41 protein-coding genes (2 of these 41 running past the window's edge) are annotated in these 57,671 nt (G+C 70.9%); 17 read left to right on the top strand and 24 right to left on the bottom strand.

What is annotated here, in order from left to right; all coding sequences use genetic code 11:
• Window positions 1-2,721, top strand: the 3' portion of a protein-coding gene (locus WME79_RS13960) for a serine/threonine-protein kinase (RefSeq protein WP_437535320.1). 117 nt of this gene lie to the left of the window's left edge; 2,721 of the gene's 2,838 nt are visible here — the last part of the coding sequence; the start codon falls outside the window, past its left edge; it ends in the stop codon at window positions 2,719-2,721.
• Between the two features lie 10 nt (window positions 2,722-2,731).
• Window positions 2,732-3,811, top strand: coding sequence for a hypothetical protein (locus WME79_RS13955; RefSeq protein ID WP_437535319.1), 1,080 nt, complete (start codon window positions 2,732-2,734; stop codon window positions 3,809-3,811).
• Between the two features lie 204 nt (window positions 3,812-4,015).
• Here the strand turns inward: WME79_RS13955 and WME79_RS13950 are convergent, their stop codons facing one another.
• A complete protein-coding gene (locus tag WME79_RS13950) occupies window positions 4,016-4,831 on the bottom strand; it encodes a uracil phosphoribosyltransferase (RefSeq protein ID WP_437535318.1) in 816 nt (271 codons plus the stop codon).
• A gap of 147 nt (window positions 4,832-4,978) precedes the next feature.
• Here WME79_RS13950 and WME79_RS13945 point away from each other — a divergent pair, with 147 nt between their 5' ends.
• Together WME79_RS13945 and WME79_RS13940 are read left to right on the top strand one after the other, a co-directional pair.
• Entirely contained in the window at window positions 4,979-5,563 is a 585-nt protein-coding gene (locus WME79_RS13945; protein WP_437535317.1) for an SMI1/KNR4 family protein, read from the top strand.
• Window positions 5,564-5,620: 57 nt separating this feature from the next.
• Window positions 5,621-7,546, top strand: coding sequence for a protein kinase domain-containing protein (locus tag WME79_RS13940; protein ID WP_437535316.1), 1,926 nt, complete (start codon window positions 5,621-5,623; stop codon window positions 7,544-7,546).
• 63 nt (window positions 7,547-7,609) lie between these two features.
• On the opposite strand, the gene WME79_RS13935 is transcribed toward WME79_RS13940, so the two are convergent.
• On the bottom strand, window positions 7,610-8,602 hold the full coding sequence (locus tag WME79_RS13935) for a hypothetical protein (protein ID WP_437535315.1): 993 nt from the start codon (window positions 8,600-8,602) through the stop codon (window positions 7,610-7,612).
• Between the two features lie 194 nt (window positions 8,603-8,796).
• Between WME79_RS13935 and hisD the strand changes: the two genes are divergently transcribed.
• On the top strand, window positions 8,797-10,179 hold the full coding sequence (gene hisD / locus WME79_RS13930) for a histidinol dehydrogenase (RefSeq protein ID WP_437535314.1): 1,383 nt from the start codon (window positions 8,797-8,799) through the stop codon (window positions 10,177-10,179).
• A 167-nt stretch (window positions 10,180-10,346) separates the two neighbouring features.
• Here the strand turns inward: hisD and WME79_RS13925 are convergent, their stop codons facing one another.
• Window positions 10,347-11,276 (bottom strand): DUF4388 domain-containing protein, encoded by a 930-nt coding sequence (locus WME79_RS13925; RefSeq protein ID WP_437535313.1) that lies wholly within the window; start codon window positions 11,274-11,276, stop codon window positions 10,347-10,349.
• A gap of 355 nt (window positions 11,277-11,631) precedes the next feature.
• Here WME79_RS13925 and WME79_RS13920 point away from each other — a divergent pair, with 355 nt between their 5' ends.
• Window positions 11,632-12,714: an L-erythro-3,5-diaminohexanoate dehydrogenase gene (locus WME79_RS13920; protein WP_437535312.1), complete on the top strand. Its 1,083-nt coding sequence runs from the start codon at window positions 11,632-11,634 to the stop codon at window positions 12,712-12,714.
• Window positions 12,715-12,785: 71 nt separating this feature from the next.
• Here the strand turns inward: WME79_RS13920 and WME79_RS13915 are convergent, their stop codons facing one another.
• From WME79_RS13915 to WME79_RS13890, 6 genes are all read right to left on the bottom strand, one after another.
• Window positions 12,786-15,002: an ATP-binding protein gene (locus WME79_RS13915; protein ID WP_437535311.1), complete on the bottom strand. Its 2,217-nt coding sequence runs from the start codon at window positions 15,000-15,002 to the stop codon at window positions 12,786-12,788.
• A 107-nt stretch (window positions 15,003-15,109) separates the two neighbouring features.
• Window positions 15,110-15,484, bottom strand: coding sequence for a hypothetical protein (locus tag WME79_RS13910; protein ID WP_437535310.1), 375 nt, complete (start codon window positions 15,482-15,484; stop codon window positions 15,110-15,112).
• 4 nt (window positions 15,485-15,488) lie between these two features.
• The gene (locus WME79_RS13905; protein WP_437535309.1) at window positions 15,489-19,016 is read right to left on the bottom strand and encodes a sigma 54-interacting transcriptional regulator; all 3,528 of its coding nucleotides are present in this window, start codon (window positions 19,014-19,016) and stop codon (window positions 15,489-15,491) included.
• A 273-nt stretch (window positions 19,017-19,289) separates the two neighbouring features.
• Window positions 19,290-20,159, bottom strand: a complete 870-nt coding sequence (locus WME79_RS13900) for a DUF2520 domain-containing protein (protein WP_437539845.1) — start codon at window positions 20,157-20,159, stop codon at window positions 19,290-19,292.
• A 5-nt stretch (window positions 20,160-20,164) separates the two neighbouring features.
• Window positions 20,165-20,827, bottom strand: coding sequence for a nicotinate (nicotinamide) nucleotide adenylyltransferase (nadD, locus tag WME79_RS13895; RefSeq protein WP_437535308.1), 663 nt, complete (start codon window positions 20,825-20,827; stop codon window positions 20,165-20,167).
• The gene (locus WME79_RS13890) at window positions 20,811-21,428 is read right to left on the bottom strand and encodes a hypothetical protein (RefSeq protein WP_437535307.1); all 618 of its coding nucleotides are present in this window, start codon (window positions 21,426-21,428) and stop codon (window positions 20,811-20,813) included. The genes nadD and WME79_RS13890 overlap by 17 nt, the downstream gene beginning before the upstream one ends.
• Before the next feature lie 277 nt (window positions 21,429-21,705).
• Between WME79_RS13890 and WME79_RS13885 the strand changes: the two genes are divergently transcribed.
• Window positions 21,706-22,980: a (2Fe-2S)-binding protein gene (locus WME79_RS13885; RefSeq protein ID WP_437535306.1), complete on the top strand. Its 1,275-nt coding sequence runs from the start codon at window positions 21,706-21,708 to the stop codon at window positions 22,978-22,980.
• 31 nt (window positions 22,981-23,011) lie between these two features.
• On the opposite strand, the gene WME79_RS13880 is transcribed toward WME79_RS13885, so the two are convergent.
• From WME79_RS13880 to WME79_RS13870, 3 genes are all read right to left on the bottom strand, one after another.
• Window positions 23,012-23,725 (bottom strand): heme exporter protein CcmB, encoded by a 714-nt coding sequence (locus tag WME79_RS13880; RefSeq protein WP_437535305.1) that lies wholly within the window; start codon window positions 23,723-23,725, stop codon window positions 23,012-23,014.
• A gap of 14 nt (window positions 23,726-23,739) precedes the next feature.
• Window positions 23,740-25,683, bottom strand: a complete 1,944-nt coding sequence (speA, locus tag WME79_RS13875; RefSeq protein ID WP_437535304.1) for a biosynthetic arginine decarboxylase — start codon at window positions 25,681-25,683, stop codon at window positions 23,740-23,742.
• Window positions 25,684-25,911: 228 nt separating this feature from the next.
• Entirely contained in the window at window positions 25,912-26,280 is a 369-nt protein-coding gene (locus WME79_RS13870) for a hypothetical protein (RefSeq protein WP_012235084.1), read from the bottom strand.
• A 207-nt stretch (window positions 26,281-26,487) separates the two neighbouring features.
• Here WME79_RS13870 and WME79_RS13865 point away from each other — a divergent pair, with 207 nt between their 5' ends.
• Window positions 26,488-27,501 carry a CPBP family glutamic-type intramembrane protease gene (locus tag WME79_RS13865; RefSeq protein WP_437535303.1) on the top strand — a complete coding sequence of 338 codons (1,014 nt, stop codon included), beginning with the start codon at window positions 26,488-26,490 and terminating at the stop codon, window positions 27,499-27,501.
• 51 nt (window positions 27,502-27,552) lie between these two features.
• Here the strand turns inward: WME79_RS13865 and WME79_RS13860 are convergent, their stop codons facing one another.
• Window positions 27,553-28,038 carry a hypothetical protein gene (locus WME79_RS13860; RefSeq protein ID WP_437535302.1) on the bottom strand — a complete coding sequence of 162 codons (486 nt, stop codon included), beginning with the start codon at window positions 28,036-28,038 and terminating at the stop codon, window positions 27,553-27,555.
• A 213-nt stretch (window positions 28,039-28,251) separates the two neighbouring features.
• Here WME79_RS13860 and WME79_RS13855 point away from each other — a divergent pair, with 213 nt between their 5' ends.
• Both WME79_RS13855 and WME79_RS13850 read left to right on the top strand, forming a co-directional pair.
• A complete protein-coding gene (locus WME79_RS13855) occupies window positions 28,252-28,953 on the top strand; it encodes a transglycosylase SLT domain-containing protein (protein WP_437535301.1) in 702 nt (233 codons plus the stop codon).
• Window positions 28,954-29,183: 230 nt separating this feature from the next.
• Window positions 29,184-30,569, top strand: a complete 1,386-nt coding sequence (locus tag WME79_RS13850; RefSeq protein ID WP_437535300.1) for a KamA family radical SAM protein — start codon at window positions 29,184-29,186, stop codon at window positions 30,567-30,569.
• Window positions 30,570-30,623: 54 nt separating this feature from the next.
• On the opposite strand, the gene WME79_RS13845 is transcribed toward WME79_RS13850, so the two are convergent.
• The 4 genes from WME79_RS13845 to WME79_RS13830 all read right to left on the bottom strand — a co-directional run bounded on the left by WME79_RS13845 (window position 30,624) and on the right by WME79_RS13830 (window position 37,202).
• A complete protein-coding gene (locus WME79_RS13845; protein ID WP_437535299.1) occupies window positions 30,624-31,772 on the bottom strand; it encodes a helix-turn-helix transcriptional regulator in 1,149 nt (382 codons plus the stop codon).
• A gap of 579 nt (window positions 31,773-32,351) precedes the next feature.
• A complete protein-coding gene (locus WME79_RS13840) occupies window positions 32,352-32,984 on the bottom strand; it encodes a hypothetical protein (protein WP_437535298.1) in 633 nt (210 codons plus the stop codon).
• Window positions 32,985-33,247: 263 nt separating this feature from the next.
• A complete protein-coding gene (locus WME79_RS13835) occupies window positions 33,248-35,308 on the bottom strand; it encodes a MopE-related protein (protein ID WP_437535297.1) in 2,061 nt (686 codons plus the stop codon).
• Window positions 35,309-35,534: 226 nt separating this feature from the next.
• A complete protein-coding gene (locus tag WME79_RS13830) occupies window positions 35,535-37,202 on the bottom strand; it encodes a hypothetical protein (RefSeq protein WP_437535296.1) in 1,668 nt (555 codons plus the stop codon).
• A 211-nt stretch (window positions 37,203-37,413) separates the two neighbouring features.
• On the opposite strand from WME79_RS13830, the gene WME79_RS13825 reads away from it, so the two are divergent.
• Window positions 37,414-38,727 carry a porin gene (locus tag WME79_RS13825; RefSeq protein ID WP_437535295.1) on the top strand — a complete coding sequence of 438 codons (1,314 nt, stop codon included), beginning with the start codon at window positions 37,414-37,416 and terminating at the stop codon, window positions 38,725-38,727.
• 11 nt (window positions 38,728-38,738) lie between these two features.
• Window positions 38,739-42,377 carry a PHP domain-containing protein gene (locus tag WME79_RS13820; RefSeq protein WP_437535294.1) on the top strand — a complete coding sequence of 1,213 codons (3,639 nt, stop codon included), beginning with the start codon at window positions 38,739-38,741 and terminating at the stop codon, window positions 42,375-42,377.
• A gap of 154 nt (window positions 42,378-42,531) precedes the next feature.
• On the opposite strand, the gene WME79_RS13815 is transcribed toward WME79_RS13820, so the two are convergent.
• On the bottom strand, window positions 42,532-44,262 hold the full coding sequence (locus tag WME79_RS13815) for an OmpA family protein (protein ID WP_437539843.1): 1,731 nt from the start codon (window positions 44,260-44,262) through the stop codon (window positions 42,532-42,534).
• Window positions 44,263-44,975: 713 nt separating this feature from the next.
• Between WME79_RS13815 and WME79_RS13810 the strand changes: the two genes are divergently transcribed.
• Complete coding sequence (locus WME79_RS13810) at window positions 44,976-45,797, top strand: formylglycine-generating enzyme family protein (protein WP_437535293.1); 822 nt, start codon at window positions 44,976-44,978, stop codon at window positions 45,795-45,797.
• A 127-nt stretch (window positions 45,798-45,924) separates the two neighbouring features.
• Here the strand turns inward: WME79_RS13810 and WME79_RS13805 are convergent, their stop codons facing one another.
• From WME79_RS13805 to WME79_RS13790, 4 genes are all read right to left on the bottom strand, one after another.
• Window positions 45,925-47,658, bottom strand: coding sequence for an FG-GAP-like repeat-containing protein (locus WME79_RS13805; protein ID WP_437535292.1), 1,734 nt, complete (start codon window positions 47,656-47,658; stop codon window positions 45,925-45,927).
• Between the two features lie 206 nt (window positions 47,659-47,864).
• Window positions 47,865-49,709 (bottom strand): IgGFc-binding protein, encoded by a 1,845-nt coding sequence (locus WME79_RS13800; RefSeq protein ID WP_437535291.1) that lies wholly within the window; start codon window positions 49,707-49,709, stop codon window positions 47,865-47,867.
• A gap of 301 nt (window positions 49,710-50,010) precedes the next feature.
• Complete coding sequence (locus WME79_RS13795; protein ID WP_437535290.1) at window positions 50,011-51,039, bottom strand: cytochrome d ubiquinol oxidase subunit II; 1,029 nt, start codon at window positions 51,037-51,039, stop codon at window positions 50,011-50,013.
• Window positions 51,029-52,384 (bottom strand): cytochrome ubiquinol oxidase subunit I, encoded by a 1,356-nt coding sequence (locus WME79_RS13790; protein ID WP_437535289.1) that lies wholly within the window; start codon window positions 52,382-52,384, stop codon window positions 51,029-51,031. The genes WME79_RS13795 and WME79_RS13790 overlap by 11 nt, the downstream gene beginning before the upstream one ends.
• A gap of 146 nt (window positions 52,385-52,530) precedes the next feature.
• Between WME79_RS13790 and WME79_RS13785 the strand changes: the two genes are divergently transcribed.
• From WME79_RS13785 to WME79_RS13775, 3 genes are read left to right on the top strand one after another with little or no spacing between them, the layout of a single operon-like run.
• Window positions 52,531-53,841: a thymidine phosphorylase gene (locus WME79_RS13785; protein WP_437535288.1), complete on the top strand. Its 1,311-nt coding sequence runs from the start codon at window positions 52,531-52,533 to the stop codon at window positions 53,839-53,841.
• Window positions 53,842-53,900: 59 nt separating this feature from the next.
• Entirely contained in the window at window positions 53,901-54,926 is a 1,026-nt protein-coding gene (locus WME79_RS13780; protein ID WP_437535287.1) for a sensor histidine kinase, read from the top strand.
• A gap of 49 nt (window positions 54,927-54,975) precedes the next feature.
• Window positions 54,976-55,680, top strand: a complete 705-nt coding sequence (locus tag WME79_RS13775; RefSeq protein WP_437535286.1) for a response regulator transcription factor — start codon at window positions 54,976-54,978, stop codon at window positions 55,678-55,680.
• Window positions 55,681-55,918: 238 nt separating this feature from the next.
• On the opposite strand, the gene WME79_RS13770 is transcribed toward WME79_RS13775, so the two are convergent.
• On the bottom strand, window positions 55,919-56,359 hold the full coding sequence (locus tag WME79_RS13770; RefSeq protein ID WP_437535285.1) for a hypothetical protein: 441 nt from the start codon (window positions 56,357-56,359) through the stop codon (window positions 55,919-55,921).
• 129 nt (window positions 56,360-56,488) lie between these two features.
• Complete coding sequence (locus WME79_RS13765) at window positions 56,489-56,956, bottom strand: DUF3293 domain-containing protein (RefSeq protein ID WP_012235064.1); 468 nt, start codon at window positions 56,954-56,956, stop codon at window positions 56,489-56,491.
• Window positions 56,957-57,251: 295 nt separating this feature from the next.
• Between WME79_RS13765 and WME79_RS13760 the strand changes: the two genes are divergently transcribed.
• Window positions 57,252-57,671: the 5' portion of an ABC transporter ATP-binding protein gene (locus WME79_RS13760; RefSeq protein WP_437535284.1), read on the top strand. It continues 660 nt past the right edge of the window; only the first 420 of its 1,080 coding nucleotides appear in the window; the start codon lies at window positions 57,252-57,254; the stop codon falls past the right edge of the window.

The raw sequence follows: 57,671 nt of genomic DNA, 5'->3' as shown, positions 1-57,671 counted from the left end.
GGGACGACGCTCCCGGGCAACTACGTGATCCTGGAGCTCGTCGGGGTGGGCGGCATGGGCCGCGTGTACAGGGCCGAGCAGAAGGCCCTGGGGCGCACCGTGGCCGTCAAGATCATCCACCCCCACCTGCTCGGCGACGAGAGCGCGTCGGTCCGGTTCATCACCGAGGCGCGCGCCGCGAGCCGCCTCAACCACCCGAACTCGGTCGGGGTCATCGACTTCGGTAAGAACGGCGGGCAGCTCTACCTCGTCATGGAGTTCCTGCGCGGGCGCGACCTCGCCCGCGTCGTCTACGAGGACGGCCCGCTCCCGTTCCGCCGCATCGTCGACATCCTCTGCCAGGTGCTCGCGGCGCTCGCCGAGGCGCACCACCTCGGCATCATCCACCGCGATCTCAAGCCCGAGAACATCGTGCTCGAGCCGATGCGCTCGGGCGGCGACTTCGTGAAGGTCGTCGACTTCGGCCTCGCGAAGCTGAAGGGGGAGGTCGCGACGACGAACATCACGAGCCCCGGCATCGTCTGCGGGACCCCGGACTACATGGCCCCGGAGCAGGGGCGCGGCGATCCGATCGACGCGCGGAGCGACCTCTACGCGTGCGGCGTCATCCTGTTCCAGCTGCTCACCGGCCGGCTCCCGTTCGAGGCGGAATCGCCGACGCAGGTGGTGCTGATGCACCTCTCCTTGCCGCCGCCCGATCCCGCCCTGCTCGCGCCGGAGCGCGAGATCCCCGAGCCGCTCGTCGAGGTCACGCTGCGGGCGCTCGAAAAGGACGCCGCGCGCCGCTACCAGTCGGCGGACGAGTTCGCGGCGGCGCTGCGCGCGGCGCTCGGGACGTTCGACACCCCCTCGGGGCGCTTCTCGTTCGCCGACGCGACGGTCATCTGCGGCTCGTGCCGGGCCATCGTGCCGCGCGGCCAGAAGTTCTGCGGCGAATGCGGCGCCAGGATCGCGCAGGCGCACTCGCCCGCCCCTGCGCCGCGCGCGGCGCCCCAGGCCGCCCGGCGCGATCGCGCCCCCTCGGCCCCCCCGCTCCCGCTCCCGTTCGCGGCGCGCGAGGACGACCTCGCGTGGCTCGACACCTGCCTTGCCGACGTCGAGGGCTCGGTCGTCGCCGCGCGCATCGTCGGCGAGCACGGCGTCGGCAAGACCCGGCTCCTCCGCGAGTTCCTCGACGTGGCCGCGAGCCGGGGCGACATCGTCATCCAGACCGGCCCGGACCCGTGGGGCGCAGAGGTCGGCTACTACGCGCTCCGCTGGGCGATCGCCGGGCTCGCCGAGCTCCCACCCGACGGCGGCAACGCGTCGAACTGGAACGGCGCGACGCCGGAGGCGCGGCGCGGGCTGCTCGAGATCTTCGGCAAGGGCGACCGCGGGAGCGACGTGCGCAGGCACGCGTGGAACAAGCCGACGGCGGGGGGCCTGTCGCCCGACGATCGCCGCTTCATCGCCGCGGAGGCCCTGCGCTGGGCGCTCTCTCGCGCGCAGCAGACCGCCTTCCCGCACCGGGTCCTGCTCGCGATCGACGATCTGCACGCCGTCGACGGCGCGAGCCGGAACGCGTTCGCCGACGTGATCGCGGAGCCGCCGCTCGCGGCGCTGCTCATCGTCGCCAGCCACACCCCGGGCTTCGAGCCCGAGTGGGGCGGCGCCGTGCGCGCGCTCGGCGGCCTCCCGAAGGACATCGCGCTCTCGCTCCTCCGCAGCAGCGTGGGCCTGGACCACCGCGCCGCCCGCAAGACGCCGCAGAGCGTGGGCGGCCTGCGGCTGTCGCCGCGGCGCGATCCGCCGGACGGCGCCGCCGATCAAACCCCGCTGGCGCTACCGCCGAGCGCGGCGAGCCCGGCCGTCCTCGGCGGCGATGCCGCCACGGTGCCGCCACTCTACATCGACCAGCTGGTCCGCTACACGCTCGAGGGGGGCAGCGATCCGCCCGCGCGAATGGCCGACCTCGTCGCCGCGCGGATCGAACGGATGCCGCAGGACGCGCGCCGCACGCTGCAGGCGCTCGCCGTCATCGGCGACGCGGCGGACCGGTCCACGCTGCAGCGCCTGCTCCCCGACATCCGCGCCTTCGACGACCTGCTCGGTAAGCTCGCGGCGGCGGGCATGATCGAGGAGCACTCGAGCGGCATCCGCACGGCGCACCCGCTGCTCCGCGACGTGACGCTCGCGACGATCCCGGCCGGCGTCCGGCGCGATCTGCACGCCAAGGCGACGTTCGACAGCGCGGGCGACCCGCTCGCGCTGCCGCTCGAGGTGCAGGCGATCCACGCCTACCACGCGCAGAACGCGTTCGTCGCGCTGATGCTCCTCGAGCAGGCGGCGGACCGCTCCGCCGCGCGCGGGGACAGCGCCGGCAGCGTGCTCGCGCTGCGCCGCGGCCTCGATCTGGCGCGGCGGGAGATCTTCCGGGGCGAGCTCGACGATCCGGTGCGCGCCGTCCTGATCTTCAGCCGGAAGCTCGGCGAGGCGCTCGCGCGCGCCGGCGATCTGACCGACGCCGACGGCGTGCTGCGCGAGGCGCTCGACCTCGCCGGCCCAGGCGGGCCTGATCGCGCGCTCGTCCTGGGCGCGCTCGCGCACGTGGCGCACCAGCGCGAGCGCACGGGCGAGGCGTCGATGTACCTCCGCGAGGCGATGGACCTCGCCCGGCAGGGCGCCGACAGCGACGTTGTGCAGTCGCTCGACAAGATGCGGCGCGAGTGGATGGCGCGCTGAGCGAGAGACGGTGAACGACGAGGAACGATCGCGAGGGCCCCGATCGCCGGCGAACGCAGCGGCGCCGCCGCCGCGCGCGCCGTTCATCGCGCGGTGGGACCTCGACAAGACCTACCTTCGGACCGACTTCGACACGCTGCGCGACCTCGTGCGGACCGCGATCGAGCGGCCGGATCAGAAGCGCACCGTGCCGGGCGCGGGGTCGCTCCTGCGCGAGCTCGGCCGCGCGGGCGTCGAGACCCACATCCTCTCGGGCAGCCCGGAGCAGCTCCGCTCCCGCATCGAGCAGAAGCTGCGGCTCGACGGCGCGCGCTGGGCGTCGCTGACGCTGAAGCCCAACCTGCAGAACATCCTCCGGCTGCGCTTCCGCGCGCTGCGCGGGCAGCTCGGCTACAAGCTGCCCGCGCTGCTCCAGCGGCGCTGTGAGCTCGCGGATCAGCGCGACCCGAGCGGCGCGCTGATCCGCGAGGTGCTGCTCGGGGACGACGCCGAGGCCGACGCGTTCGTCTACTCGCTGTACGCGGACGTCTGCGAGGGCCGGGTCACCCCGCTGGAGCTCGGCGAGGTGATGCGGCTCGGGCACGCCTATGACGACACCATCGTCGATGCGATCCGGTTCGCGAGCTACGTCGAGAAGGGCCCCGTCGTCGAGCGCATCCTGATCCACCTCGACCGCCAGTCTTCTCCCTCGGATTTCCGGATCTTCGGCGACCGGGTCGTCCCCTTCTACAACTACCTGCAGGCGGCGTTCGTCCTCCACGAGGACGGCCGGATCGCGGCGCACGCCGTGCTCCGCGTCGCGCAGTCGCTGGTCGTCGCCCACAACTTCGACAGCGTCGCGCTCGCGCGGAGCTACGTCGATCTGTCGCGCCGCGGGCACGTCTCCGGCAAGGGCATCGCATCCCTCGCGGCCGCCTACGGCGAGCTCGCGCAGCGCAGGGCCGCGGGCGCGAGCGATCTCGGCGCGATGGTCGCGGAGCTCACGCGGCTCTGCAGCGATCTGCGCCCCGCCGTGAGCCGGCCGCACGCGGAGATCGACTACCGCGCGCTCGCCGCCGGCCACAACCGCCGCTCGAAGCGCGGCCGCTGACAGCGGGCGTGCGAGGTGGCCGCACCTGTCTGGAGCGGGGTGCAGATTCGTGGGATACGGGCTCAGCCGCTAGGCAGGCGAGTGAGGCGTACGAAAGTACGCCGCAGCGAGCCGAACGACGCGGATGAGCCCGTAGCGCACGAAGATGCGCCCCGCTCTCGGCGTCGGCGCGGGCGGAGCGCCGCCGCGGCGACGCCCATGCGCTCACAGCCAGGCGTTGTTGAGGATCTCGCCGACGCCGCCGGCGCCCGGGACGATGTACTGGATGCTGTTCAGGCCGCGCTCCTCGTCCCAGTGCGTGCCTGGCTCGGTCTTGAGGATGCGCGCGGGCGAGAGGCCGCGATCGAGCCGGAGCGCGTAGATGATGGCGTCCGGGTGGGCCTCGGTGACGCGGCGGATGTACTCGGGCGTGACGATGAGGTGCATGGCGATGCACTTGGCCGGCCGCCCCTCGAGCGCGGTCTTGTAGTACGTCATGGCGCTGACCATGGACGAGCCGGTGGCGCCCATCGGGTCCGGGAAGAGCACGTGACGCCCCTCGACGTCGCGACCGATCTTGGCGTCGTGCCAGGTCGCGCCGACGACCTCGCCCTGCTCGTTCGTCTGCCGGCTCATGAACAGGTGATCCTGCCGGACCAGCGCTGGGTCGAGGACCTCGTTCAAGAGCTCGTAGACGACCTGGGAGGGCATCGTCCCGGCGCGCGCGATGCCCACAGTGACGGCCTTCGTCGCGCGCGACAGCGCGGTGCCGCGATAGACGGCCTCCGGGTGGGAGGAGATCATCCGGGTCGGGACGTCGACGCGCGCGCGCCCCAGCTCGGCGGCGAGGACGGCGCGCGCCAGGTTCTGGTAGAGAACCCCGACGAGGCGCCCGACGTCGGGCTGGACCGTCTCCGGGGAGCAGGCTCGAGCCAGCAGAGTCCATGCGAGCGGGTCATCGAGCAAGTGCACGCCCGGACCGTACCGGTGGGCGATTTCGGGGGGCCGGAATCGACTCTCAGCGTACGCAACGTCGACCATCGTTTTTCTGTTACACTACCTGGCCCGGCGCGGGGTATTCCTCCGGGTGCGCGCCGGTGCTCTCCCCGGGAGCGGAGTGGTTTCGAAGCGATGAGGGCGCCCGCCCAGCGGGCTGTCCCGGTGGACTTGCAAAGGAAGGGATGTTCGGTGGATAGCGACCTTGCCGAGTCGGTTACGGCGCTCAAGGATGCCTTTGTCCGAAGAGGCATCCCTGCGAGGTTCGGAAAGGCGGCTCCAGCGGCGGTGGAAGAGCTGCGCAAGACGCTGCGGGTGCCCGCGAGGTACCGCGCTTTCCTGCAGGAGGCCGACCCGCTTGACGTCGAGACGGTGACTCCGGTCGAGCGTGTACGCCTCATCCCCTCCGAGAGGCTCGCGGCCGAGCAGCAAGCGAACGGCGGCGACAGCTCCCTCGCAGGCTGGCGCAAGAGCTGGATCCTCATCGCTCGAAGCGCCCTGCTGGGAGATCCCTACTTCCTCGACATCTCGAAGCTGGACGCCGAAGGGGACTGTCCCGTGTTCACCTGTATGACGGGGACCGAGTCGCTCAAGCCGGAGCTCTGCGCGTCGAGCTTCCAGCAGTTCCTGCGCATCCTCGCTACCTCGATGGAGGTCGCGTCCGGCTTCGGAGAGAGCGGCCTCGACGACGACGACGAGGCCATCTTCCGCGAGGCGCTCGCGCCGAAGATCAAGACCATCGACTCCGCGGCGCTCCGCGCGGGCCACTGGACCTGACGTAGCCTCCACGGCGCGCTGCTCGCCGGGCGCGCCGCGGATCGAGCTGATCGCGCCATGGCCAGGTGCCTCGTATGCAACGCCGAGAACCCGGGCTCCGCCCGGTTCTGTGTGGCGTGCGGCGCGTCGCTGGCCGCGAGGGAGGCGGGCGTCGGCGCGGCGGCCTCGGCGCCTCCTGCGCCCGGCCCGCGGACGACCGTCCCTGGGCAGCCGTTGCTGGGCGCGCTGGTGCCCGAGGATGCAGCGCACGGGGCCAGCCTCTCGGCCCTCGCGGCCGGCGGCGCGAACGGGCCCGCGGCAGCGCCGCATGTCGTCCCGGCGCCGCTGGCGGGCTCGCTGCCGCGGCGCGCGCCGGGCGGCCACCTGCCGGCGGGGACGCTCGTCGATCAGAAGTACGTGGTCGAGCGGGTGCTCGGCGAGGGCGGCATGGGCGTCGTCTACCTCGCTCGGGACGTCCACACCGGTCTGCACGTGGTGCTGAAGGCGGTGCGCCAGGAGCTCGGGCACCGGCCGGACGTGCGCGCGCGGACGCTCGCCGAGGGCCGCGCGCTGGCGCAGATCGATCACCCGAACGTCGTCCACCTGAAGGCGGTGGTGGCGGAGCGAGACGACCTCTGGCTCGTCATGCAGTACATCGACGGCGAGAGCCTGGAGCAGACGCTCGCCAGGTACGCCGAGGAGCGCCGGCGGATGCCCCTGCCCGAGGCGCTCTCGATCTTCCGGCAGATCGCCTCCGGCATCGCGGCCGCGCACCGCGAGGGGGTGATCCACCGCGACCTCAAGCCAGCAAACGTGCTCATCCGCGGCAAGGACGGCGTCGCGAAGGTCACCGACTTCGGCATCGCCAAGGCCGAGGCGGACGCGCTCGCGGGGCGCGGGCTGACCAAGGGGATCATCGGCTCGCTCTATTACATGTCGCCGGAGCAGGTCCTCGGGCGCCGCGACCTCGACAAGCGGGTGGACATCTACGCGCTGGGCGTCGTGCTCTACGAGATGCTGGTGGGGCAGGTGCCGTTCGACGCCGAGAGCGACATCGAGATCATGCGGCAGCACGCGGAGGTGCCGCTCCCCCTGGTCAGCGCCGTGCGTCACGATGTCCCTCCGGCGCTCGACGCCTTCCTCCAGAAGGCGTGCGCAAAGGAACGGGCGGATCGCTTCGCCAGCTGCGAGGAGCTGCTCGCCGCGCTCGACGCGATCGCCCACCCTGGGCCGGCCGCGACCGCTGCGCCGCTCGGCGGGTCGAGCCGCCCGCCGCCGCCCGCGGCCACGACGGTCGACGAGGTCCGCGAGCGGCTGCGGTCGCCGTCGGGCGCTGCGCTGGCGAGCGGGCCTGCGGGCTCGCAGCGCGCGCGCGGCTCGTGGCTCGCGATCGGCGCCGGGGCCCTCGTGATGTTCGGCGGGGCCGCCGCGCTGCTCGGGCTGGGCGTGCTCGACAGGCCGCGCGATGGTCGGCGGGCCGTCTCGTCGAGGGAGCAAAGGCCGGCGGCCAGCGCGAGCAGCACCACCCCGGCGGCGAGCGCGGAGCAACCGCAGCCGTCGCCGCTCGCCAGCCTGACCGGGCTGTGGGTCGGCAACGGGCGCGAGCTCGAGGCCGTCCTTGCCGGCGAGTCGCTCGAGTTCCGGGTCCGCCGCCCGGAGCAGTTCGCGCCGCAGGACTATGCCGAGGGCGAGGCCCGCTTCTCGCTGCGCGAGATCCCCGGCGAGACGGGGGTGTTCGCCGTCGAGGACCGGCTCCGCTTCATCGCCCCCGAGTCGCGCAAGTTCGATCCGGCCCGCTCGCGGGGCACCTGCCAGGACGTCCGCAGCGCGGTGGAGGGCCGCCCCCTGCGCGCGAGCTTCGACGGGGCCCGGCTGAGCGTCGAGTTCGCGAAGATCGAGCCCTCCACGAGCAACTTCGTGGTGGAGCGCGGCAAGGTCGTCAGCTGCGTCGGCCTCAGCGCCCTCCCCGCCACGCGCGTCGTGAGCACGCTGTCGCGGATGTGAGCATCGGCGCGCCAGCGCTGAAGGCCGCCCGGCAACGCGCGTTGCCAAGCGGGGCTCACGCGCTCAAAGCCCACCGACCGCGGGCACCGGCTGCGGCTTTCCGGCGTGGATGACCGCGCAGCGGACGGTCGTCGACGACGTCGGCGCGCTCGCCCGCCCGCCACCCAGCACGAGCGTGCCGAAGATGTTGCGCGCCCCCGCATCGACCTCCGCGGCGCCGCGCGGCGGCACCGGGTTCCCGCTCGCATCGAACACCGTCACCGCCTGCACGACGCCGCGGGCGATCTCGCCCTCCGGGAAGGACATCATCACCGTGGCGCGGACGTAGGCCGAGGCCCCCTCGACGATCCCGAAGCTGTACGGCTTCTTCGCGAAAGCGCCGCAGAAGCCGCTCGTACCCATGCCGCCGTCGGGCCCGTAGTTCGCCGACGCCCACTGCGCGACGTTGACCGTGAGCCCGCTCTCACCCGAGCCCTGCGCGTACTGGACGCACTGGGCGAGCGCGGGATCCCACATCGCGCCCGTTGGGCAGCGCCCTACCTTCGCGCACGCCTGGCCGGTCCAGACCTCGTCGCGCGCGCAGGTCTGCGAGAGCGGGACGCACGCGGCGGTCGGGCCATCGACGATGAGCTCCTGGCCGGGTGGGCATCCGAGCTTCTGCCCGGCGCCGACCGCGACGCCGATGTTGGTCGCCACCTGCTCGCGCGACACGCAGTAGCCGGTGCTCTGGTCGATCTCGTCCCCGGGCCGGCAGCGATCCGGAGCGCACCCGCCGGCCTCGTAGTGGCGACCCACGCCGCAGTAGGCGTTCGCCGCCTGGGGCGTGAGGCACTGGCCCGCGACCGAGAGGTAGCCCTTCAGGCATCGGCAGCGGTTCTGCTTCGTGTCGAAGCCGGCGCCGTCGCTGCACGACGAGATCGAGCAGCGACAGCTGCTGCCCTGGCAGATCTTGAGGAAGCAGGAGTTCTCCGGGCAACCGACGAGCACGGCAGGCGCCAGCGCGAGGAGCACGACCGAGAGCGCGGTGGAGGCGAGACCAAACGAGCCGGACCGCATCGGGCGACCCTACTCGATCCGCTCAGGCCGTGGAACTCGGGGAGCGACGCGCTGCAGCCGCCGCGATGCGCTGCTGCGGCTGCAGCGCGCGCCGCGGCGGCAGCCGCGCGGCCGACGTACCAGCGGCCGGGGTGGTGTGGTACGGGGTGTCGCCGTCCACGCGGAGATTCCACCGCGCCGGTCCATATCAAGCCATGCTGCCCATCTACATCGAAGGTTCGCCTCAGTTCGAGTCCACCCTGTCAGCCCTGCGCACCCGCGGCACGGGCGACCTCGCGAACGTCACGCCGGCCGTGACCGAGATCATCGACAACGTGCGGCGTGGGGGGACGTCCGCCGTGCTCGGCTATATCGAGAAGTTCGAGCGGAGGACGTCGAAGGCGCTCGTCCGCCACGCAGGCCCCGAGGCGGAGGGCGGCTTCGGCGGGGCCGAGGCGCTCGCGAGGCTCTCGCCGGAGGTCCGGGCCTCGCTCGAGACCGCGGCAGCGAGGATCGCGCGTTACCATGAGCGGCAGCGCGACGCGGGCGATCTCGGCCCCGCGAAGGTGGCGGCGAACGGGCCCGCGCTGCAGGCCGGCTTCAGCTACGAGGAGGAGGGCGTCCTGCTGGGCATGCGCGTGCGCCCCCTGCGCCGGGTCGGCGTCTACGCGCCGGGCGGCAAGGCCCGCTACCCCTCCAGCGTGCTCATGTCGGCCATCCCCGCGCGCATCGCCGGCGTGCAGGAGATCGTCCTCGCGAGCCCGTCGGCCGACGACGCCACGCTCGCCGCGGCGCACCTCTCGGGCGTGACGACCCTGCTCGACTCGGGCGGCGCGCAGGCGATCGCGGCCATGGCCTACGGGCTCCCGGAGCTCATGCCGGTCGACAAGATCGTGGGGCCAGGCAACGCGTACGTCGCCTGCGCGAAGAAGCTGGTCTTCGGGGATGTGTCGATCGATGGCATCACCGGGCCGAGCGAGATCCTCGCGCTCGCCGACGAATCTGCGGATCCCCGGCTCGTCGCCGCCGATCTCCTCTCGCAGGCCGAGCACGACGAGGCGTCCTACGCCCTGCTCGCGACGACCTCTGCGAAGCTGGCGGAGGCGGTCGCGCGCGAGCTCGACGCGGCGCTCCCCGAGCTCACCCGGCGCACGATCGTGCAGGCGTCGCTCTCGACGCACGCGGCGGCGCTGGTCGTCGGCTCGCGCGCTCGCCTCGCCGAGATCGCCGATCAGCTCGCGGTCGAGCACGTGGCCTTCCACGTCGCCGACGCCGAGGGGTTGTTCTCGGAGATCGGCACGCTCGGCGCCGCGCTGCTCGGCGACCTCACCCCGGTCGCCGCGGGCGACTACCTCGCGGGGCCGTCCCACGTCCTCCCGACCGGCGGCTCAGCCCGCTTCGGCGCGCCGCTCGGGGTCTACGACTTCGTGACGCGCGCGAGCCTCATCCGGTACTCGGGCGCGGCGCTCCGGACGCAAGGCCCGATCATCGAGAAGCTGGCCCTGGCCGAGGGCCTGCAGGCGCACGCCCGCGCCGTGTCGCTCCGCCTCGCGAGCAAGGCGATCGACCCCGCGAAGCGCGGCACGTCGCAGTCCTGACGCCGCGCTTCCCCCCAGCGCGCCGCGCCCTCGGGAGCGCGGCGCGCGAGGGCGCGCTGTCCACCGCCCTCCCCTGACCTATCGATCTCGGTTCAGCCGAGCGCTGCGCGCACCGCCGCGATCGGCCGCCTTGCGCGGCCTCGCGGCGCCCTGCGCTCCCGCCCGGCTCACTCGGCGCGGAGGTAGCCCGCGTTGATCATCTTCAACACGGCCTGCGCGGTCTCCAGATCCGTCGCGGGGCTCTTGTTGAGGACCATCGCGAGGTGCCCGTGGTTGTAGACGACCTGAAGGACGTCGAGATCGACGGGCGAGAGATCGCGGAGCTGTGGCTTGAGCGGCTGGGGGATGACCAGGCGCGCCGACAGGTCCGGGAGCTGGTGGCGGATGTTGTTCAGCTCGTCGATCTGCCGGAGCCCCTCCATGAGGAGCTCCTGCACCGTCGCGCTGATCTCGCCGGTCATGACCCGCTCCTCGGCCGCCTCGAGGTCGAACGTCCCGCCGGCCCAGGTGAGGATCCGGTAGACGCTCTTCAGCGGCGGGACGTCGGTCAGATCGTTGATGGTCGCAAAGGTCACGATGCCCTTGCGCAGGTAGATCTTGCCGACGTCGTCATCGGAGCGGACCACGAGCACACCGCTCTTCTTCGATGTGCCGAAGAGCTGCAGCAGATCCGGGAGCGGGATCTCGTCGATCGACCCGGACATCGACCGGGTCTGACCGCTCCTCAACGATGGCTCATCCATCCGTTTCCGCGCCGGCGGCGCGCCTGGGTCCGTGGAGACGACCTTGAGGATGCTGGTGCCGATGAGCACCCGATCGCCCTCCTTCAGGGTCGTCTTCTTGATTTTCTCGCCGTTGACGAACGTACCGTTCGTCGAGCCGAGATCCTCGATCACAATCGACTGTTCGGTGCAGGCAATCCGGGCATGGCGCCGGGAGACCATGTCCTCGACGAGGACCATGTCGAGGTCGCTGGAGCGACCCACGACGATCTCCTGCTGCTCCCCGAGGGGGAATTCGCCGCCTTGGTACTTCCCGGAGATGAAGCGCAACGCCAGTTGCCGCGTTGCCGACACCTTGGGAGCGTGGTTATCCATCGCAGGGAGTAAAAACCTTCGTGCGCTTACGAGAGCGCCAGCAGGGGGCAAAGCTTAGTTTCACCGAGCAAAGGTGGTCAAGAGATCCGGTCCGTTCTTTCAAATGAGTCGGCTCGTCCGATCCTGACGCAACGCGCCGGTCCCCCTCCCTCGGCCGCCACAGCGGCGCGCCGCGGGAGAAGGGGCCGACGTCCTCGGCGCACGCAAGTGTATCCAATTTGAGGGAAAGAGGGCGCTCGGATCCATCAAGACGATCGGCACCGCAGGTTCTGGGTCCCCCGGGGCGGCGCGCCGGGCCGCCTCAGCAAGGAATCCTGCGACCGCTCGGCTCATTGCCCTTGCTTTCGAGCCCGGCATGTTGAACGGCCTCGGCGTGAGCTCCGAAGCGACGCGACCCACCCTCTCTGCAGGCGATCCGCTGGGCACGCACCGCGTGCTCGATCCACCGGGGGCCATGCCGCAGCCGGCAGAGCGGCTGGACGCCGACGCCTCGCGCCACTTCGAGACCGAGATCGTCGTTGATGTGCAGACGCTGAACATCGACGCCGCGAGCTTCCGCCAGATGGAGGAGGCCTCCGGCGGCAGCCCGGACGGCGTGGCGCGGCTCGTCCTCGAGACGGTGGCGCGCCGGGGCAAGCAGCACAACCCGGTCACCGGCTCGGGCGGCATGCTGCTCGGCGTCGTGCGTCGGGTCGGCGCACTCGCCGAGCACCGCGGCGTCGCCGTCGGCGATCGCATCGCGACGCTCGCGTCGCTGTCGCTCACGCCGCTCTCGCTCCGCCGGACCATCGCCGTGCGGCCCGCGTCCGCGCAGATCGACGTCGAGGGCACCGCCATCCTCTTCGGGTCGGCGCCGCTCGCCCGGATGCCGACCGACATGCCCGAGCGGCTCGCCCTCGCGCTGCTCGACGTCGCCGGCGCGGCGCCTCAGGTGGCGCGCCTCGCCGGCCCGCGCGACAGCGTGGTGGTGCTCGGCGCGGGCGGGAAATCGGGCCTCCTGTGCACGACCGAGGCGCGACGCTGCGTCGGCCGCGCCGGGCGCGTCATCGGGATCGAGGCGTCGCCGGAGCTCGCCGCCGACCTGCGCTCGCTCGCGATCTGCGACCACGTCGCGGTCCTCGACGCGCGCGACCCCCTCGCCGTGCGCGACGCCGTGCTGCCGTTCACCGGCGACGCGGGCGCCGACCTCACGCTCTCGTGCGTGAATGTTCCGGGCGTGGAGCTCAGCGCGATCGTCGCCACGCGCGATCGCGGCAAGACGTACTTCTTCGCGATGAGCACGAGCTTCACCGCCGCCGCCCTGGGGGCCGAGGGGATCGGCAAGGACGTGGACCTCTACATCGGCAACGGCTACGCCCATGGACACGCCGAGCACACGCTCGCGCTCGTGCGCGAGCACCCCGCGCTCGAGCGGCTCATGACCTCGCGCTACGGCTGAGCGCGCCGCTCGACGCAACGCGCAGCGCCCACGCGCCCAGACGCCGCGGGCGCTTCCCGAGCACACCGGTCTCAGCCGGGCCGCTCCTGAGGGGCCGGCTCGGCGGGCGAAAGCGCCGCGGGCGACGGCTGCGGCGCGCCCAGCTTGTCGACGGCGGCGGGGAGGATCACGGCGAAGGTGCTCCCCTTCCCCTCGTACGACCGGACCTCGATGCGGCCGCCGGCGCTCTGCGCGATGCGCTGGCTGATGGATAGCCCCAGCCCGGTCCCCTTGTCCTTCGTCGTGAAGAACGGGAGGAAGATGTTCGCGAGCACCTTCTGGGAGATCCCGGGGCCGTTGTCGGTGACGTTGAGCTCGACGAACGGCTCGTCCGAGCCCGAGCCGGGCCGCGTGCCGCGGCCGAAGCGGACGCGCGTCGAGATCACCACCTTGCCCCGGCCCTTCATCGCCTGAACGGCGTTGCGGAACAGGTTCATCAGCACCTGCCGCAGCTGCTCTGGATCGATGGCGACGCGGGGGAGATCGGGATCCAGCGTGACCTCGACCTCGAGCTGGTCGTTCCTGCGCTCGATCGAGAGCACCTGCAGGGTGCGGCGCACGATCGCGTTCACGTCGGTCGGGACGACCGAGCCCTGCGCCGGCCGCGCGAGATCGAGCACCGAGCCCACGACGCGATCGAGCCGGTCGACCTCCTCGAGGATGATCCCGAGGAACTCGCGCGACGCCGCGTCGATCTGCGCGTCCGGCACGGGATCGGCGAGCAGCTGCGCCGCCCCCTTGATCGCGCCGAGCGGGTTCCTGATCTCGTGCGCGAGCCCGGCCGCCATCTGGCCGAGGAGCGCGAGCCTGTCTCGCTCCTTCATCTGCGCGTAGAGCCGCGAGTTCTCCAGGACGACGCCGATCTGCGCGGCGAGCGTCTCGAGCAGGGTCAGCTCCTCGGGTGAGAACGCGTCGCGCACGCGCGTGTCCGCCACGACCAGGAGCCCGATCGGCTCGCCCTGCTCGTCGCGCGCGCACAGCACCACGCCCGAGCAGAGGCTGCCGAGCACCTCGGCCGCCGCGAGCACCGCGTCCTCGGGGACCTGGGGCCGCACCTCCGTCCGCCGCGCGAAGTTGCCGTCGTCGTCCGCGTCGCTCTGGCTGCGGCGCGCCCGCCGCTCGCGGGCCTCGCGCTCCAGCTCCTCCATCGCGAGTGGCCCCCGGTCGAGGCGATCGAGCAGCGCCCTCGCGGTCGCCACCTCGATCCGCTCGGGGACCCGCGGCCCGAGCGAGGTGAGCCGGTCGAAGCCCGTCCCGTCCTGATCGCGCAGGTAGAGCGCCGCCGCCGTGACCCGGCGCGACTGCTCGAGCGCGCTCATCACGATCGAGCCCATCTCATCCACCTCGAGCGTGTGCACGAGGCGCCGCCGGGCCTCCGCGAGCGAGCGGTCGAGATCGAACCGCTCCCGCAGGAAGAGGCGCTGGAGCTGCTCCTCGACGCGCTCCCGCAGCGGGTCGAACAGCACCAGGATGACGATCGCGGCGAGCACCGCGTTCAGGTACATCGTGTTGAAGCCGCCGATGAACGTGAGCAGGAGATAGAAGATCAGCGCGATCAGGAACGCGACCGCCGTGGCGACGAGCAGGCGCGCGAGCATCTCGTAGGCGTCGAGCAGGCGCTCATGGCGGAGGGCCTGGGCGAGGACGAACAGGAACACGATCGAGAGCGCCGCGCCCACGGGCGGCGGCTCCGCGCCGAGGAACCAGGCGAAGTCGGCGACGCTGGCGAGCCCGGCGAGCGCGCCGATCACCACGAGGAACCGCACGCGGCGCTGCGTCGCGCGCGAGGAGCTCTGCTTGCCGCGCTGGCCGAGCGTGTACAGCCCCGCGGTGAGCAGCGCGAAGACGTAGAGGAAAATGCAGCCGCGCGTGAGCCAATCGAGCCACGAGCCCGGCTCCCGGCTCACCAGCACGAGGACGAACAGCGGGATGACGAGCACCCCCGCGAACCGGAGCAGCCGCGAGCGCCGATCCGGGTCATGGGGGATCATCGCCTCGAAGAGCTGCAGCGCGAACTGCGGGAGCAGCACGGCGAGGATCGCCGTGAAGCGCTCCCATATCGAGGCCTGGAAGAAGCCGAAGAGCGACTGCGAGAGGTACCAGAGCCCGACGTCGGCGGCGAACGCAGCGAAGAAGAGGTGGACGCGGCGGACGCGACCTCGCAGCAGCGTCGACGCCGCGATGGCGAGGGCGAGGGCCCCGCAGACCAGGGTCGTCCGTGTGCGGAGATCGATCCCGAGCGGCGCCACGCGCGAAGGCTACCGCGGCGAGCCGCGCGGCGACCGCAAAACGCGCCGGGGGGCGGCGCGGCCGTGCGCCGGAGCGCGGATGCGCTCAGCCCGCCCGGGCGCGCGGCTCAGCGCGTCCCGTCGCTGTCGGAGGGAGCGTTGTCGTGTCTGTCCGCGCTGCTGGGGCGCCACGGAAGCGGGTCCGGGTTGCAGCGCTCCTGCGACCGCACCTCGATCGTCATGGGCGCGCCGTCGTCGCTGGACGGCGGCGCGACGTCGCGCGGCGGGAGCGACGCAGGCGTGACGAAGTCGGTGGCGGGTACGACGACATCGCCGTCGGTGCCATCACTCGATCCGGACGCTTCTTCGGAGATCATCGGGTCGAGATCGCTCCACGCTTCGACGCTCTGCTCCTCATGCTCTGCGGACGTGATCGCGCAGCCCGCCAGCAGCAGAGGCGCCGCGAAGCCCCCCGACAGCCAACTCCTCCAGCAACCTCGCATCACTTCAATCCTCCGAAGTCCCGCCAAAGCCATACTGCTTCACGAGCTGGGAAAGCCGCGGGCGTTTCATGCCCAGGAGCACGGCGGCGCGTGTGATGTTCCCACGACTTTCGTCGAGCGCCCTAGCAATGCACTCGCGCTCGAGCTCGCGCTTCATGTCGCTGAGGCTGACCCCTCCGCGGACATGAGCGTACGCGAGCTCCAGTGGCGTGCGATCCACAGGCATCGACGGGGGATGTGACACCAGCGTCGCCTGATCGGGCGCCGACGCGCGTGGCCCGCTGGACGGCTCTCTGGGCGCGTCTCTGGAAGAGTCTCTGGACGATTCTCTCGACGATTCTCTCGACGATTCGAAGGCAGGGTGCATGCCAGCCCTCGGTGTCATCGGAGCGCTCGCCAGCTCCGCAGCGTCGAGCTCCCGCAGCCCTTCGACGTTCGTCGTGAAATCCTCGAGATCGATCACCTCGCTGTCCGCGAAGATCGCCGCGGCGCGCAGGGCGTTCTCGAGCTCGCGCACGTTCCCCGGCCAGGAGTGCCGCGAGAGCGCCTCGATGGCCCGGCTGGAGAGGCGCTTCGGCGCCACGCCACGCTCGCCGCCGATCCTCTCCAGGATCGCGGCCGCGATCGCGGGCAGATCCCGTGGCCGATGGCGCAGCGCGGGGACCTCCAGGACGACCTGCCGGAGCCGGTAATAGAGATCTTCCCGGAACTCGCCCCGGGCGACCATCGCGCGCAGGTCGCGGTGGGTCGCGCAGAGGATCCGTACGTTCGCGCGCAGCGGCGTGACACCCCCAACCCGCTCGAAGGTCTTGTCCTGCAGGACGCGGAGCAGCGCGACCTGCGTGCGCGGCGAGATGTCCCCGATCTCGTCGAGGAAGAGCGTTCCCCCCTCGGCGAGCTCGAAGCGCCCGCGACGGCGCGACGCCGCGCCAGTGAACGACCCCTTCTCGTGGCCGAACAGCTCCGAGAGCAGCAGCGTCTCGACCAGGGCGGCACAGTTGACCTTGATCAGCGGGCCCGCGCGCCGCGCGCTCACCTCATGGATCGCCTCGGCGACGAGCTCCTTGCCGGTGCCGCTCTCGCCGTGGATCAACACGGTCGCGTCGCTCGCGCCGACCTTCTCGATCTGGTGAATGAGGCTGAGCAGCGCCGGCGTCGTCCCGACCATCCGCTTGATCGCGGGGCCCGCGCTCGCCGGCCTCGGGGCGCGAGCCGCCCCCCTGGCGCACCCGGCGCACCCGCTGGAGCCGCAGAGCTCGCAGCCCCTCGGCTCCGCCTCGGCGGCGCTGCGCGCGCACGCCTCCAGCCGGGCGAGCTCGGCGAAGCACCGGCGCGAGAGGAACTTGCGCGAGATCTCGGGCGGGAGCGACTCGGCGATGCGATCGCGGAGGTCGATCGCCGCCTCCAGGTGCGAGCGCGCCGCCGTGGGCTCGTCCTCGGGGACGCGCGACGCACGGTCCCCGGCGGACGACGCGTGGTGAAGCAACACGTGCGCCTCCAGGGCGCACTCGTGGCTGTGGGCCTGGCGCGACAGCGCGAGCGCCTCCGCGGCGATCTTCCCGAACGGCGCGCCGGCGGCGCGGGAGCACATCGCCTCGAGGAGGGCGATCTCGGCGCGGTGCCGGTCGGAGGTCGCCTCGGCGCGCGCCCGCTGGATCATCTGACCGGCCTGCAGGAGGTCGCCGTCGTGCAGCGCGATGCGCGCGGCGATCGCGTAGCACTCGCCGAGCTTCGAGCCGGCGCCGTAGGCGAAGGCGGCCGTGAGCTCGGACCAGGCGTCCACCGCGCGGCGGCACTCGAAGTGGATCTGCGCCGCGACGTAGGCGACGTGCGTGATCCGAACGCCAGGGATGACGTGGCCGCAGGCCTTCCGCGCGAACGCGAGCGCCTGCTCGGCCTCCTCGATGAGCCCGAGCTGCAGCCGGATCTCAGCGAGGTTCGTGATGAGGTTCACGAGCGCGACCTTGTCGCCGATCCTCCGGAAGATCTCGATCGCGCGCTCGAAGAGGCGCAAGGCCTCCGGGTACTCATGCTTCAGGTGGGCGATGACCGCGAGGTTCGTGAGCGCGTAGCCGGTCGCCGCGCGCTCGCCGCGCCGCTCTCCCTCCTCGAGCACGCCGGCGAGCATCGTGCGCGCCTCGTCGAGGCGGCCGCTGGAGAGCAGCGCGATGGCGCGGTTCAGCCGGGCGCGCAGCTCGCTCACGTGCTCGCCCGCGCACGCCGCCTCCCATGCGTCGGCCGCGAAGTGCAGCTCCGCCTCGGCCCAGGCCTGCTGCGCGAGGAGCAGCTTGCCGAGGATATTGCGCGCCTGGAGGCGCGTCGCGATCTCCCCCGCGCCGGCGAGCCCTTCCTCGGCGCGCGCCTTGGCCGCCGCGAGGTCGCCCGTCTTGCAGCAGAGCTCCGCCATCTCCACAGCGCCGTGCGCCCGCTCCTCGGGCGTGGCGGCGAGCGAGAGCGCCCGCGAGAGCACCATCGCGGCGGTCGTGAGGTCGCCGCGCGCGCTCGTCGCGCGGCCGCGCACGAGCAGCGCGGCGAACGTCTCCCGCTCGCGCTGGGCCGCCGACGAGAAATCGATGGCGAACTCGATGTCGCCGAGCCGGAGCGCGAGCTTCGCCGCGCGGAGCAGCCGCTCGCCCGACGCGGCGCTCTCGCCAGAGAGCGTCCGCATCGTCCGGGCCCAGCGCTGCCAGAAATCGGCGCGCGCTGACGGCTCGCCGACCGAGGAGATCGCGAGCATCGCCGCGGCCTCGGCGCGATCGTTCTGGCCCAGCGAGGCGAGGAGCTCGCTCGCGCGCGAGAGGCTCCACGGGTCGGACGACTGCTCCTCGAGCGCCTCCGCGATCGCGAACACATCCTCGGGGTCGACGTCGGCCGGGTCGACGATCGCGCGCCGCACGGCGACCCACCCTCGATCGTCGACCTCGATCAGACCGAGCGCGGCGAGCTCCTGGGCGACTCCCTGGCACGCCGCGTCCCCCGGCCCGGGCTCCGCGCGCCGCGCCGCGAGCTGACGGAGCTGCGCGGACGGCCAGGGCCGCTGGCTCAGCGCGAGCCGATCGAGCAGGCGCGCGGCCTCGCGGCTCGGCGGCGGCCGCGCGGGGCGCTGCTCGGGCGGCGCGGCCAGCACGGCGGAGCACCAGCCCTCCAGCGCGTCGAGCCGCTCGATCTTCGCGACGACCCGGCGCTCCGCGTCCGCCGCGAACGCCTCCCAGAAGCGGTGCAGATCGTCCGGCGACGCGATGCCGTCGATCGTGAGCGCGCTCGTCCAGGGCCGCATCGCGCCGTCGCTGCACACGATGACCAGCGCGGAGCACGACCCTTCCGCAATGAGGCGCGTGAGCTCATCCAGCACCAGGCTCCCCCAGCTGGTGGCCTCTCCCTCGGCGACCAGCAGGATCGCGCCTTGCGCGGCGGCGCTGATACCCTGCGCGGCCACGGCCGGATCGGCAGAGGCGACAGCGCAGCGAAGCGCGAGATCGCGCCAGGGATCCCGATCCGCGGCGTGCGCGGCCGAGATCAGCGAGCGTCCCACACCTCGAGCGCGGCGCGCGAGGTGGGAACAAACGGCGTCCAGGACCGGCCGCTGTCCATGGACGTGGAGCACCCCACGCGACGCGGCATCACGGACGCGCTCATCGAGCGCCCGGAACCCCCCGGAGTCGCTCGTGATGACAGAAGGAATGCAGGCTGCGGCAACGGATCCCAAGGCAACAAAAGCGTACCTCTCCGCCGGACCTCGCATCAATGGATCCCGCCGTTGATTATTTTAAGGAGGCACCTACCTCGTCATGAGAAAATTACAGTCTTATTGCCGTGTTCCGTCCAGGACCCGCTGGATGGCATCGAACGCATCCACAGGTGCTTCGCCCAGGACGCGAGCCAGCGGAAGCTGCGTCGCTGCTGCGGCGACGTAGAACGGCACGAGGTGCGGCGCGAGCCGACCGAGCGTTTCGAGGTGTCGCGCGACGCCGGCCGCGTCGCCGCGGCGCACCGGCCCCGTCAGCGCGTCGGGCACGCCGAGGACCTCGACGTTGTCCGCGACCGTGCGGAGCAGCGGGCCGAGCATCTCGGCGGCCGTCCTTCGATCGATGCCCGCGCGCTCGAGCAGGTCGACGCCGGCCGCGGCGAGCGCGGCGGCGCCGTTGGCGACCAGGCCCGCCGCCGCGTGGTAGGCGACGCGGTCGAGACCGGAGAACGTGCGCGGCGTCATGCCGAGGCACACCCCGAGCGAGCGCGCCGCGCGCACGGCGCCGGGATCGCCGTCGATGTGGAGCTGGCCACGCTCGAGGAAGGGCGCGAACGAGGGCGAGGCGAACGAGATCATCGGGTGCATCTGCGCAACCCACACGCGGTCGCCTCGCACGGCCGCGAGCGCCTCCGGGCCGAGCGCGCCGGCGCAATGCACGACCGCGACGTCCCTGTGGCCGACGAGCCCGCGATCGCGCAGCGCCTCGGCGCAGGGCGCGATGTCCCGATCGCGCACGGCGAGGATCACGAAGTTCGCCTCGATGCGCTCCGACGGCAGGCCATCCCGCGCGGGCCGGAGCGTCACCCGCAGGCCCGCGTCGCGGATCGCGCGCGCGAGCCCGCGGCCCACCTTGCCGCCGCCATAGATGAACACCTCCAGAACGGCGTTGTCCTCCGGGTGCATCGGCGACGGGCGCGTGCTGTCCATCTCGGTCACGGGCCGCTCCCGTAAAGGAGGTGCGCGAGCACGTACTCCAGCACGGCGCGCGGCACGCGCTGGTGGACGGCCTCGAGATCGCCCGCCGCGAACGCCCGGCGGATCTCGCTGCTCGAGATCCGAGGGAGCTCCACGTCCGCGGGGCGCAGGTGAGGACGAGCATCCGCCGGCCCCGCATCAAGGCGCTCCGCCGCGGGCGCGCTGACGCCGGAGCGGCCGAGGACGATCGGCGGGGCGAGCTGCTCGATGCGGTCGAAGCGGTGCCACCTCGGCAGGTCGGGGAGCACGTCAGCGCCCACGAGCAGGCGCATCGCCCAGTCCGGGTGCGCCGCGGCGAGGTGCTCCAGCGTGCGCAGCGTGAGGCTCTCGCCGCCGAGATCGCGCTCGACGGGCGACACCGACACGCGCGGGAGCCACCCGAGCGCCAGGTGACACATGGCCAGACGATGCTCGAACGGCACGAGCTCCTTCGAGAAGGGGTGGCGGTAGACAGGGACGACGAGCACCTCGTCGATCGGCGCGATGGAGATCGCGTAGGTGGCGGCGAGGACATGCGCGACGTGGGGCGGGTTGAAGCTGCCCCCGAAGATGGCGACGCGGCGCGCCTCGGGCGCGCGCGCGGCCGGGGCGCGGGCGGGCGCATCAACCGTGCGAGCCACCTTGAACCCTCAGCCTGGGGCCGGCCGCGGACGGGCCGACGATCTCGCGCGCCGTCACCGCGCCGCTCGCGTTCATCACCTCGATCCGCACGCCGCCCTGCCCATCGTCGAGGAGCGCCGTGCCGCCGTCGGAGCCGATCGGCCCGGGAGAGAAGAACGTCCGCGAGCCGACCTTCTTGATGAGCGGCTCCGCGCTCTTGCCGAAGACGAGGAGCGAGGCCGCCACGATGTCCTCCTCGTCGAGCGCCGCCTTGTCGAACACGAAGAGCGCGACGCGCCCGTCCAGGATCTCGATGGTGCGCCGGCCCGACGGCAGGCTCATCAGCACCCGGAGGCGCAGCCGAGCGCGCTCGGACGCCACGAAGGCGTCGATCTGGTCCGGGGTCGCGGCCGCGCACCGCGCGGCCCGATCGAACAGCGCGCCCTCGGTGGGATCCGCGCCGACCAGGCGCTGCGCCCAGCCCACGACGACCCGGTCGAGCGCGTCGTCCTCGGCGACGTAGATGACCCGCTCGGCGTGGCCTTCGTCGAGCAGGTGCTGCGCGCCGCGAGCGAGCGCGGGCAGATCACCCTGTGCAGGGCCGAGGACGCCGAGGCGCATCGGACACAGCATAGATCACCGCGCGAAGGTGAGGACACCTTCTCCACTCCGCCCGCTCTGCGCGCTCCCCGCGCCTCCGCTGCCTCCGCTGCCTCCCATCGTTCCCGCGCTTCCCGCGCCTCCCGTGCCTCCCGCGCCTCCCGTGATTGCACGCCTCCGCGCTTCGGGCTCTTGCCGCCAGTTATCGTCTGTCTTTCCCTGCTCCTGGCGCTCTCTCCTCCTGCTTGCTCCCGCGCCCTCCTCTGCCGGCGCAGCGGGCGTCTGCTAGCGTCCGCCCATGTTTCGGCGAGGTCGCGCGCTCCAGCATCCGGTCACCATCACCCTCGATGGGGCGGACGTCCCGGCGGAACGGGGCGAGCCCCTGGCCGTGGCGCTGATCGCCTCCGGGCGCGTGACGCTCGCGCGGAGCCCGAAGCTGCACCGTCCCAGGGCGCCGACCTGCCTGCGCGGAGGCTGCGACGGCTGCCTCGCGCGGGTCGATGGCGTGCCCAACGTGATGACCTGCCTGCGGCCGGCGGCCGGTGGAGAGCGCATCGAGGTGCAGAACGTCGTGGGCTCGCGGCAGGCCGACCTGCTCCAGGTGACCGACTGGTTCTTCCCGCAGGGGATCGACCATCACCACCTGATGGCCGGCGTTCCCGGCCTGTCCGGGGTCATGCAGTCGATCGCGCGCAAGCTGGCGGGGCTCGGGCAGCTGCCGAGCGCGGCGCTCGCACCCGAGCGCGCCGCGCGGCTCGACGTCGACGCGGTCGTGATCGGCGCCGGGCCCGCGGGCGTGGCGGCTGCGTCGGCGCTCTCGGCGCGCGGCCTCCGCGTGGCGCTGGTCGACGACGGGCTCTCCCCCGGCGGGTCGCTCGCCGGCGCGCCGCGCCGCGCGGCGGAGCTCCTCGCGCGATACCCGCTCGACGGCGTCCGCGTGCTCCACCGTCACGTGGCCGCCGGCGTTTACCTCGGCGATCTCCTGGTCGCAGGCGACGCGGGCGCGACCGTGATCAGGGCGCCCGCCAAGGTCTTCGCCACCGGGGCGCACGATGGCGTCGCGGCGTTCCCGAACAACGATCTGCCCGGGGTCTTCTCGGCGCGCGCGTTCTGCCGGCTCCTCGCGTGCGGCGTCGAGCCGACCGGCCCCGTGGCGCTCGCGGGCGAGGGCCCCTGGGCCGACGAGCTCGCGAGCGCCCTCGGCGACCGCATCGCGGTCCGGATCCCGCTCGCCGCGCTCGCCGCGGTGAACGGGATCTCGCAGGTGAAGAGCGTGACGGTGCGCGACGCGCCGTTCGCCCCCGACAGCCCGACGAGCGACGTCCGGGTCGTGGCCGTCGCGGTGGATTCGCCGGCCGCGCCCGCGTTCGAGGTCGCCGCGCAGGCGGGCGCGCGCGTCGAGATCGACCCGCGCGCGGGGTACGCGGTGCAGGTCGACGCGCGCGGCAGGGCCGGCGACGGCCTCTGGGCGATCGGCGAGTGCACAGGCGCCTCGCTCGATCTCGCCGGCATCGAGCGGGCGGCGACGACCCTCACCGACGACGTGCTCGCGGCGCGCGGCGCGCCCGCGTGAGCCCGCAGGCGTCCGGCGACCGCGAGGCGGCTCAGCCCTCGATGATCAGATCGAAGAGGCCGAGCCCACCCGCGAGGAACACGACGTCGAACACGCCCATGAGCGCCACGTAGTCGGTGAGCTCGCCGATCGACGCGCCGCCGAAGAGCTCGCGCGTCCCCGCGACCGCGGCGAGCAGGGTGGGCGCGAGCAGCGGGAAGAGCACGCTCGCGAGCACGAGGTCGCGGGCGCGGGTGCGCACGGTCATGGCCCCGAAGAGGGTGCCGCTCGCGGCGATGCCCGGCGTCGCCGCGAGGCAAAAGAGCGCGAGCCCCGCGCCCGTCTTCGCGAGATCCACCGCGAAGAGGAGCGCCGCGACCGGGATGATGATCACCTCGACCGCGATCACGAACGCGCAGAGCCCGAGCGCCTTGCCGGCGAAGAGCGCGCTCCTCGCGATGGGCAGCACGAGCAGGCCGGAGAGCGCGCCGTCCTCGCGCTCCCGCTGCCACGTGCGGCTCAGCGCGAGCACCGACGCGAACGCCACGCTCACCCAGATGACCCCGGGCGCGACCCGCTCGGCCGCGTCCTGGCCTGCGTAGAACGCGAGGGACGCGATCACGGCGACGAGCACCGCGAAGAACCCGCTCGTGGTGACGATCTCGCCCGTGGCGAGCTCGATCGCGAGGTCCTTCCGCGCGACGAGCGCCGCCTGGCGCGCCCAGCCGGGCCGGCGCCGGGGCGGCGACGCGCGGACCGCAGGCACGGTGCCCTCCGAGATCACGGCGTGGGAACGAGGCTCAGGTACGTCTGGTCCTTGAGCCCCCGCTCGTAGTCGGCGAGCAGCCGCATGCCCTCCGTCGGCTTGAGGAGGTCCTGCTTGATCGCGCCGTCCACCTGGGCCTTCACCTTCCCCACGAGATCGCGGTTGTCGTACTGGGTCAGCGCCAGCACCTCGTGGATCTTGTTCCCGGCGATCGTCTCCTCGATGTAGTACCCGCTCTCCTCGTCCTCATCGAGGAAGACGTGCACCTCGTTGACCCGGCCGAAGAGGTTGTGGATGTCGCCCATGATGTCCTGGTACGCGCCGGTCAGGAAGATGCCGACGTAGTACGGCTGGTCGCCCGAGATCGGGTGCAGCGGGAGCGTGTCCTTCACGTCGTTGAGATCGATGAACTTGCTCACCTTGCCGTCGGAGTCGCAGGTGATGTCGACGAGCGTGCTGTCCGCCGCGGGGCGCTCGTTCAGCCGGTGGATCGGCACGATCGGGAAGAGCGCGCCGAGCGCCCAGTGATCGAGCAGCGACTGGAACACCGAGAAGTTGCAGATGTACTGGTCGGCGAGCTGCTTGCGGAGCTCGCCGAGATCGTCCGGCACCTCCTCCGGCTCGAGCGACGACGCGATCTTCTGCATGTTCTCGGCGATCTCCCAGAAGAGGATCTCGACCCGGGCCTTCACGTCGAGGTTGAGGAGTCCGAGCTCGAACATCTTCTGCGCCTCCTCCTTGATCTGGAGGAGGTCGTGCCACGACTCGCCGAGGTTCGGCCCGGAGATGGTGTCCTTGATGTAGAGGAGGTTCTGGATGAGCTTGTGCTCCTCGGTCTGGATGTCGATCGGCGACATCGGCGTCTTCTCGATCGAGCCGAACGCCTGGACGACCAGCACCGAGTGGTGCGCGACGATCGCTCGCCCGGACTCGGAGACGATGTTGGGGTGAGGCACCCGCTCCTCGTCGCAGATGTCGGCGATGTTGTGCACGATGTCGCGCGCGTACTCCTCGACCGAGTAGTTCATCGAGGAGTGGAAGGTCGAGCGCGAGCCGTCGTAGTCGATGGCGAGCCCGCCGCCGACGTCGATGTACTCGACGCGCTGCCCCATCTTGCGGAGCTTCGCGTAGTAGCGCGCCGCCTCGCGCACGGCGCGCTTGATGATCAGGATGTCCGGCACCTGCGAGCCGATATGGAAGTGGAGGAGCTTGAACGAGGAGCTCATGCCCGCCTCGTCCATGATCCTGATCGCCGCGAGGATCTCGGCGGTGGAGAGCCCGAACTTCGCGTTCTCTCCGCCGGAGGTCTTCCACTTGCCCGCCCCCTCGGTGAGCAGCCGCACCCGGAGCCCGATCATCGGCTCGACGTTCATCTCCTTGGCGACGCGGGTGATCATCCGCACCTCGGAGAGCTTCTCCGCGATGAGGATCACCTTCTTGCCGAGCTTGCGCCCGATCAGCGCCGTCCGGATGAAGTTCTCGTCCTTGTAGCCGTTGCAGACGATCAGCGACTCCGGGTCGCTATGGACCGACAGGCCGGCGAAGACCTCGGGCTTGGAGCCGACCTCGACGCCGTAGTGATAGGTCTTTCCGGCGTCGAGGATCTCCTCCACGACCTCCCGGAGCTGGTTCACCTTGATCGGGAACACGCCGCGGTAGGTCCCGCGGAACTTGCTCTCGGCGATCGCCCTGTTGAAGGCCTCGTTGAGCGCCCGCACCCGGTGATGGAGGAGATCCTGAAAGCGGATCAGCAGCGGGGTGCGGAGCCCTTGCTCGAGCGCCGCGTCGACGACGTCGCGGATCGCGATCTTGCTGCCGCGCTCCTGGAGCGGCGCGACCGTGAGGTTGCCGTCCGGGCTCACATCGAAGTAGCCGCGACCCCAGCGGTCGATCATGTAGAGCGACTTGGCGTCTTCGGTCGTCCAGACGTCGGTCTCGGTCTCGTGCGCGCTGCTCACAGTCGTTCTCCTTGGCGGGGGCCGCGGCCGGCGGCGCCCACACCTTCTCTGGGAGGGCCCCCAGGAGGGGGCTTCTGGCTTATCAGGGGGACGTCAGATCGTCGGTCCGACGCAGGACGGCTGGATGCCGCGCGCTGGCGACGCGGCTCATTACGATAGGAACGCCTGACCTTCAAGGGCAGGCAGCGCGGTCACAACCGGCAGGAGGGGGCTACGAGCAGCGCGCGCTCAGGCCTGGGCCTTCGAGGCCGCCTTCGCCCGCTTCGAGGCCGACTGGTAAAGATCGTAGAGGCGCGGGACGGGGTACGCCTCGAGGCGCTTCCTGTACCCCTGGTCCTTCGACCGGTTCAGGACGGTCAACGTCTCGTCGATGAGCTTCGCCCGCGTCCCGAATTTCTCCTTTACAACGCTGAACGTCGCGTGGAGGCGGAGGAGCTTGGCGTTCGAGACGTGATCCAGACCCTTCGTGCCGCCCCGATCGGAGCTGACGCGCCCGAGCCAGAGGTCCTCGGTAGCGAACCCTTTCACGGCCTCGACGAGCTTCGCCTTGTCGCCGAAGCGCTCCTTCACGATCGCAAGCGGATTTTTGCTGGCCATTGCTGAGACTCCCACGGGCAGGCGAGGCCTGCGCCGGACATGCGCGAGATGACTCGCGCGGCTTTGAAGAGGGGCGCGATCTAGCAGAGCAAGGCGGGGCGCCGCAAGGCCGCGCTGCGGAGGGGCGGCGCCGGCGGCGGTCGAGATCCGGCGCCGCCCGTGTGTCGCCGCTGTGCTGGGCCGCGGATCGTGGTACAGGGCGCGCCGATGCTCAACCTGGGGAGCTGGCTCGTGGCGCACGTCGACCGGCTCCGACCGCTGCAGCCGCCCCTCTCGGATGCCAGCTCCCGCCTCGCCGGGCCCTCGTCGGCCCTGGGGAGCACCGTCCTCAAGGCCCTGTTCCCGGTCGTCGCGTACATCGCGCTCGCGCCCGTCCTCTGGCTCTTCTTCCGGCGCACCTGGCGGGAGCTCGACGTCGAGGCCCACGAGCACCAGCGGCGCACCCTCGCCGCCGGCGGCTACGACCGCCGCCCCGCCGTCCTGTTCACCATCACCGCGGTCGTGCTCATGCTGCAGCAGTACTACGGCGGCCGCGCGGTCTACGACGAGCACATCCGGCCGTGGCTGCGCGAGCTCGAGCTCGCGCAGGCGCTCTCGCCGGCCGGGACGCTGCTGCCCATCTCGCTCCGCCGCTACGACGAGCTCTACGGCTACGTCTGGTGGTCGTTCACCCGCGTCTTCGGCTACGTCGCCATCCCGATGGTCGGGTGGAAGCTCTGCTTCCCGAAGGACAGCCTGCTCGACATGGGGCTGCGCGTCCGGGGGCTCGCGAAGCACGCGTGGATCTACCTGCTCTGCCTCGCCGTCGTGGTCCCGGCGGTCTTCCTAGTCGCGAGCGCGCCCGACTTCGGGACCTATTACCCGTTCTACAAGCAGTCCTCCCGCTCCTGGTTCGACCTCATCGCCTGGGAGACGATGTATTTCGCCCAGTTCTTCGCGCTGGAGATCTTCTTCCGCGGCTTCTGGCTCGCCGGCCTGCGGCACACGCTGGGCTCCGGCGCGATCTTCGCGATGGTCGTCCCCTACTGCATGATCCACTTCGGCAAGCCGTACCTGGAGGCGGCCGGCGCCGTGGTCGCCGGGATCGCGCTCGGCTCGCTCGCGATGCGCACGAAGAGCATCTACTCGGGCTTCCTGGTCCACGTCACGATCGCGCTGCTCATGGACCTCGTCGCGCTGTCGAACCGCGGCGCGCTGCCGCGATCGTTCTGGGGAACGTGACGCCGCCGGCCGGCCGGCGGCGCGCCCGATGACGCGCCCTCGCGCCGTGCCTCAGCCGAGCGTCCGGGTCAGCTTGCGCATGATCTCCGCCCGGCTGCGGTCACGGATCCCGCGCCGGTAGAGCGCCTCCAGCCCGACGGCGGCCGCGCGCACCGCGTCGCGGTGCTCGCCGTCCCAGGGGAGCACCGCGAGCCTCCGCCAGAGGATCTTCTCGAGGAGCCGGGGCTTGCGCTTGGCCAGCGCGCCGCTCGCGAGCTCGATGACCTGGGCCGAGGTCGGGTCGGCGCGCATCGCGCGCACGAAGAAGCCCACGGCCGCCGTGACGCGGCGGCCGCCGTGCATCGCCTGTACGCCAGCGTCGCACAGGGCCTCGGCCCGCTCGCGCGGGGTCGCGGCGCGCCGCGCGCGCTCCCGCGCGGCCTGCACCTCGGCGCTCAGCGCGTCCCGGCGTCGCCGGGCGGGGCGCATCTTGATGACGAGGAACAGGATGAAGAGGGCCGCAACCCCCGCGAGCACATGCCGCCAGCCGATCTCCATGGCGCCCGCCTTACTACAGCGCCCGGGACGTGCTCACCAGACCGAGCTTCCACGACGGGGGCGCGGCGCGCCGGATGGCCTCACGACGGCGTCCTGGGAATGACGGCGCGGGCCCGCGGCGTTGCTCTCCAATTCAGCTTCAGCTTCCTCCGATTCCACCGCCACGATTTCCGCCGATGCGGTGCGGTTTGCGCGAGCGGACGATCGCAACCTATGCTGAACCGAGAGATGCCTGCCCCGTCGACCTCCGGGCCTCCCTTTCGCGTGCCCCTGCGCGCCCTCGCCGCTGCGCTCGGGCTCGCCGTCCTCGCGCTGCACCCGGGCAGCGCGCTCGCCGACATCTTCACGTACACCGACGCGGATGGAACGGTGCACTTCGCGAACCGCCCCACCGGCGACGCGCGGTTCAAGCTGTACATCAAGGGCGACGGGCGCCGCTCCTCGGCGCGCTCCGGCGTGACGCCCGTCGCGCCGAGCGACAAATCGCTCGAGCGCTTCAGCCGCTACGACGCGTGGATCCGTCAGGCCGCCGCGCTCTACCAGATCCCCGAGGAGCTCGTCCGCGCGGTGATCAAGTGCGAAAGCGACTACGATCCACGGGCCGTCTCCCCGGTCGGCGCGCAGGGGCTGATGCAGCTGATGCCAGAGACGGCCCTCCGCATGCAGGTGCGCGACGCGTTCGACGCGCGAGAGAACATCTTCGGGGGAACGCGGTACCTGCGCATCCTGGCCAACCTCTTCAACGGAGATCTCGATCTCACCATCGCCGGCTACAACGCCGGTGAAGGGGCGGTCATGAGGCACGGCGGCATCCCGCCGTACGAAGAGACCCAGGCCTACGTGACGCGCGTTCGGACCTACTACGCGCGCTACCGCACCACCCGGGACACCACGGTCGCATCGATCGAGCCCTGACCGGCTCGCGCGCCCGTCAACCGCGAGCGCGCTCGCCAACCAGCCGCCCGCCCGCCAGAGACGCCGCTCGGCGACAAGCAGCGCACATCGCCCCCGACGGGGTACCGCGATGCTACGCTCCCAGGAACCGCTGCCGCAGCCTCTCCCGGGCAGGCCCCGAGACGCGCAGGCGCAGGCACGCGGCCATCCTCCGACGCTCTCTTTGCTCCGCGCGAGCAAGGGTCCACGACATGACGACCACCTCGAGCCTCATCGAACTCACCAAGCGAAGCAACGACATCGCGCCCCTCAAGCCGCCGGTGGACCCGGCGTCCCTCCAGCACGCGAACCTGCTCGAGCTGCCCGACTTCCGGAGGATCCCGGCCTACGCCGACGTGACCGACGAGCAGTTCATGGACCACCGGTGGCAGGCGAAGAAGTCGATCACCCGCCCCGACAAGCTGCTCGACACGCTGCGCGGGATGGTGTCGGACGACTTCATCCGGGACGCGACCGAGGGCTTCGCGCGCGCGCCGATGAGCGTCCGGGTCTCGCCGTACATGCTCTCTCTGATCGACTGGAACGATCCGTACACCGATCCGCTCCGGACCCAGTTCATCCCGCTGGCCTCGCGCTTCCTGCCGGATCACCCGAAGCTCGGGCTCGACTCGCTGCACGAGCGGGCGGACGCGCCCGTCCCTGGGCTGACGCACCGGTACGCCGACAAGGCGCTCTTCCTGCCGCTCGACACGTGCCCCGTGTACTGCCGCTTCTGTACGCGCAGCTACGCGGTGGGCATCGACACGGAGGAGGTCGAGAAGACCCACTTCAAGGTCGACGAGGAGCGCTGGAAGCGAGCGTACGCGTACATCGCGTCACGCCCCGAGCTGGAGGACATCGTCGTCTCCGGGGGCGACGCGTACAACCTGCGGCCGGAGCAGCTCGGCGCGATCGGCGAGACGCTCCTCAAGCTGCCGAACATCCAGCGCATCCGCCTCGCCACGAAGGGCCCGGCCGTGATGCCGCAGAAGATCCTGACCGACGACGAGTGGATCGACGCGGTCACGCGCACGGTCGAGCTCGGCCGGAAGCTGCACAAGGAGGTCGTGATCCACACGCACTTCAACCACCCGAACGAGATCACGGGCGTCACCCGCGACGCGATGAACAAGCTCTTCGAGCGGGGGATCACGGTCAGGAACCAGTCCGTGCTGCAGCGCGGGGTGAACGACACGCCCGAGACGATGAAGCTGCTCGTGAAGCGCCTGGGGCACGTGCACGTGCACCCCTATTACGTCTACATCCACGACCTTGTCCGGGGCGTGGAGGACCTCCGGACCACGCTGGCGACCGGGCTCACGATCGAGAAGTACGTGCGCGGCTCGACCGCCGGGTTCAACACGCCGACGTTCGTCGTCGACGCGCCCGGCGGCGGAGGCAAGCGCGACGCGCACTCGTTCGAGCACTACGACCGTACGACCGGGATCTCGGTGTTCGAGGCGCCGAGCGTGAAGCCGGGGCAGCGGTACACGTACTTCGATCCGATCGATCAGCTCCCGCCCGAGGGACGCGCGCGGTGGGCGGACCCGGCGGAGCACCAGAAGATGATCGACGAGGCGCTCCAGGCCTCGCGCTGAAGCGGGCCAGCTCCGTGTGCCAGGGATCCCACCCGGGATCGCTGGCCTGCGGAGCTAGGCCTCGGCCGGCGGCGGCGGCTCCTCGTAGCGGGCGAGCGCGCCGGCGAGCTCGCGCTTCACGCGGTCCACGAGGTCCGGCGGCTCGACCACGCGCGCGGTCTCGCCGAAGCCGAGGACCCACGTCGCGAGCTCTGTCATGTCGCCGATGAGCATCGTGAGCCGCACGCCGCCGCCGGACAGCGGCGTGATCTCCTGAGACGGATGCACCTTGCGCGTCCGCACGAACTCGGTGACGCGCTCGTCGAAGTCGATCACGACGCGCCGGGGCTCGCCCCCGCGCCAGATGCCGAACTGGCCCTGGAAGTAGTCGTCGATGGAGAAATCCGGGGGCAGCTCGAACCGCTCGGTGACCGCGCACTCCGTGTCGCGCATGCGATCGAGCAGGAACGTGCGCACCTCGCCGCGCCCCACGTGGAGGCCCACGCAGTAGATCGCGTCCTTGTAGAGGACGAGCGCGTACGGGTGGATGAGCACCCGCTCCTCGCGCCCGTCCCGCGAGCGGCGGTAGCGGCACCGCAGGGGGCGCAGATCGGCGACGGACTGGAACAGGTCGTCGAGCTCCTCGGTGCGCGCGGCGTAGTCCTTCGGGGCGAACGGGAGATAGAGGAAGCGCTCCTCCAGCCGCGCGTCGGCGACGCCGGCGTTCGGGCCGCGCCCTGGCCTGCGCGCGACGCCGAGGAGGCGCTGCGCGGCGAGGTCGATCTCCTCGAACAGGGTCGAGCCGCGCATCGGCTCGAACAGCCGGCGGGCGGCGAGCAGGGCGTACGCCTGCGTCCGCCGCACCTCGACGCGCCGGGGGGCCTCGCTCGGAGATAGCCGCCACAGGCGAGGGCCCCCGGGGCGCGTGGCGACCGACACGAGATCGAGCTCGCGCTTGACCTCGACAAGGTAGCGCCGGAGCGAGCGCGGCGTGACGTTGAGCTCGCGCGCGAGGTCGTAGATCGTCAGGCCAGCAGGGTGCTTTTGCAGCAGGCTGCGCAGCGAGTCGAGCCGCCGGTGCTGCGTGAACGGGCCGCGCGGCCGGCCGCGAGGCGCGCCGCCCTGCACGTCGTCATCGTCCTCGTCGTCGTCGTCGTCGTCCGGCGGAGGAGGCCTCTTCGATGCGGCCGCAGGAGCACCCGCGTCCGCCCGCGGAGGGCGCACGCTCGGCGAGGATGGGGCCGCTGGAGGGCGCACGCTCGGCGCGGGCGGGGCCGCTGGAGGGCGCACGCTCGGCGCGGACGGGGCCGCCGTGCTCGACCTGACGTCGGAGGCAGCGTCCCCGGTGAGCCGCGGCGTCGCGCCCGTGCGCGGCTTCGAGGGCGGCGTCGCGCCGCTCGAGAACGGGTCGGCGCTCTGGCCGACGCGCGGGCGCGGAGCAGCCGCTGCCCCGCTCGATTTGCCGGCCCCCCGCGCGCGAGTGGACGCGGTGGCAGGCGCAGGGGCACCCCCAGGGCCTGTGCGAACAGCGCGCGCCATCAGCTCAGCGCTGTATCGCATCACCCCCTCCCGTCCAAGATGTTTGTCCCGCGCCCTGCCGACCGAGCAGCGATCGCCGGCCGGGCGCGCGGCGGCGACGCTCGCCGCTCGCGGCGCCCCAGGGAGCGGCGCGCAGCGCGCGCGAGGGCGCCGAGAGCCCGCGAAATGTCGTTCGGTTACGGGAATTTCGCCGCGGCGGACCGCGGGGACGCAGCGGCGAGCGGCGCGAACCGGAGCGGATCCGCCGCGCCACCGGCGGGCGGCTCACCAGGGACGATCGCGCATCGTCTTCTTGTACTGCTCCTTGTAGAGGTCGTGGCACTGCTTGCAGCTCGCCTTCGCGCCGTCGACGTCGCCGGCCTTCGCCTTGGCGATGCCGGCCTTCGTGATCGCCACCCAGCTGCCCATACCGGGCGGCGGCTTGCTGGCCACGTACTGGAGCGCCGTCGCGATCTTCGCGGCGTCGCCGCTCGAGGTCGCGGAGGCCATCGTGCTCTTCATCCAGGCCTGCATCGGACAGAGCTTCTGGCCCTTCGCGCCGCATTCGAACTTCTTCTCGCCCGCCTGCGCAGCGCCGGTCGACGCTGGTCCCGCGGCCGCGGCGGCAGATGCAGCGGCCGTCGCCTTGGGCGCGGCCGTCTCCGCCGGCGCGGCGGTCGCCGCGGCCGTCTCCGCCGGCGCGGCCGACGCAGCGGCCGTCGGCTCGGCGGTCGCCGCGGCGGGCACGGCGGCCGTCTCCGCCGGCGCCGCCGTCGTCGCCGCAGGGGCGGCGCTCTCGCTCGCCTTGCCCTCGGCCACCGCCCCCGGGGTCGCGTCGCTCCCCTTGCTATCGCAGCCGAGCGTGGCGAAAGACAGGCTCGCGAGCAACAGCGCGAGCGGCGTGATCGTTCTCCTCATGCAGTCTCCTTGGGTGATGAACGGAAGCGCTCCTGACGAGCGCGAGGCCGAGGGATGCGTGCCACGGTCCTCTGTGCGCCGCGCAGTGTAATCGGGTCGCCGTCCGTCCGCTGCGGTCGCGCGCCCCGTCGGGGCGCCATCCCTCCAGGCGCCGCGTCCCCACAGCGCCCTCGCCAGGGGCGCCGCCGAGCCCCCCCTACCGGGTGATCGCGTGCCGCGCCCCGCCGTGCCCCGGAGCGGCGCCTGCCCTACCGCCCAGCGCTTCACTCGCGCGTTCCGGGCGTCGACGCAAACGTCGACCACTGGAAGTTGTCGAGCAGGGCCACGGAATCGTTCCAGGGATCGCCGGTGTCCCAAAGTACGAAGCGCAGCTCCATGATCTCACCTGGGTTGACATTGCCGTTCATGACCAGCCATCCGGTCCCGCCGCCCGCGCGCTCGCTCGATCCGCACCAGCCGGGCTCACCTTCGAACTGGGCGGGCTGCCTCGTGGCATCGAACCCCGTCCCGCGGAGCTGGGCGATGCTCGTGCAGGTGGACGTCGTGCCTGGGGTGGCGCCGCCGCCGCACCCGGTCGGCCCGTTCACGCACTGGGTAAAGAGCCCGGTGCCGCCGAACGCGAGGTTCGTACCCAGCGGGTAGACCGGCGCTCCGGCGGGCGGGGGGTCATAGAAGGCGAGGTTCCCGTCCGCCGGGTTCGCCGTCTCGCCTGGAAAGGGCTCGAACGTCGAGTCGAGGAGCGCCAGAAAGAAGTCGTTAAAGCGGCTGCACACCCACTCCGGATACTCGGACGAGAGGAAGAACGTCGAGACGCTGAACGCGCTCGCGTTCGTCGGCACGCGGACGCGCAGCTTCAGCATCACGGGATCGTAGGCCGTCGCGCCGCCCTGCGGGTCAGGGCACCCGGGCGCGTTCGGGAGGTTGTCGCCGTTCGCGTCGAGCCAGTCCGCGGGCACCCTGCTCGACGTCCCCATGTCCTGGCCGCCCTGGAACGGGGCGAAGCTCGGCCTCGTGTTGTTCGGCGCCGCCTCGGCCGCGGCGACGCCGGTCGAGAGCACCGCGAGCCGCGCGCCCTGGAGCGGCGTGATGCCGGAGCCGAAGCCCTGGCGGATCGATCGCTGGGCCGCGGCCGGCGCGCTTGCGCCGTCGGCGCGGTGGAAGCTCGCGGAGAGGACACCCCACGTGCGCTGCGAGCGCGATGGCGGGCTCGCCGTCGTGGTGACGCAGAGGTCGATCGCCTTCGCATAATCGAGCGCGGCCGACGAGTCGCTCGTGAGCCCGGCGTCGCAAGGCGCAGTGTTGTCTGCCACGCCGTCGCAATCGTCGTCGATCCCGTTGCCCGCCACCTCGAATGCGCCGCGGTTCACGAGGGCCGGGGTGACGCACCCGTCCGACAGGGAGTCGCAGCAATCGCCATCGCAGATCGTCCACCCGTCGCCGTCCTGATCGGGTGTGTTGTCGACGGCGCCGTCGCAGTCGTTGTCGACGTCGTCGGCGCACACGTCGAGCGCCGGCAGCACCTGGTGGAGGCACGGCCCCCACGAGAGGCCGCTCGGCCTGCAGGTGGAGACCCCGGGGGCGCAGGGAGCTACCCCCTCGGTGCCCGGCGGTCCCTCGTAACACACCCTCGTGTCGCCCGGCGTGCACGAGCAGGGCCCGCGCTCCGCTTCGTCGTGCTCGCACCCGTCCGCCGGGTCGTGGTTGCAGTCAAGGAACCCGTCCTCGCAGGCGGTGAGCGCGCACGCGCCCGAGACGCAGGCGATCCCGGCGTGCGAGAGCTCCGGACAGGCGCGACCGCAGGCGCCGCAGCTCAGCGCGTCCGTCTGGAGGTCCCGACAGACACCATCGCAGCACGCCGCGCCGCTCTCACACGGGTGCGCTGCCGAGCAGCCCTGAACGCACTCGCCCTCTCCGGTGCACAGCGCGCCCAGGGGACAGTCGCCGTCGGCGATACAGGCAACACAGGCGTGCTTCGCGGGATCGCAGGTGAGCGGAGCAGCGCAGTCGGACTCGGCTTCACAGCCGGCCAGGCAGCGCTTCGCCTCGGGATCGCAAACCTGACCGGGCGGACACGCCAGAGGGCCGGGCAGACAGGCCACGCAGTCGCCCGTCTCCCGGTCGCACACCGGGGCGCTCGGGTCCTCGGCGCAGTCGACCGGACAGCCAGAAGCGCCCTCGCCTCCAGCGCCTCGCGAGACGTCGGGGCCTGCCGCGCCGGCGCAGGACGGCGCCACGCCGGACGCCAGCGCGAGCCCGACCACGGCAGCAAGCCCTCCGCTCCAGGCCAGCGGGCTGCGACGGACTGCGCGGGTTCTGGTCGACATCGGCAAACGGCTCCCCTCCTCGGCGCGACGCCCCCGAGGGGTGGCCGACCGCAAGGATCGTAGACTACCCGGTCGGTGCCTGGAACGACGGCGGATCGGCGGGGATGAAGCGCCGCGCTCGAACGTCATCGACGCGCCCCTCACGACCGCGGCGCGCTCGGCGACGCGCGACGCACAACTGCGGCGCGCTCGGCTGCCCCGGGCGGGGGTGCGACCGGGGCGTCGCTCAACGCGTGTGCTGGTACAGCGTGAAGGCCCCATCGCGCTCGATCCGGCGAAACGAGGGGTGCGCCGCGGTGAACACCGGCTTATCCGGCCGCTCGTTCCGGAGGATCACGTAATCGTACGCGACGCCATGGACATCTGGCTTGAACCACTCACCGCGGTTCGACGGCGGCGCGGGGAGACGACGCTTCAACGTGAAGGGGAAACCCACGTTGTGCCAGCCGTCCGCGCTGAAGCCCCCGTGCATGATCTGCACCCACGACGAGAAGTGGTTCGTGCCCTCGATGATCAGTGATTCATCGGTCCGTGGAGGCAGGGTCAAGAAGAGGACCTCGGCGCCCGACGGGATCCGCTCCACCATCCGAGCGAACGGCTGGACCCGCTCGTCGAAGCGCGCGTATTTCTCCGAGAGGTGGAGCGGCAGCACGAGCGCGGCCGCCACGGCGGGGGCCATCAGGAGGCGCGAGCGGCCCTGGAGCGGCGCCGTGATGGCCAGGAAGCCGAAGAAGCAGATGAACGGTGAGAAGCGCCCGCTCACGAACCACCAGTCGAATGGGCGAGCCAGGTGCAGCGGCACGAGAAAATAGCAAATCGCCATCGCCGCGCAGAGGGCGAGAGAGCGATGGCGGTGCAGCCGGTCGAGGAGCGAGCCGGCCGGCGGGCCTGGCTCGCGCGCGGGAAGGCTGCGGCCAAGGAGGAAGCGCCGAGCGACGCCGGAGAGGCCCAGCAGCGACGCCACCGCGAGAAACACCCAGAAGAGCCGGGCGTCGAGATCGCCTGATACCGAGTCGAGCGTGTACTCGGGGAACGATCGGAGCATCTCGTGCCATGGCACCCAGACGCCCTGGAACCGCGGGCCGCTCCGCAGATCGACCATGGGGCTCTTGAAGGTGACGAGCTGCCACAGGACGAGCGCGACGGCGGGCGCGAAGAGCGGCAAAGCGACGGCGATCCGCGACCACCGGGGCAGGTGGCAGAGCATCAGCACGGCGACGCAGACGTAATAGCCAAAGAGGATGAGCGGGTGGCTGAGGCCGCAGCCGACGCTGAGCAGCGCGACGGCCGCCCCGCGCCCGAGGCTCGGCCGATCGAGGTAGGCGTCGAGCGCGACGACACCGGCGAGCAGCAGCGCGACGCCGACGAGGAACGGCAGGAAGCCGCACGCCCAGGAGAGGCTGAAGGCCAGCGGGAAGGTGAGGACCGAGAGCCAGGGGCTGCGCCGCGTCTGGCGCGCCCAGCCGAGCGCCGCCGCGGGGATGGCGAGCACATAACCGGAGAGCACGACGCGATTCGCGTTCTCGAGGCCGACGCCATAGGCGATCACGTGCGTCAGGATGTGATAGGCACCATAGGGGGCCGGGCGGAGGCTGAGCTCGTAGAAGTCCCTGAAGCGCGTCCACGGCTCATCGAAGCTGTGCCAGATATGGACGGCCGCGAGGTGGTTCGGCAGATCGAGCAGCGGCAGGAACCGCACCCGCCATATCGGCACGATGGCTGCGACGGCGAGGAGCACGAACGTCGCGACGAACGCCCTGTCGCTGGACCAGCGCGGCCCGCTCCCGACCGCGGCAGGCGTCGCCGCGTCGGGAGGTCGGGGCGGCGGGGCGGCGGACGCGCCGGCCCGGGGCGCGGGATCGCTGTCGGGCGGGCTCGAACCGGGCATTTCCATAAGAAGTGTGGCGCTCCCCTTCCCTCCGCTGCTGCGCGAGGAGCGGACAGGCCGCGAGCGTTAGCACAGGGCGCCGCGCGGATTGCAGCGCCGCGTGTCTTCCTCTAGTTTCCCGGGCACCTCGCCGGGTGGACACGGCACGAGGTGACGACCACTGGTCAGCCGGAGCGGCACGGGGCGCTCCACGCAGCCCTCCAGGAGACCTGAATCCATGAGGCACCTCGCTCGCGTCGCAGGCGGCGCCGCAGTCCTGCTCGCCGCCGCCACGCCGCGCGCGCAGGAGCCCGAGCCCGCGGCAGAGGAGCCCGCCGCCGCGGTCGCGAGCCCGGGCGACGCGCAGGCAGGAGGTGTCGAGGCGGCTGCCGAGCCGGAAGGCGCAGCGGCGCCGGCCGCTCGGGCGAGCGCGCCCGCGCGGGAGCCGCGGCCGCGCGAGGCGCCAGCGCCTGCGAGCGGCGACCTCCTGGCGCCGGGCTTCCGGGAGCGGGTGCGGGTCGCGCTCGGGCCGCTGGAGATCGCGCCGATCGCGCTGCTCGCGCTGCAAACCGCGCCCTACGTGGGCGACGACGCGCTGAGCCAGGCCGGCGACAGCGCCGAGCAGCCCGGCTTCCGGCTGCGCCGGGTCCGCGCCGGGCTGCGCGGCGACGTCGCGGGGCTCGTGCGGTTCGCCATCTCGACGGAGCTCGCCGGGGACGACGAGGGGACGGCGCGCATCCACGAGGCGTGGGCCGGCGTCACGGCGGCGCGCGCGCTCGAGGTGATCGCGGGCGCGCGCACCGTGCCCTTCTCTCGCTCGGCGATGACCGGCGCCGGCGATGGCGCCCTCGCCGAGCGGCCGCTCGCCGTCCGCGCGATCGCTCCGTTCACGCAGGTCGGGATACAGGCCGAAGGGCACTTCCAGGACCGCGCCTTCAGCTGTCACGCGGGCGTCTACAACGCCTTCCAGCGCTCGGATCAGTTCTACGCAGGTCCCTCCGAGAGCCTCGCTCCCCTCGGCAACCGCTTCGAGGGGATCGCCGTCGCCGGCCGGGTCGCCACCGAGCCGCGGGGCCCGCTCGGCCGTACGCTCCAGGACGTCGCCCGCTCGCCCTTCCGCCTCGGGGTCGGCGCCGACGGCTTCTTCAGCGACGGCGGTGCGCGCACGCTCTATGGCGCGAGCGCCGATGTCCTGGTGCACGCCGCGGGGCTGCACGCGCTCGGCGAGGTGCTCTGGACCGGGGCGAGCCCCAAGGCGGTGCCCACCCAGCCGATCGCGCAGATCACCTCGGTCTCGTCGCTCGCGCTCGTCTTCGAGGCAGGCTACATGCTCATCGCCCGGAAGCTCGGTGTCTCGGGTCGCGTGGAGTGGATCGACCCCAACCTGGATATCGACGATGAAGGGGACAACCTCGTGCTCACCGGCGGCGCGAGCTACCACGCGTACGACGATCTGGTGAAGGCGCAGCTCGAATACACGCACCGTGAGGAGCTCGGCGGGCTGTCGCTCTCGAACGACGTGCTCCTCCTGCAACTTCAACTCTCGCTGTAGGAGAGATCTCTGTGCGGCGAACCCACCGCTGGCTCACCAGGGTAGCGCTCGTCCCCCTCGCCGCCGCCGCGCTCGCCGCCCCCGCGCTGCCGAGCTGCGGGGGCGATCGGCTGCTCCGCGCCAAGCGGATAGAGCAGCGCGCCGAGCTCGTCGGCGGCCCGGTGGCGATGGCGGACATCGGCGACTTCCTCCTCGAGAACGACCAGATCCGCGTGGCGATCCTGGGCGGGAGGGACTCGCCGGGGCCAGGGATCTTCGGCGGGGCCATCGTCGACGTCGACCGGCGGCGCGGCCGGATCGGCGAGGAGGGCGGACAGGGGCGGGACCGGTTCGCGGAGATGTTCTCGCTCGCCAACCTCATCGTGCCCGACCCGACGGCGACCGACGTCTCCGTGCTCGCGGACGGCTCCGACGGCGCGGAGGCAGGGATCCGCGTCGAGGGAGACGGAGAGTTCCTGTTCGAGGCGATAGGCCTGCTCCGGGCGCAGGAGGATCTGCTCGGCCTCTTCTTCCCCGACGTCCGCTCCAGGATCCGCTTCCGGACAGACTACCTCCTTCACCCGGGCGATCGGTTCGTGACGGTGCGCACGGTGCTCCTGCTCGACGACAGGCCACCGCCCGGCTGCGAGCCCCAGAGGAGCTGCGAGCCGTGCCCGAACGGGGTTCAGCAGGATCCGGACGGCTGCCTGACCTGCGCGTGCAGCGACGTCCTGCCGCTGGACAACGCAACGGCCCCGGTCTCGGTGTTCGGGGGCGTCCTCGGCGATCCGCCCGAGACCGCGCAGGAGGCGTCGTCGCGCCGCGCCGGCATCGTCGCTGGAGATTTCGTGTTCTTCGGCAACCAGAACGACGTCTTCGCGCCCGGGGCGGGCTTCGACGAGGACACGGCGGTCCAGGACGCGTGGAACGCGGGGCGGAACTCCTTCCAGGCGCCGCTCACCTTCGATTTCGTGGCCGCGGCGGGCGGCGACGTCAGCTACGGCTACTTCACGAAGGCAGAGGAGGGCGCGGCGCCGCCTTTGGTCAACGTGCCCCTCTTCGCGAGCGCGGCGACGGCGTTCGTGTCCGCCAGCCGATCTTGCCTGTTCAGCGAGGAGGACGACGCGGCGTGCGACGCCCACCGCGCGTTCAGCTACGAGCGCTACCTCGCCGTGGGCGACGGCGACGTCTCGAGCGTGACGGGCGTGATGCACCGGCTCCGCGGGACCGCGACCGGCGCGGTCAGCGGCCACGTGCTGTGGGAGGACACCCTCGAGGCCGCGCCGAACGCCCGGGTGTTCGTCTTCGCCGATCCCGATCCCGCGCGGCCTTTCGCCTCGGTGGACGAGCTCGTGGCGGCCAACCGGGAGGCGCGCGGCGACGTGGGCCTCATCGACGAGATCGACGCGGATCTCGGCCTCGACCCGTCCGAGGACGGCGATTTCCGCGGCGCCCTGCCGCCCGGCAGCTACCTGCTCGTGGCGAGGAACGCGGCGGGGACGGCGATGTCGGCGCCCGTCCGGGTGAGCCTGCGGGCCGGAGAGGATGTCGCGGTGTCGCCGCGCCTCCCCGCGCCGGCGAGGGTGCGCTACCGCGTCGCGGACGAGGCAGGCCAGCGGGTGCCGGCCAAGCTCGCCTTCGCCTCGCTCAACGAGGCGGGGCGGAGGCTCCCGGGCGACGGCCGGCGCAGGGTCTACCTCGGCGACGGCCGGCTCGGGAACGGCAACCGCGCCGTCGAGATCACGGCCACCGGCGAGGGAGAGGTCGAGATCGAGCCGGGGCGATACCAGATCACGGTGTCGCGAGGCATCGAGTACGGCATCTACGTGGAGCGCGACCTCACGCTCGCGCCGGGCCGCACGTTCCAGCTCGACGCCACGCTCGTGCGCGAGATCGACACGAGCGGGTGGATGTCGGCCGACATGCACCTCCACTCCGAGCCGAGCTTCGACAGCGGCATGGCGCTGCCGCGGCGGGTCGCCACGGTGGCGGCGGAGGGCGTGGAGCTCGCGGTGTCGACCGACCACGACGTCGAGACGGACTACAAGCCGACCGCACGCGCGCTCGGGCTCGCGCCTCACCTCGCCACGGCGATCGGGGCGGAGATCACCACGCTGGAGCAGGGGCATTTCATCGGGTTCCCGCTCGAGTACGACGAGCTCGACGTCCCGGGCCACGGGGCGCACGACTGGACGTGCGAGCCCGGCGGGGCGATCCTCGACGCCATCCGGGCCTCCGGCGACGGCACCGTGGCGCCGCTGACCATCGTCGCGCACCCGCGCGACGGCTTCTTCGGCTACATCGACCAGCTCGGCGTCGACACCTACACGATGGGCCGGACGCCGACGTTCCTCGAGGAGAACAACCCTGTCTTCCGGACGGCGAGCTGCGCGTTCGACGCGATGGAGGTCATCAACGGCAAGCGGTTCGATCTGGTGCGCACGCCGAGCGTGGCCGAGGTCGTCGACTGGAACCGTTGCCTCGCGCGGCTGAACGCCGCCGGGAGCGCCGCCGAGATCGAGGCGGCGTGCCCCGAGGTGACGGGCTGGCTGCGCGCGCCGTGCGCGGCGACATCCGCGCCGGGCGGCGCCCCCGGCGCAGGCGCGGCTGCCGCCGCGGTCGCTTTCTCCGATTGCAAGCGCCGCGCCCGCACCGAGCTCGCGTGGGCGCTGATGAAGCGCATCCTCGCCCGGACGCCCGACGAGCAGGCGAAAGACTGGGGCTTCTCCGGAACGACCTCCGACAGCCAGGAGCTCTGCGGGCCCGCGGCGCTCGGCGGCGATCCGGTCCCCGAGGACGCGCGCGACGCGCCGTGCACGTACCGCGCGGGCCAGGTGGACGACTATTTCCGCTACCTCGAGCGGGGCTTCGCGCCGGCGCAGATCGCCAGCAGTGACAGCCACGACGGGTCGAAGGAGCCGGGCTTCCCGCGGACCTATTTCCGGAGCGCGACCGACTCCCCGGCAGCGCTCGAGACGCCGGCTGCCGTCGAGAGCTTGCGGGGCGCGCACGCCTTCGCGACGTACGGCCCCTTCATCCGCGCGACGATCCGCGGAAAGACGTACGGTGAGGTGGCGGCGGCGAGCGCCGGGGAGTCGCTCGAGCTCCTGTTCGATGTCCAGACGGCGAGCTGGTTCGGCGTTGATCGGGTGGAGATCTACCTGAACGGCGGGATGGTCCGCTTGCTGGAGCCGGCCATGCCGCCGAGCGCGATCGTGGACGTGCGCGGCAAGGTCACCTTCACGACGCCGGATCGCGACTCCTGGGTGGTGATCATCGCCATGGGGCTCGAGGACAGGAACCTCATGAGCCCTGTCTCCCTGGACGTCCCGTTCGGTGAGATCCAGCTGTCCCGGCTGGCCGGCGACGCGTTCGGCAGGATCCCCGCGCTCAGCGCCCTGTTCGCGCCCACGCCGACGGTGCCCGACTGGTCGCCGGTCCCGCCCTATGCGATCACCAACCCGATCTACATCGATGTCGACGGCAACGGCCGCTACGACGCCCCGCTGGCGAGGCCCGACTTCTGCTCTCGTCCCTGCGATGGGGACGTCCTCGATCCGGAGCAGTGTCCCGTGGAGCAGGTTTGCCTGACGGAAGAGGCGGTCTGCGGGTTTCCCATCCTCGGCAAGTGCGACCATCGTCGCCCGGCGCTCGCGCACCGCGACGACTGAACGCCGGTCCCTCGGAGGGCCGACGCGCGCCCGCGTGGCCGGGCCGAACCCGGCTGGCTCTGGGAGGTGACGTTTGCGTGCACATGACGGGGCACGTGCACGCAAACGTCGCTTGATCTCGGGGGGAGGATCGGCCAGCCGCTCCGGCTGGAGCTTACCGGCCCTCGATCGTCTGCGACTTGATGTGGAACTCGACGCGCCGGTTGCGCTGCCGGCCTTCGGGCGTGTCGTTGGACACCAGCGGCCGTCGCGAGCCATAGCCGACGGAGGTGAGCCGCTCCGACTGAACGCCCTTGTTGATCAGGTAGACCCTGACCGCGATGGCGCGGTTGTGCGCGAGCCGGTCGTTGTAGTCGATGGTGCCCTGGTTGTCGGTGTGCCCCTCGATGCTGAGCAGCTTGATCTCGGGGTTCGCCTTGAGCAGGCGCACGACCTCGTCGAGGATCGGATAGCTCTGCGGGAGGATCCTGGAGCTGTCGAACTCGAACTCGACCTGCTTCATGATCTCGATCTCGGCGGAGCCCGTGATCCTGCGGATGTAGAAGGGGCAGCCGTTCTTCTCCGGGTCTTCGACGACGACCTGTCCCGGCTCCTTCGGGCATTTGTCCGTGGCGTCGGGGATGCCGTCCTGATCCGCGTCCTCCTCGGGGCAGCCGTCGCGATCGTCGATCCCGTCCTTGTCCTCGGGGTCGTCCGGGCACTTGTCGACGACGTCGGGGATGCCGTCGCCGTCGCGGTCGGGCATGTCCGGACATCCGTCGCTCGGCTTGGGCTGCTTGCCGTCCTCGGGGTCCTCCGGGCAGAGGTCGATGACGTCGGGGTAGCCGTCGCCGTCGGTGTCCTTCTCCGCCGTGATCACGTAGTTGAAGCCGGGCGAGCGGGCGTCGGAGTCGGCGATGCCGAACGAGCCGCCGACGAGGGCGACCCCCCGGAAATCGGGCGCGTAGCCGCCGCTCATGCGCGTGCCGACGCCGGCGCCCACGTAGACCGCCTTGTCCTTGGTGAGGAACATCTTGCTGTTGAGCTGCCACTCGATGGGCGAGGCATCGAGCTCGCCCGCGGTCTCCTTGAGGAGGCCGAACGAGCCAAAGATCTCGGCGCCGAGGCGGAGCTTGCCATCGAGGAGCGGGACGTAGCCGCCGACGCCGTACGTGAGCTCGCTGCCGACGACGAGCTCGTGGAGCTGCACGCGAGGCCGGATGGCGACGCCGGTGTTCAGGGTGACGAAGAAATCCTTGAAGTCGTACTCGGCGCCGAGGCCGAACGAGCTGCTCACGCCCCGGTCGCCGGCGAAGGAGTAGTTGTTGCCGATGGGCACGAAGACCGCACCGGTGACGCCCAGCCGGAAGCGGCGCTCGTCGAGCTCCAGGGCGACGAAGCGCGCGTCGACCCGGAGGTCCATGGGGGCGGCGGTCTTCAGGTCGACGCTCTGGTTGAGGCCGATCTCGCGGTGGTAGGTCTGGTTGCCGTCCTGGAACACCACGATGGGGAACGCGACCTGGAGGGCGCCGCGGCCGAGGATCTCGACGCCCGCGTTCAGGTAGGTGATGAGCTGCGAGGTGACGGGCCCGTCGCCCTCGAGCCGCTCCTCGATGGCGAGGTTGTCAACGTAGTTGTCGTCACGGAGCGGGTGGACCGACATCCCCAGCCCGAGCTGCCCGAAGAAGCGCGTCCGTTCCCCCATGTGCGGCCGCCAGACGCCGATCCCGTCGTCGGGGGCGCCGGCCATCCTGAGGCGATCGAGGTAGAAGGTCCGGTCCTGCGCGCGGGCGGCGGAGGGCGCCAGCGCGGCGAGGGCCGGTGCGGCCAGGGCCGCTGCGGTCAGCGCGCAGCGAAGGCGCGACGGGCGTCGCGGCGCACGGCCCGGCAGGTTTCGTCGATCCATCACGGTGAGCTGTCCTCCAAGCAACGCTCGAAAAACGAGGTTGACGCGGGCGTTCCGCCGCATGCGGGCCGGCGTCCGGGCGGGAGCCTACTCGGGCCGGGGGAGGATGTCTCCTGGGTCGAACCAGGAGGTGCGAGGACCGGCGCGAAAGCGGGCGGCTGTGTCCGGGGCGCGCGAGGTTGAGGCGGCGGGCTGGCGCGCGGTGCTTCCGCATGTTCAGCGCGGTGTGTAGCGTGGGCCGCGTGGCGACGGTAAAAAAGCGGCGAACAGGCTACGGCCCGGGCGCGCGAATGGCTCCGCTAGCGATTGCGGCCGGGATAACCAGCTGCGGCCTGGTGCTCGGGCTTGACGACTTCGAGGACGCTCCGCGGGCAAGTGCTGGGGGAGACGGAGCCGGCGGCGACAGCGCCTCGAGCTCCGGCGCAGGAGGTTGCGCGCAGAGCGAGCGCGACTGCGTCGGCGATACGCCCCGGCAGTGCGCAGATGGGGAGTGGGTTCACCAGCGGCCTTGCAGTGGAGAGGCGCCAGTCTGTGCAAAGGGCCGATGTGTACCATGCACCGAGGCCGAGCGCGGATGCGCGGGCGGCAAGCCACGGCGATGCGAAGGGGGCGCATGGGTCGAGGAGGCGCCGTGCGCGACGCCGTTCCCCGGGTGCCGCGACGGGGTATGCGTCCCGACGAGCTGCCAGGGCGGTGACGCGCCCGGTACGGGAGTGAGCTGCGGGCCCGACGGGGACGAGGACTGCTGCACCGCTGAGGTCGTGCCGGGAGGAACGTTCTACCGGAGCAATGATGAGCACTATCCAGCCACCGTCAGCGACTTCAGGCTCGACAGATACGAGGTCACGGTAGGACGATTTCGGGCGTTCGTGGAGGCGCTGAAAGGGACGCGGAGGGATCCCCCGGCGCTCGGAGCCGGGGAGCGCCCCGGTGTGACCGATAGCGGGTGGAAATTCGATTGGACATCCTCGCTCACAGCAAACACCGAGCAGCTCAAAGCACAGCTCGAATGTGAGTACTACCCGACATGGACCGCCGAGTTAGGCCCGAACGAACACCGGCCGATCCATTGCGTCACGTGGTATGAGGCGTTCGCATTCTGCGTATGGGACGGGGGCTACCTGCCCACCGAGGCCGAGTGGAACTATGCCGCCACCGGCGGTGAGGAGCAGCGGGTGTATCCGTGGGGCGGCTCGAGGGAGCGCGGCTTCGCTGCCAACGAGTGCAGAGGAGACGGCTCCTCCAGCGGATGCAGCGTCGCCGCGTTCCTGCCTGTCGGCTCGTTCTCGCCGTCCGGCGATGCGAGGTGGGGCCATGCTGATATGCTAGGAAACGTCTCGGAGTGGACCTTGGATTGCAACGGCGATTATCCGATGCCGTGTGAGGACTGCTCGAACCAGGGCTGCTCGGGCTCATCAGGATACGTGGTTCGCGGTGGGAATGCCATCGCTCCGCTCTACGATACAGCGTTCAGAAATAGAGAAGATCGCACAACCCGGACCCAGGGCGTGCGCTGCGCCAGAACGATCCTGTGAAAGTGATCGGACTGGTCCAGGAGCCTCTCCGGATCCTGGGCCCAAGTAGTTACCCACCGAGCGGGTCGGTCCCGAAGCGCTGAGCGACCAGCAGCGAGAGACCATCGCTGGTCCAGCAGTTACAGTGTCACCATTTCGTCACCGCCACACCAAAGGGCCGGCTAGAGTCATGAGGCTGCGACACTGACGCGTCTGCCTCCGCAGTAGCCACGAGATCCGACTTTCCGAAGTATATATACGCGATACTGGCAAACGGAGCCCCTGCCGTGAGATCCGCGTAGCCATCGCCGTTCACATCGCCGGACGAGCCCAGAACGCTACCAAAGCCCCGCTGCGTGTCACCAGGCCTGTACATCGCAACATCTGGCACACCATCAAACGCTGCCCCAGGGCCGCCCTCGTACACATACACGACACCTGGACGAGATGCAGCGTCAGACGACCCCACAGCCACTTCGTCAAAGCCATCCATGTTCATGTCACCCGCCGAGGCCACAGCATTACCAAAGCCAGTACGGGATACCCCGACAAGCGTGACATCCGGGGTGGAAGCTATGCCTTCGGGGCCGCCCCAATAGACGTATGCGCGATCGGCCGCGGAAGATCCAACGATAACATCTCCGAAGCCGTCACCATTAACATCACCCGCCGCAGCGATCGACGAAAAGAACTCGGGATCGTCAGGAGGCGCCTCAAGCTCGACGGCCGGCGAGACATCGAACCCTTGACCTGGATGCCCGAAGTACAGGCGGATGACGCGAAGCCCATGAGCTGCTACCGCCAGGATCACATCTGAGAATTCATCACCGTTAACGTCTCCCGCCGCCGACACGATCACCCCGGACAGTTGTGTCCCCGCATCGACGTCGACCTCCAAAATTACGGGGTTCGACAGATTCTCGATCCCCGATGGTCCGCCAAAATAGAGATACCCGGAGGGCGGATCTTCCCTGCTGACGATCACATCACCGAAACCATCAGCGTTGACGTCACCGGCGGAGGCGAGGTAAATCCCCGCATCAGGAAGCGTTGCGATGATCTCTCCGCGAAAGGTGTCACGACCGCTCCCCCGGTAGACGATCGCCTTGCCGGATTCCCCACGGGGAGCTCCTACGACGACGTCGGCGTAGCCATCTCCATCGACATCCCCTGCACACGCAAGAGAAGCGCCGAAGCCATCCCCTGCCCCATCGGGGCTGAAAACTACCCCGCTGGGCTGCCCACCAAACTGGGACTCAGCCGCCCCGTAGTAGAAATAGGCCGCACCTGCCGTCGTGGTCAGACCGACCGCGCCCACCGCGACGTCATCGAACCCATCGGCATTGAAATCGCATTTGGTTCGGCCAACGTTAATCCAGCGAGCAGGAGAAAAATCCGAGCACCGCCGCTGCGAGCAAGCGCGCACACGCCAGTAGTAACGCTGGCCGGCAGGAGGAAGCAGCGCCCCATCCAAGTCCGCCTCCGGCCTGTGTACGACCTCTTCAGTAACGACCGACACGGCGTGAGTCATCGCCGGATCGCTGCTGTACTGCAATTCGTACTCGATGGGCACGTCGCCCGCCACCGTCGAGGCCTCCCACACGAACGTGGGCCGCCTGGATCCATTCTTCCGCATGGTGCCTACATATGCGTCATTTAGCGGAAGCCGAAGGACCGGCGTTGTCGGTGCCTCAAAGGTCCCTGCTCCACCACCGGAACCACCGGATCCTTGCATCGCGCCGCCGCCGGTACCCGTTGATGACCGGTCGGCATCAGAGAACTCATCCAGGCCGAGGATCGTACCGCATCCGGACACGGAGATGATTACCGCGATCGATAGGCTCATCGAGAACAGATGGCCATCGCGCCTGCGTGCTTTCATAGAAATCAAGGAGGAACACAGTCCCCTGTACTGCGCAAGCAGAAGAAGCAGGCGCCATCCCAGTTTTCACAGAATGAATGTGTCCGACGCTCTTGGCTCGAACGGAAAGGGCTGCTTGCTCGGCTAACTGACAATCGTTCGGCAGCCGTACGTTGTAGAATGAAACGATCGCTGATGCCTATGCAGGCTGGGTACACCTGCCACGACTAGTTTGCCGTCGGAGGTATCTGGACATCGTTGATCGGAAGGAACCCAGCACCGGCAGGGTAAGCATAGGATACACGGTAATTCTGCTGGATTGCTCCCCATCCCCAGACCGTGACCCCGAACGGAAGGTTGCTCCGCATCTCGTGCCGGCCGTTCACGCAGCCACCTACCGGCTCGAAGTTCCCCGTCGTGAGGTCGACGATGGTATACTCATAGTCGCCGACAGGTTTCCACCCGCTGAGAGTGCCTACACAATCCAGGTCCACGTCGGCAAACTCGCCATTCACCTTCGATCGGGTACGGGTGACAACGAGGCTTGTTTCCGGGTAGGTCGGATCTGTAAAGAACACATAATAATCCAGGAACTGAGACGGCGGGACCACATTGATCCAGTCTGGATCACCGATCGTCATGTACGCATCACCGCCCGTCATGTATTGACCAACATAGAACGGAGCGTTCACCCCCTGGCTCTTGACAACGAACGGCCCACCGGCGTCAAATTGATATACTTCGCCGAGGTTGACGACATCCGGAGCGCCATCCGGCTTGGACGGCTCCCAGGTGAGCTCCGTACCGTCGACCATGCCCACGATCCGCCATGGGGGAGACTCTTCTTGATCCGCGATGCGGTTGCGATAGCGAACCGCCACATACTCGTTGCCAGTAGCCCTGACAGGCGCTATCTGCTGCTGCCCTGAATCGCAATCGCCGGTAGTATTCGGCACGACCATGCAAGCATGGGCGCCGAAGACGCCTACAGGCTTGGTCGATTCGATGGGGCTTCCGGTCAACTCCTCCTTCTGAGTTATCTGCAGGAATTCGCCAGCGTTCAGCGTGTACGTCTTCGCTACCCCGCTGCTGGCAGGTTCGACATCTGTACCACCTACAACGTCGACCTTCGGTAGGATGGTCACGTCGGTACCGTTCTGGTGGGCAACGATAGCAAGCGATGGATATGCACCCGCGTAGTCCTCTGGTGACACTGACTCCGACTCCGAGTAACCATTGATCGCAACATAATTGGTTGCCCAGGCGCTCGTAGGCAGAAGCAACGTCGCCGAGGTAAAGGCGGCCTTCCCACCACCATAGGGAAGCATCTGATAAGCTACGACGGGATAGTCCGTCGTGATGTGGAATGCGCTTCCGCGTCCGGTCCCTGCCACACCGCTGTCCAGATTGAGGGCACCCTGCATGGGGCAGTCTTCAACGCTCGCCGCAGCAGACTTCCTTGAAAGAAAAAGGACCGCGACCTGCCCGACAGCAAGCCCATCGTTCGGATTGTAGTTTTTGTAATCTACCTTGCTCTGCACCTCATTCCACGTCGGAATGTAGGCAAAGTTTTCAACCGGAAGCTGCTCCCCACCACGTTCGACGTTGATCTTGACCGGCAAATCCCATGTGTTCGCGAGCATTGCGGCGAAGCATGCTCCCTTGGTGGTCGGCATCAGGGCGGTCTTCAACGCCCAGTAGTCGCATCCATACGAGCTCTTCGACCTCTCTGCCGCCTCACACGGGTTCGGTACACACTCCGCGTTGACGCATCCCTCCTCTGGCTCGCAAGTCTCCAGCGTCACCCCATTGCAGCTGATGACCTTCTTCAGATCATTGGAGCATGTCGAATCGCACCGCCCCCCCTCCCCGAAGGTCCCCGTGCTCCCCCCCTCCCCGCCCGCCCCGCCGGTGCCGCCACCGCCGCCGCCGGTCCCGGTGGGGCCCGTGCCGGAGCCGGTGAGACCTTCACGGTACGAGTCCGTGCACGCGGCGAACGAGCCCGTCACACCGGCTGTCGCTGCAAGTAACCCCACAATCGCGTGTCGACGGTATCTAGCCATGTTCGCCATCTCTACAGGGCTCCTTCCCCCACAAGCATCCTGAAAACTTCGCGCCTGCGAGCGTAACACGGTTCGCCCGCCGTGGGGAGGCCCGCGAAAGCGTTCGCATTTTTTCGGGGGAGCCGCGAGAGCGGGTTGCAGGTCCCAGGAATGCAATGGGCAGCCGGCGTCGCGCCATCGCCCCCTAGCGTCCGGACGGACACAGAGCCACTGTTCAGCCAGCCGTCCTCACGCCTCTCCTGCAGGTAGGTCGAGGTGGTGCATCAAATTTGGCCACCGCGACTTCCACGTACGTCGACCCCACTCCCGCTCAATGGTCGTCGTCGCCGTCCGACGCAGCCCCCGCCCGGCCGCTGCCGAAGACGCGGAAGAGCACGTACAGCGATGGGAACAGCAGCACGGATCCGACGCCGAGCACCCAGACAAGCAATCGCAACGTCCTCGGGTTCGCCGCCGCCCCCTCGAGCGTCACGTCGGGCACCACCAGGAATGGGTACTGCGAGGCCGCCCAGCCGAGCAGGATCAGCGTGACCTGCGCCGCCGCCGCGAAGCGCGCCAGACGGAAACGGCGGGTCCACAACGCGAAGAACGCCGCGGTGGCCGCAAGGCCCGTGGTGACGTGGAGCGGCCACGTGATCGGGTGATCCATCAGCCCCTCTCGAATGAGCGGGGCACCCTGGAACGACGCCGCGAACGACGCCAGCGCGAGCGCCGCCACCACGCAGCCCGAGGCGAGCGCGCGCCGCCGGAAATCGTCGACGAGCGCAGGCTCCTTCGCCTCGTTCGTCAGGTACACAGCCGCCAGGAACGCGAACAGCGCCAGCGCGAACAGCCCCACCACGAACGGAAACAGCGAGAGCCACGGCGCAAAGAAGCCGCTCGTCACCACCCCCGATGCCACCCGGATCCGCCCGGACGCCACCGCGCCGACGATCATGCCGAGCAGCACCGGCGCGATCACGCTCGCGAGCGAGAAGACGAACCCCCAGCGCTTCTGCCGCCGATCCCCCCGTGAGTCGTAGCTGCGGAAGCTGAACGCCGAGCCGCGAAACACGACGCCCACGAGGAACAGCGTGATGGGGACGTGCAGCGCGATCGAGATCGCCGCGAACGCGGGAGGAAACGCGGTGAAGAGCAGCACCACGACCAGGATGAGCCACACGTGGTTGGCCTCCCAGATCGGGCCGATAACCCGCTCGATGAGCGCGCGCTGCTCCCGCTTCCGCGGGCCGGAGGCGAGCAGATCCCACACGCCGCCGCCGAAATCGGCGCCCCCGAGCAGCGCGTACAGCACGAGCGCCGCCATCATCACCCCGCCGAGGAACCACTCAGTGCGCATCGGCCTCGCCTCCTCCCGATGCGCGCGGCGCGCCGCCGGCGCCCGTCACCCCGAGCGGCGCCGCGCGGAGCTGGCGCACGAGCAGGTAGACCACCACCACGCCGAGGAAGACATAGAGCGCCGTGAACGTCCAGAAGGGCGCCGCGAGGTGCGGGAACGGGGTCACCGCGTCGCGCGTACGCATCGCGCCCCGCACGATCCACGGCTGGCGGCCGAGCTCCGTCACCAGCCAGCCCGCCTCCATCGCCACGATGCCGAGCGGGCTCGCCAGGATCGCCGCCCAGAGGAACGGGCGCTGATCCGGGATCCCCCTGCGGCGCCACGCGAGCACCGCCCCGACCAGCGCGAGCAGCGCCATCGCGGAGCCCGCGCCCACCATCACCTGGAACGAGAGGTGCGTCGCCGTGACCGGCGGCCACTCGTCCCGCGGGACCGCATCCAGCCCGGGCACCACCGCGTCAGGATCCGCGTGCAGGAACACCGAGAGCCCCGCCGGGATCTCGATCGCGTAGTCGACCTCTCCCCGCTCCACGTCGGGCAGGCCGCCGACGAGGAGCGGCGCGCGGGCCGAGGTCTCGAAGTGCGCCTCCATCGCCGCGAGCTTGGCGGGCTGCCCCATCCCGACCTCCACCGCCGCGTAGTGACCGACGAGCGGCTGCGCCAGCGCCGTCACCCCGGCGACCGCGAGCGACACCGCGAACGCCTTGCGGAACAGCGGGCTCGACGGGTGCCGCAGGAGCACCAGCGCGTGGATCCCCGTCATCACGAACGCCGTCGCCTGATAACACGCGAGGATGCCGTGCAGCGTCTCGTGCTTCCACGGCGGGCTGAACATCGCCGCGACCGGGTCGATGTCCGCCGGGCGCCCGTCGACCATCGTGAACCCGGCAGGGTGGTTCATGCACGCGTTCACCAGGATCACGAAGAACGCCGACAGCGCGCCGCTCAGCGCGACCAGCACGCCCGAGAGCAGGTGCAGCCTCGGCGAGAGCTTGCCGCGCCCATAGAGGTAGATGCCGAGGAAGATCGCCTCCGTGAAGAACGCGAACCCCTCGAGCGAGAACGGGAGCCCTATCACCTCTCCGAACGTCCCCATGAAGCTCGGCCACAGGAGACCGAGCTCGAACGAGAGCACCGTCCCCGACACGGCGCCCACGGCGAACAGGATCGCCGTTCCCTTCGCCATGCGCTTCGAGAACTCGAGGTAGTCCCGATCGCCCGTCCGGTGCCAGAGCGCGTCCGCGATGACCATGATCAGCGGCAACGCCACCCCGGCGGCGGCGAAGATCATGTGAAATGCCAGCGACAGGCCCATCTGGGCCCGGGCGTAGAGGAGGCTGTTCATGAGGCCCAGTGCGGCTCCCTTCTCCCGCGCGTCCGCGACCGGCGCCGTGTCCGCTCTCCTGCGGGGACGGTCCGCGCGCTCCCGCCGACCATAGGGGGGCCCGCGCCAGGGACAAATAGGGGCGAAGCCGGCTAAGCTCGACGCCGATGCAGACCCTTGTCGAGCTCGTCGCAAAGAAGCGCGACGGCGGGCGGCTGTCCGAGGACGAGATCGCGCGGATCATCCGCGCCCATAGCGACGGCGAGCTCGCCGATTACCAGATGGCCGCGCTGCTCATGGCGATCTTCTTCCGCGGCATGGACGACGCCGAGACCGTCGCGCTCACACGCGCGATGCTCCACTCGGGCGACGTCCTCGATCTGTCCGGCGTGCCCGGACGGAAGGTCGACAAGCACTCGACCGGCGGCGTCGGCGACAAGGTTTCGCTCTGCCTCGCCCCCCTCGTCGCCGCCTGCGGCGTCCCCGTGCCCATGGTGTCCGGCCGCGGCCTCGGCCACACCGGAGGCACCCTCGACAAGCTCGAGGCGATCCCGGGGTTCGACGTCGCGCTCGACGTCGACGCGTTCGCGCGCATCGTCCGCGAGGTGGGGACGTGCATGATCGGGCAGACCGCGCGGATCGCGCCCGCGGACAAGCGCATCTACGCGCTGCGCGACGTGACCGCCACGGTCGAGTCGATCCCGCTCATCGTCGCCAGCATCCTCTCGAAGAAGCTCGCGGAGGGCATCGACGCGCTCGTGCTCGACGTCAAGGTCGGGCGCGGCGCGTTCATGAAGACCCTCGGCGACGCCCGCGCCCTCGCGACCGCGCTCGTGCGCGTCGGGACCGCGGCCGGCAAGCGCGTCTCCGCGCTGCTCACCGACATGAGCGCCCCGCTCGGGCGCGCCGTCGGCAACGCCATCGAGACCCGCGAGGCGATCGAGGTGCTGCACGGCCGCGGGCCGGGCGACCTCGTCGCGTGCACGCTCGCCCTCGGCGAGGAGATGCTGATCGCCGGCGGCGCGGCGGCGAGCGCGGCGGAGGCGCGGGCGAAGCTCGAGGCCGCCATCGCGAGCGGCGCGGCGGCCGAGGTCCTCGCGCGGATGATCGCCGCGCAGAAGGGCGACCCGGCCGTGGTGCAGGACGCTGGCCGGCTGCCCTGCGCCCCCGTCGTGGTCGAGGTCGCCGCGCAGGACGAGGGGTACGTCACCGCCGTCGATCCGCTGGAGATCGGCCTGTCGGCGGTCGCGCTCGGCGCCGGTCGGACGCGCGCCGATCAGCGGGTGGACCCCGCCGTGGGGATCGAGCTCGCCGCGGTGCGCGGCGATCGCGTGGACCGCGGCGCGCCCCTCGCCCGCATCCACGCGCGCCGGGCGGACGACGCGCGGGCCGCGGCCGATCGCGTCCGCGCCGCCTTCCGGCTCGGCCCGGCGCCCGCCGAGGCGCCCGCGCTCGTGCTGGAGCGGATCGAGGCATAGCCGCGCGCGGGCGCTCGCGGACGGTCGCCGGCGGCGCGGGGCCCCACTAAGCTGCCGGCATGCGGACCCCGAGGCGCGACCTCACCACGCTCGGCTACCGGCGGATCATCCAGCTCCTCGTCTACCTGGTGATCATCCCCGGCGTGCTCCTGTCGGGCGTCGGCTTCCTCCTGCTCGTCCTCGGCGAGGCCCAGTACAACCTCATCATGGGGATCATCGTCCTCACGTTCTGCGGGACGCTCGCGACCGGGGTCATCCTCGTGTGGGTCTTCCTCCGGCGCGAGCGCAACCTGTCCGAGCTCCAGGCCGATTTCGTGTCCAAGGTCTCGCACGAGCTGCGCACCCCGCTCACGTCGATCCGGATGTTCACCGAGACCCTCACGCTCCGGCGCGGCGACACGATCAGCGAGGATCGCTGCATCGAGGCGCTCACCAAGGAGAGCGCCCGCCTCCAGCAGCTCATCGATCGGCTGCTCGACTGGGGGCGGATGGAGAGCGGCCGGCGCGTCTACGAGCTCTCGGAGCACCACCTCGGGGAGATCGCCGACGAGGCGATCCACGCCTTCGAGCCGACCCGCGAGAAGCGCAGCGTCGACCTCGACGTCTCCATCGACGCGAACCTCCCGCCCGTGCTCTGCGATCGCAGCGCGCTCGTCGATGCGATCGTGAACCTCCTCTCGAACGCCTACAAGTACGGCGGTCAGCCGAGGAAGATCAGCGTCTCCGCCCATGTCCTGAACCGGTCGGCGATGCTCACGGTCCGCGACAACGGCAAGGGCATCGCCCGCGCGGAGCACAAGCGGATCTTCGAGAAGTTCTACCGGGTCGACGATCTCCTGGCCCGGCAGCAGGAGGGATCCGGGCTCGGGCTGTCGATCGTCAAGCATGTCGTCCGGGCGCATGGCGGCAAGATCCTCGTCGACAGCGAGCCCGGGAAGGGCAGCACGTTCACCCTCGTGCTCCCGCTCCGGAGCCCGCCCAAGGCGAGCGCCGCCGAGCGACGCGCGCAGCACGCCGCGTCCGCGGTCGCCGCGGCGCACAACGACGCGTCGGATCACGGCGCCGACGCGAGCGCGCCGCCGTAGCGCGGCCACCGCCGGTCCGGACATGGACATGCTAGAGGACCTCCTCAGCATGACCCGAACCCCTCAGACACCGGCGCGGACCGTCCTGCTCGTGGAGGACGACCCCAGCATCGCGATGGGTCTCGAGATGAACCTGACCGCCGAGGGCTACCGCGTCGTCGTGGCCGAGGACGGCGAGCGCGGGCTAGCGCTCGCCCGCGCCGGCGGGATCGATCTCATCATCATCGACGTGATGCTCCCCCGGCTGAACGGCTTCGAGCTGCTCCGCATCCTCCGGAACGAGCGGCGCACCCTGCCGGTGATCATGCTGTCCGCGCGCGGCGCCGAGATGGACAAGGTGATGGGCCTCGAGCTCGGCGCCGAGGACTACATCACGAAGCCGTTCAGCCTGGCCGAGCTGCTCGCGCGCGTGAAGGCCGTGCTCCGGCGCGACGCGATCGCGCGCGCAGACGGGGCGCAGCTGCGCGCCGGCGACATCGTGATCAACGCGGCGACGCGCGAGGTCCGCCGCGGCGACGCGCTGATCGAGCTGACGGCGACCGAGTTCGACGTGCTGCTCTGCCTCGCCGAGGCGGGCGGCCGGGTCCTGTCGAGGGAGCAGATCCAGGCCAAGGTCTGGGGCCCGACGCACCACGGGACCCCGCGCACCATCGACAATTTCATCCTCCAGCTCCGCAACAAGCTGGAAGAGAACGCGACGACGCCGCGCCACCTGCTGACGGTGCGCGGTGTCGGCTACCGCTTCGTCCCCTAGAGCGACGGTCACCCGCTTCGGATACGGGCCCACCTCGACGTTTTCGGTGCTCAGCGCACCGGAGTGCGCTTGCGCGCCGAAAACGCCGATCTGGGCCCGTCTCCTGTGCGGGAGACCGCCGCTCTGTTCGGCATGGTGCAGAGGTGGGCGGAAATCGCTGTAAGGCCGCGCCGCGCTGCGGGCGGGACGGACCGGGCCCGCCGCGATCGGAGGGCCAGCGCTTCGGGGGCGCGCCCCGTCAGGGCGCCTGACAGAACTTGTTGATGTTGTCGACGAGGGGATCTTCCTGCTTGATCGCCTTCTCGATCGCCGCCTGGGCGGTGTTGCTCTTCTCCGCGTCGTTGGCGTCCGCCGCGGTCGCGAGATCGCGCGCCGCCTTGGCGACGTCCTTCGCCATGGCCTGGTACTCGCCCGAGAACTTCTGCAGCTCCGGGGTGGTCAGCTTCACCTGCGCCGCGTCGGCCGCCACCTTGTCCATCGCGTCGGCCATCGCCTTCAGCTCGCTCGACCCGCCCTGGTCGGTGCCGGCCTTGGTGCCTTTCTCGATGCTCTGAACGCCCTTGTTGATGACCTCGATGAGCGCGTTGCACTCCGAGACCTTGTTCTGGCCGCAGCCGCCAGCGCCGGCGACGAGCCCGAGCGCAGCGACGAGCGCTGCGAGGGTGACCTGGGTGCGCATTCTGCTGTGTCTCCTCATGTGGTGAGCGAGGCCGGTCCGCCCATCCCTAAACGCCAAGGCATGAACCCACATTTTGCGGGTACGTTTCAACATGGAATCGGCGATCGGCGTCCGCGGCCGCCGCGTAGGTCAGGACCGCACCCGCCAGTTCCCCTGGAAAGTTCGGCCGATGTCGTCAGCTGTCGGATCGGTGATGATGAGCTCCGGCCGGCCGCCTTGCGCGAACACGATCGTGTTCTGCCGGAAGACGCGGCCGAAGGCGATCGCCTCGTCCCGGTCCATGCCGTGGACGAGCCACGCCGGCTCGCGCCAGATGCCCTCCGGCTCCGCCTCGGAGCCGACGCACGGCTCCACCCGGTAACAGCCGAGGATCAGGAGATCGCGGAGGACGTGGTGGCGCTGATCGTTGACCCGGCGGGGGATGAGCATCGAGCGCGGGTTGTAGGCGGTGAGCACCGCGAACTTGCGGGTCAAGAGCTCGGGGAGGCCAGCCTGATCCTGGACGATCTCGCCGTCCAGCGAGACGCGCAGCGTCCCCGCCGGGGTGGGGAACTCATAGATGGTCGAGAAATACGACCGGAGGAGCGTCTGATCCATCGTGCAGCGGTGGGTGTGAGGGGGCCGCAGCGCTCGGCGCACCGGGTGCGTCGCCTTGCAGAGGGGCCCATGGCGTGAGCGCCCGGGCCGCCGGGCGCGACGGCGCAGGGTTACCAGAGACGCGCGGCTCTGGCTACTCGCCGGCGCCGCTCGTCGCTAGACCACCGCCAGAGCACGCCAGAGCCCGGCGCGCGCTTCCCCTACCCCGCCCGGTGCGCTAAGCGTTCCGCGCGATCGACCGGCCTGCCCGCGCGCGCCGCGCCGGCGGCCCTGACCCCCTGCGCCCGATGCCCCGATGATCGAGGTCGAGCACCTCTCCAAGTCCTACGGCCCCCACCAGGCGGTGAGCGACCTCTCGTTCCAGGTGAGCCAGGGGGAGATCGTCGGGTTCCTCGGGCCGAACGGCGCAGGCAAGAGCACGACCCTCCGCATCCTCGCGGGGTTCCTCGGCGCGACGTCCGGCCGGGTGCGGATCGCCGGCCACGACATCGCCGAGGAGCCGATGCGCGCGCGGGCCTCGCTCGGGTACATGCCCGAGACCTCGCCGCTCTACCCGGAGATGCGCGTCTCGGAGTACCTCGCGTTCCGCGCCGAGCTGAAGCTCGTGCCGCGGCGCGCGCGCGGCGAGGCCGTGGCGCGCGCCCTCCGCGACGCGCGCGTCGAGGACGTCGCGAGCGTCCTGATCGGCCACCTCTCGAAGGGCTACCGCCAGCGG

Origin of the sequence: Sorangium sp. So ce726 (genome assembly GCF_051521405.1) — a bacterium.
Taxonomy (GTDB): Bacteria; Myxococcota_A; Polyangia; order Polyangiales; family Polyangiaceae; genus Sorangium.
This window is presented reverse-complemented; position numbering and strand designations above follow the sequence as displayed.

Coding starts and splice junctions, on each gene's coding strand:
- WME79_RS13825 (WP_437535295.1), top strand. CDS start 37,414: ATGAGGCACCTCGCTCGCGTCGCAGGCGGCGCCGCAGTCCTGCTCGCC.
- WME79_RS13840 (WP_437535298.1), bottom strand. CDS start 32,984: ATGAGGAGAACGATCACGCCGCTCGCGCTGTTGCTCGCGAGCCTGTCT.
- WME79_RS13800 (WP_437535291.1), bottom strand. CDS start 49,709: ATGGCGAACATGGCTAGATACCGTCGACACGCGATTGTGGGGTTACTT.
- WME79_RS13935 (WP_437535315.1), bottom strand. CDS start 8,602: ATGCGGTCCGGCTCGTTTGGTCTCGCCTCCACCGCGCTCTCGGTCGTG.
- WME79_RS13950 (WP_437535318.1), bottom strand. CDS start 4,831: ATGGTCGACGTTGCGTACGCTGAGAGTCGATTCCGGCCCCCCGAAATC.
- WME79_RS13920 (WP_437535312.1), top strand. CDS start 11,632: ATGTTGAACGGCCTCGGCGTGAGCTCCGAAGCGACGCGACCCACCCTC.
- WME79_RS13780 (WP_437535287.1), top strand. CDS start 53,901: ATGCGGACCCCGAGGCGCGACCTCACCACGCTCGGCTACCGGCGGATC.
- WME79_RS13775 (WP_437535286.1), top strand. CDS start 54,976: ATGACCCGAACCCCTCAGACACCGGCGCGGACCGTCCTGCTCGTGGAG.
- WME79_RS13865 (WP_437535303.1), top strand. CDS start 26,488: ATGCTCAACCTGGGGAGCTGGCTCGTGGCGCACGTCGACCGGCTCCGA.
- WME79_RS13885 (WP_437535306.1), top strand. CDS start 21,706: ATGTTTCGGCGAGGTCGCGCGCTCCAGCATCCGGTCACCATCACCCTC.
- WME79_RS13770 (WP_437535285.1), bottom strand. CDS start 56,359: ATGCGCACCCAGGTCACCCTCGCAGCGCTCGTCGCTGCGCTCGGGCTC.
- WME79_RS13925 (WP_437535313.1), bottom strand. CDS start 11,276: ATGGATAACCACGCTCCCAAGGTGTCGGCAACGCGGCAACTGGCGTTG.
- WME79_RS13795 (WP_437535290.1), bottom strand. CDS start 51,039: ATGCGCACTGAGTGGTTCCTCGGCGGGGTGATGATGGCGGCGCTCGTG.
- WME79_RS13835 (WP_437535297.1), bottom strand. CDS start 35,308: ATGTCGACCAGAACCCGCGCAGTCCGTCGCAGCCCGCTGGCCTGGAGC.
- WME79_RS13910 (WP_437535310.1), bottom strand. CDS start 15,484: ATGCGAGGTTGCTGGAGGAGTTGGCTGTCGGGGGGCTTCGCGGCGCCT.
- WME79_RS13900 (WP_437539845.1), bottom strand. CDS start 20,159: ATGGACAGCACGCGCCCGTCGCCGATGCACCCGGAGGACAACGCCGTT.
- hisD (WP_437535314.1), top strand. CDS start 8,797: ATGCTGCCCATCTACATCGAAGGTTCGCCTCAGTTCGAGTCCACCCTG.
- WME79_RS13815 (WP_437539843.1), bottom strand. CDS start 44,262: ATGGATCGACGAAACCTGCCGGGCCGTGCGCCGCGACGCCCGTCGCGC.
- WME79_RS13940 (WP_437535316.1), top strand. CDS start 5,621: ATGGCCAGGTGCCTCGTATGCAACGCCGAGAACCCGGGCTCCGCCCGG.
- WME79_RS13855 (WP_437535301.1), top strand. CDS start 28,252: ATGCTGAACCGAGAGATGCCTGCCCCGTCGACCTCCGGGCCTCCCTTT.
- WME79_RS13785 (WP_437535288.1), top strand. CDS start 52,531: ATGCAGACCCTTGTCGAGCTCGTCGCAAAGAAGCGCGACGGCGGGCGG.
- WME79_RS13850 (WP_437535300.1), top strand. CDS start 29,184: ATGACGACCACCTCGAGCCTCATCGAACTCACCAAGCGAAGCAACGAC.
- WME79_RS13890 (WP_437535307.1), bottom strand. CDS start 21,428: ATGCGCCTCGGCGTCCTCGGCCCTGCACAGGGTGATCTGCCCGCGCTC.
- WME79_RS13790 (WP_437535289.1), bottom strand. CDS start 52,384: ATGAACAGCCTCCTCTACGCCCGGGCCCAGATGGGCCTGTCGCTGGCA.
- WME79_RS13805 (WP_437535292.1), bottom strand. CDS start 47,658: ATGAAAGCACGCAGGCGCGATGGCCATCTGTTCTCGATGAGCCTATCG.
- WME79_RS13870 (WP_012235084.1), bottom strand. CDS start 26,280: ATGGCCAGCAAAAATCCGCTTGCGATCGTGAAGGAGCGCTTCGGCGAC.
- WME79_RS13860 (WP_437535302.1), bottom strand. CDS start 28,038: ATGGAGATCGGCTGGCGGCATGTGCTCGCGGGGGTTGCGGCCCTCTTC.
- WME79_RS13765 (WP_012235064.1), bottom strand. CDS start 56,956: ATGGATCAGACGCTCCTCCGGTCGTATTTCTCGACCATCTATGAGTTC.
- WME79_RS13830 (WP_437535296.1), bottom strand. CDS start 37,202: ATGGAAATGCCCGGTTCGAGCCCGCCCGACAGCGATCCCGCGCCCCGG.